Source organism: Siminovitchia sediminis, assembly GCF_042680885.1.
Lineage (GTDB): Bacteria > Bacillota > Bacilli > Bacillales > Bacillaceae_C > Siminovitchia > Siminovitchia sediminis.
The window spans coordinates 1-56,395 of record NZ_JBHUEO010000004.1; the positions used below are offsets into that span (position 1 = coordinate 1).

At 41.8% G+C, this 56,395-nt stretch carries 63 protein-coding genes and 2 riboswitches (1 of these 65 cut by a window edge); of the genes, 13 read left to right on the forward strand and 50 right to left on the reverse strand.

Annotation, left to right across the window (positions count from 1 at the left end; genetic code table 11):
* Positions 1-133: 133 nt before the first annotated feature.
* From gcvPB to gcvT, 3 genes are read right to left on the reverse strand one after another with little or no spacing between them, the layout of a single operon-like run.
* Positions 134-1,594: an aminomethyl-transferring glycine dehydrogenase subunit GcvPB gene (gcvPB, locus tag ACFSCZ_RS01305; protein ID WP_380771762.1), complete on the reverse strand. Its 1,461-nt coding sequence runs from the start codon at positions 1,592-1,594 to the stop codon at positions 134-136.
* Positions 1,591-2,934: an aminomethyl-transferring glycine dehydrogenase subunit GcvPA gene (gene gcvPA, locus ACFSCZ_RS01310; protein WP_380772165.1), complete on the reverse strand. Its 1,344-nt coding sequence runs from the start codon at positions 2,932-2,934 to the stop codon at positions 1,591-1,593. The genes gcvPB and gcvPA overlap by 4 nt, the downstream gene beginning before the upstream one ends.
* A 19-nt stretch (positions 2,935-2,953) precedes the next feature.
* The gene (gene gcvT / locus ACFSCZ_RS01315) at positions 2,954-4,060 is read right to left on the reverse strand and encodes a glycine cleavage system aminomethyltransferase GcvT (protein ID WP_380771764.1); all 1,107 of its coding nucleotides are present in this window, start codon (positions 4,058-4,060) and stop codon (positions 2,954-2,956) included.
* Positions 4,061-4,139: 79 nt separating this feature from the next.
* Positions 4,140-4,221, reverse strand: a riboswitch (glycine riboswitch).
* A 3-nt stretch (positions 4,222-4,224) separates the two neighbouring features.
* Positions 4,225-4,314: riboswitch (glycine riboswitch) on the reverse strand.
* Between the two features lie 130 nt (positions 4,315-4,444).
* On the opposite strand from gcvT, the gene ACFSCZ_RS01320 reads away from it, so the two are divergent.
* On the forward strand, positions 4,445-6,139 hold the full coding sequence (locus ACFSCZ_RS01320) for a DEAD/DEAH box helicase (protein ID WP_380771766.1): 1,695 nt from the start codon (positions 4,445-4,447) through the stop codon (positions 6,137-6,139).
* Positions 6,108-6,902 (forward strand): YqhG family protein, encoded by a 795-nt coding sequence (locus ACFSCZ_RS01325; protein WP_380771768.1) that lies wholly within the window; start codon positions 6,108-6,110, stop codon positions 6,900-6,902. Before ACFSCZ_RS01320 ends, ACFSCZ_RS01325 begins: the two co-directional genes overlap by 32 nt.
* Before the next feature lie 8 nt (positions 6,903-6,910).
* Here ACFSCZ_RS01325 and ACFSCZ_RS01330 read toward each other — a convergent pair whose 3' ends face one another.
* From ACFSCZ_RS01330 to comGA, 8 genes are read right to left on the reverse strand one after another with little or no spacing between them, the layout of a single operon-like run.
* Positions 6,911-7,096, reverse strand: coding sequence for a YqzE family protein (locus tag ACFSCZ_RS01330; protein ID WP_380771770.1), 186 nt, complete (start codon positions 7,094-7,096; stop codon positions 6,911-6,913).
* Positions 7,097-7,150: 54 nt separating this feature from the next.
* Positions 7,151-7,420 (reverse strand): hypothetical protein, encoded by a 270-nt coding sequence (locus tag ACFSCZ_RS01335; RefSeq protein ID WP_380771772.1) that lies wholly within the window; start codon positions 7,418-7,420, stop codon positions 7,151-7,153.
* 1 nt (position 7,421) lies between these two features.
* Positions 7,422-7,874 (reverse strand): competence type IV pilus minor pilin ComGF, encoded by a 453-nt coding sequence (comGF, locus tag ACFSCZ_RS01340; protein ID WP_380771774.1) that lies wholly within the window; start codon positions 7,872-7,874, stop codon positions 7,422-7,424.
* Entirely contained in the window at positions 7,846-8,154 is a 309-nt protein-coding gene (locus tag ACFSCZ_RS01345; protein ID WP_380771776.1) for a hypothetical protein, read from the reverse strand. The genes comGF and ACFSCZ_RS01345 overlap by 29 nt, the downstream gene beginning before the upstream one ends.
* On the reverse strand, positions 8,141-8,593 hold the full coding sequence (comGD, locus tag ACFSCZ_RS01350) for a competence type IV pilus minor pilin ComGD (protein ID WP_380771778.1): 453 nt from the start codon (positions 8,591-8,593) through the stop codon (positions 8,141-8,143). The genes ACFSCZ_RS01345 and comGD overlap by 14 nt, the downstream gene beginning before the upstream one ends.
* 10 nt (positions 8,594-8,603) lie before the next feature.
* Positions 8,604-8,918 carry a competence type IV pilus major pilin ComGC gene (comGC, locus tag ACFSCZ_RS01355; protein WP_380771780.1) on the reverse strand — a complete coding sequence of 105 codons (315 nt, stop codon included), beginning with the start codon at positions 8,916-8,918 and terminating at the stop codon, positions 8,604-8,606.
* Positions 8,919-8,932: 14 nt separating this feature from the next.
* A complete protein-coding gene (gene comGB, locus ACFSCZ_RS01360) occupies positions 8,933-10,003 on the reverse strand; it encodes a competence type IV pilus assembly protein ComGB (RefSeq protein ID WP_380771782.1) in 1,071 nt (356 codons plus the stop codon).
* A complete protein-coding gene (gene comGA / locus ACFSCZ_RS01365) occupies positions 9,906-11,024 on the reverse strand; it encodes a competence type IV pilus ATPase ComGA (protein ID WP_380771784.1) in 1,119 nt (372 codons plus the stop codon). The genes comGB and comGA overlap by 98 nt, the downstream gene beginning before the upstream one ends.
* 239 nt (positions 11,025-11,263) lie before the next feature.
* On the opposite strand from comGA, the gene ACFSCZ_RS01370 reads away from it, so the two are divergent.
* The gene (locus ACFSCZ_RS01370) at positions 11,264-11,509 is read left to right on the forward strand and encodes a DUF2626 domain-containing protein (protein WP_380771786.1); all 246 of its coding nucleotides are present in this window, start codon (positions 11,264-11,266) and stop codon (positions 11,507-11,509) included.
* A 60-nt stretch (positions 11,510-11,569) separates the two neighbouring features.
* Here the strand turns inward: ACFSCZ_RS01370 and ACFSCZ_RS01375 are convergent, their stop codons facing one another.
* Positions 11,570-12,193: an MBL fold metallo-hydrolase gene (locus ACFSCZ_RS01375; RefSeq protein WP_380771787.1), complete on the reverse strand. Its 624-nt coding sequence runs from the start codon at positions 12,191-12,193 to the stop codon at positions 11,570-11,572.
* 222 nt (positions 12,194-12,415) lie between these two features.
* Between ACFSCZ_RS01375 and ACFSCZ_RS01380 the strand changes: the two genes are divergently transcribed.
* Complete coding sequence (locus tag ACFSCZ_RS01380; RefSeq protein ID WP_380771789.1) at positions 12,416-12,583, forward strand: DUF2759 domain-containing protein; 168 nt, start codon at positions 12,416-12,418, stop codon at positions 12,581-12,583.
* Positions 12,584-12,674: 91 nt separating this feature from the next.
* Here ACFSCZ_RS01380 and ACFSCZ_RS01385 read toward each other — a convergent pair whose 3' ends face one another.
* The 6 genes from ACFSCZ_RS01385 to rpmG form a co-directional block, all read right to left on the reverse strand.
* Positions 12,675-14,546 (reverse strand): LTA synthase family protein, encoded by a 1,872-nt coding sequence (locus ACFSCZ_RS01385; protein WP_380772166.1) that lies wholly within the window; start codon positions 14,544-14,546, stop codon positions 12,675-12,677.
* 213 nt (positions 14,547-14,759) lie between these two features.
* A complete protein-coding gene (locus tag ACFSCZ_RS01390; RefSeq protein WP_380771790.1) occupies positions 14,760-14,969 on the reverse strand; it encodes a YqgQ family protein in 210 nt (69 codons plus the stop codon).
* A 17-nt stretch (positions 14,970-14,986) separates the two neighbouring features.
* Positions 14,987-16,507: a rhomboid family intramembrane serine protease gene (locus tag ACFSCZ_RS01395; protein ID WP_380771792.1), complete on the reverse strand. Its 1,521-nt coding sequence runs from the start codon at positions 16,505-16,507 to the stop codon at positions 14,987-14,989.
* A gap of 541 nt (positions 16,508-17,048) precedes the next feature.
* Positions 17,049-17,231, reverse strand: coding sequence for a hypothetical protein (locus ACFSCZ_RS01400; RefSeq protein ID WP_380771794.1), 183 nt, complete (start codon positions 17,229-17,231; stop codon positions 17,049-17,051).
* 52 nt (positions 17,232-17,283) lie between these two features.
* Positions 17,284-17,856 (reverse strand): 5-formyltetrahydrofolate cyclo-ligase, encoded by a 573-nt coding sequence (locus ACFSCZ_RS01405; RefSeq protein WP_380771796.1) that lies wholly within the window; start codon positions 17,854-17,856, stop codon positions 17,284-17,286.
* A 104-nt stretch (positions 17,857-17,960) separates the two neighbouring features.
* Complete coding sequence (rpmG, locus tag ACFSCZ_RS01410) at positions 17,961-18,110, reverse strand: 50S ribosomal protein L33 (RefSeq protein WP_380771798.1); 150 nt, start codon at positions 18,108-18,110, stop codon at positions 17,961-17,963.
* A 212-nt stretch (positions 18,111-18,322) separates the two neighbouring features.
* On the opposite strand from rpmG, the gene ACFSCZ_RS01415 reads away from it, so the two are divergent.
* On the forward strand, positions 18,323-18,709 hold the full coding sequence (locus ACFSCZ_RS01415; RefSeq protein WP_380771800.1) for a hypothetical protein: 387 nt from the start codon (positions 18,323-18,325) through the stop codon (positions 18,707-18,709).
* Positions 18,710-18,712: 3 nt separating this feature from the next.
* On the forward strand, positions 18,713-19,147 hold the full coding sequence (locus ACFSCZ_RS01420; RefSeq protein WP_380771802.1) for an MltG/YceG/YrrL family protein: 435 nt from the start codon (positions 18,713-18,715) through the stop codon (positions 19,145-19,147).
* A gap of 64 nt (positions 19,148-19,211) precedes the next feature.
* On the opposite strand, the gene ACFSCZ_RS01425 is transcribed toward ACFSCZ_RS01420, so the two are convergent.
* The 4 genes from ACFSCZ_RS01425 to ACFSCZ_RS01440 form a co-directional block, all read right to left on the reverse strand.
* A complete protein-coding gene (locus ACFSCZ_RS01425; protein WP_380771804.1) occupies positions 19,212-21,293 on the reverse strand; it encodes a peptidoglycan D,D-transpeptidase FtsI family protein in 2,082 nt (693 codons plus the stop codon).
* Between the two features lie 87 nt (positions 21,294-21,380).
* Positions 21,381-22,595 carry an MFS transporter gene (locus tag ACFSCZ_RS01430; RefSeq protein WP_380771806.1) on the reverse strand — a complete coding sequence of 405 codons (1,215 nt, stop codon included), beginning with the start codon at positions 22,593-22,595 and terminating at the stop codon, positions 21,381-21,383.
* A 518-nt stretch (positions 22,596-23,113) separates the two neighbouring features.
* Positions 23,114-23,719 (reverse strand): superoxide dismutase SodA, encoded by a 606-nt coding sequence (gene sodA / locus ACFSCZ_RS01435; RefSeq protein WP_380771808.1) that lies wholly within the window; start codon positions 23,717-23,719, stop codon positions 23,114-23,116.
* A gap of 106 nt (positions 23,720-23,825) precedes the next feature.
* On the reverse strand, positions 23,826-24,308 hold the full coding sequence (locus ACFSCZ_RS01440; RefSeq protein WP_380771810.1) for a DUF456 domain-containing protein: 483 nt from the start codon (positions 24,306-24,308) through the stop codon (positions 23,826-23,828).
* A gap of 155 nt (positions 24,309-24,463) precedes the next feature.
* Between ACFSCZ_RS01440 and ACFSCZ_RS01445 the strand changes: the two genes are divergently transcribed.
* The 3 genes from ACFSCZ_RS01445 to ispG all read left to right on the forward strand — a co-directional run bounded on the left by ACFSCZ_RS01445 (position 24,464) and on the right by ispG (position 26,621).
* Positions 24,464-24,988: a DUF1189 family protein gene (locus tag ACFSCZ_RS01445; RefSeq protein ID WP_380772167.1), complete on the forward strand. Its 525-nt coding sequence runs from the start codon at positions 24,464-24,466 to the stop codon at positions 24,986-24,988.
* A gap of 53 nt (positions 24,989-25,041) precedes the next feature.
* Positions 25,042-25,374: a hypothetical protein gene (locus ACFSCZ_RS01450; RefSeq protein ID WP_380771812.1), complete on the forward strand. Its 333-nt coding sequence runs from the start codon at positions 25,042-25,044 to the stop codon at positions 25,372-25,374.
* Between the two features lie 134 nt (positions 25,375-25,508).
* Positions 25,509-26,621 carry a flavodoxin-dependent (E)-4-hydroxy-3-methylbut-2-enyl-diphosphate synthase gene (gene ispG, locus ACFSCZ_RS01455; protein ID WP_380772168.1) on the forward strand — a complete coding sequence of 371 codons (1,113 nt, stop codon included), beginning with the start codon at positions 25,509-25,511 and terminating at the stop codon, positions 26,619-26,621.
* 410 nt (positions 26,622-27,031) lie between these two features.
* Here the strand turns inward: ispG and ACFSCZ_RS01460 are convergent, their stop codons facing one another.
* Entirely contained in the window at positions 27,032-27,367 is a 336-nt protein-coding gene (locus ACFSCZ_RS01460) for a hypothetical protein (RefSeq protein ID WP_380771814.1), read from the reverse strand.
* Positions 27,368-27,500: 133 nt separating this feature from the next.
* On the opposite strand from ACFSCZ_RS01460, the gene ACFSCZ_RS01465 reads away from it, so the two are divergent.
* Positions 27,501-28,082 (forward strand): 5' nucleotidase, NT5C type, encoded by a 582-nt coding sequence (locus tag ACFSCZ_RS01465; protein ID WP_380771816.1) that lies wholly within the window; start codon positions 27,501-27,503, stop codon positions 28,080-28,082.
* A gap of 31 nt (positions 28,083-28,113) precedes the next feature.
* On the opposite strand, the gene ACFSCZ_RS01470 is transcribed toward ACFSCZ_RS01465, so the two are convergent.
* Genes ACFSCZ_RS01470 through ACFSCZ_RS01480 form a run of 3 tightly spaced genes read right to left on the reverse strand, consistent with a single transcriptional unit; the run spans position 28,114 to position 30,164 of the window.
* Positions 28,114-28,542 (reverse strand): Fur family transcriptional regulator, encoded by a 429-nt coding sequence (locus tag ACFSCZ_RS01470; RefSeq protein WP_380771818.1) that lies wholly within the window; start codon positions 28,540-28,542, stop codon positions 28,114-28,116.
* A gap of 9 nt (positions 28,543-28,551) precedes the next feature.
* Positions 28,552-29,403, reverse strand: coding sequence for a metal ABC transporter permease (locus ACFSCZ_RS01475; RefSeq protein WP_380771820.1), 852 nt, complete (start codon positions 29,401-29,403; stop codon positions 28,552-28,554).
* Between the two features lie 23 nt (positions 29,404-29,426).
* Positions 29,427-30,164: a metal ABC transporter ATP-binding protein gene (locus ACFSCZ_RS01480; RefSeq protein WP_380771822.1), complete on the reverse strand. Its 738-nt coding sequence runs from the start codon at positions 30,162-30,164 to the stop codon at positions 29,427-29,429.
* Between the two features lie 148 nt (positions 30,165-30,312).
* Here ACFSCZ_RS01480 and ACFSCZ_RS01485 point away from each other — a divergent pair, with 148 nt between their 5' ends.
* The gene (locus ACFSCZ_RS01485; RefSeq protein ID WP_380771823.1) at positions 30,313-30,567 is read left to right on the forward strand and encodes a DUF2624 domain-containing protein; all 255 of its coding nucleotides are present in this window, start codon (positions 30,313-30,315) and stop codon (positions 30,565-30,567) included.
* A 464-nt stretch (positions 30,568-31,031) separates the two neighbouring features.
* On the opposite strand, the gene ACFSCZ_RS01490 is transcribed toward ACFSCZ_RS01485, so the two are convergent.
* Together ACFSCZ_RS01490 and ACFSCZ_RS01495 are read right to left on the reverse strand one after the other, a co-directional pair.
* Entirely contained in the window at positions 31,032-31,937 is a 906-nt protein-coding gene (locus ACFSCZ_RS01490; RefSeq protein WP_380771825.1) for a deoxyribonuclease IV, read from the reverse strand.
* Between the two features lie 23 nt (positions 31,938-31,960).
* Entirely contained in the window at positions 31,961-33,277 is a 1,317-nt protein-coding gene (locus ACFSCZ_RS01495) for a DEAD/DEAH box helicase (protein WP_380771827.1), read from the reverse strand.
* Between the two features lie 202 nt (positions 33,278-33,479).
* Here ACFSCZ_RS01495 and vrrA point away from each other — a divergent pair, with 202 nt between their 5' ends.
* Both vrrA and ACFSCZ_RS01505 read left to right on the forward strand, forming a co-directional pair.
* Complete coding sequence (gene vrrA / locus ACFSCZ_RS01500) at positions 33,480-34,019, forward strand: VrrA/YqfQ family protein (protein ID WP_380771829.1); 540 nt, start codon at positions 33,480-33,482, stop codon at positions 34,017-34,019.
* A gap of 118 nt (positions 34,020-34,137) precedes the next feature.
* A complete protein-coding gene (locus tag ACFSCZ_RS01505) occupies positions 34,138-35,094 on the forward strand; it encodes a 4-hydroxy-3-methylbut-2-enyl diphosphate reductase (RefSeq protein WP_380771831.1) in 957 nt (318 codons plus the stop codon).
* 64 nt (positions 35,095-35,158) lie between these two features.
* On the opposite strand, the gene ACFSCZ_RS01510 is transcribed toward ACFSCZ_RS01505, so the two are convergent.
* The 22 genes from ACFSCZ_RS01510 to ACFSCZ_RS01615 form a co-directional block, all read right to left on the reverse strand.
* Complete coding sequence (locus ACFSCZ_RS01510; RefSeq protein ID WP_380771833.1) at positions 35,159-36,277, reverse strand: Nif3-like dinuclear metal center hexameric protein; 1,119 nt, start codon at positions 36,275-36,277, stop codon at positions 35,159-35,161.
* A complete protein-coding gene (locus ACFSCZ_RS01515) occupies positions 36,274-36,975 on the reverse strand; it encodes a tRNA (adenine(22)-N(1))-methyltransferase (RefSeq protein ID WP_380771835.1) in 702 nt (233 codons plus the stop codon). The genes ACFSCZ_RS01510 and ACFSCZ_RS01515 overlap by 4 nt, the downstream gene beginning before the upstream one ends.
* Positions 36,976-37,039: 64 nt before the next feature.
* The gene (gene cccA / locus ACFSCZ_RS01520) at positions 37,040-37,396 is read right to left on the reverse strand and encodes a cytochrome c550 (protein ID WP_380771836.1); all 357 of its coding nucleotides are present in this window, start codon (positions 37,394-37,396) and stop codon (positions 37,040-37,042) included.
* Positions 37,397-37,543: 147 nt separating this feature from the next.
* Complete coding sequence (locus ACFSCZ_RS01525) at positions 37,544-38,686, reverse strand: acyl-CoA dehydrogenase (protein WP_380771837.1); 1,143 nt, start codon at positions 38,684-38,686, stop codon at positions 37,544-37,546.
* 416 nt (positions 38,687-39,102) lie between these two features.
* On the reverse strand, positions 39,103-40,224 hold the full coding sequence (rpoD, locus tag ACFSCZ_RS01530; protein WP_380771839.1) for an RNA polymerase sigma factor RpoD: 1,122 nt from the start codon (positions 40,222-40,224) through the stop codon (positions 39,103-39,105).
* A 34-nt stretch (positions 40,225-40,258) separates the two neighbouring features.
* Entirely contained in the window at positions 40,259-42,067 is a 1,809-nt protein-coding gene (gene dnaG / locus ACFSCZ_RS01535; protein WP_380772169.1) for a DNA primase, read from the reverse strand.
* Positions 42,068-42,086: 19 nt separating this feature from the next.
* Positions 42,087-42,545 carry a YaiI/YqxD family protein gene (locus tag ACFSCZ_RS01540; RefSeq protein ID WP_380771841.1) on the reverse strand — a complete coding sequence of 153 codons (459 nt, stop codon included), beginning with the start codon at positions 42,543-42,545 and terminating at the stop codon, positions 42,087-42,089.
* A 243-nt stretch (positions 42,546-42,788) separates the two neighbouring features.
* A complete protein-coding gene (locus ACFSCZ_RS01545; protein ID WP_380771843.1) occupies positions 42,789-43,595 on the reverse strand; it encodes a pyruvate, water dikinase regulatory protein in 807 nt (268 codons plus the stop codon).
* Positions 43,596-43,620: 25 nt separating this feature from the next.
* Positions 43,621-44,259, reverse strand: a complete 639-nt coding sequence (locus ACFSCZ_RS01550; protein ID WP_380771845.1) for a helix-turn-helix transcriptional regulator — start codon at positions 44,257-44,259, stop codon at positions 43,621-43,623.
* Positions 44,260-44,347: 88 nt separating this feature from the next.
* Positions 44,348-46,411, reverse strand: a complete 2,064-nt coding sequence (gene glyS, locus ACFSCZ_RS01555; protein ID WP_380771847.1) for a glycine--tRNA ligase subunit beta — start codon at positions 46,409-46,411, stop codon at positions 44,348-44,350.
* Positions 46,404-47,297 carry a glycine--tRNA ligase subunit alpha gene (gene glyQ, locus ACFSCZ_RS01560; protein ID WP_380771849.1) on the reverse strand — a complete coding sequence of 298 codons (894 nt, stop codon included), beginning with the start codon at positions 47,295-47,297 and terminating at the stop codon, positions 46,404-46,406. The genes glyS and glyQ overlap by 8 nt, the downstream gene beginning before the upstream one ends.
* Before the next feature lie 291 nt (positions 47,298-47,588).
* The gene (gene recO / locus ACFSCZ_RS01565; protein WP_380771851.1) at positions 47,589-48,341 is read right to left on the reverse strand and encodes a DNA repair protein RecO; all 753 of its coding nucleotides are present in this window, start codon (positions 48,339-48,341) and stop codon (positions 47,589-47,591) included.
* A 63-nt stretch (positions 48,342-48,404) separates the two neighbouring features.
* Positions 48,405-48,551 (reverse strand): YqzL family protein, encoded by a 147-nt coding sequence (locus tag ACFSCZ_RS01570; RefSeq protein WP_380771853.1) that lies wholly within the window; start codon positions 48,549-48,551, stop codon positions 48,405-48,407.
* Between the two features lie 99 nt (positions 48,552-48,650).
* On the reverse strand, positions 48,651-49,565 hold the full coding sequence (gene era, locus ACFSCZ_RS01575; RefSeq protein WP_380771855.1) for a GTPase Era: 915 nt from the start codon (positions 49,563-49,565) through the stop codon (positions 48,651-48,653).
* Positions 49,558-49,956, reverse strand: a complete 399-nt coding sequence (locus tag ACFSCZ_RS01580) for a cytidine deaminase (RefSeq protein WP_380771857.1) — start codon at positions 49,954-49,956, stop codon at positions 49,558-49,560. The genes era and ACFSCZ_RS01580 overlap by 8 nt, the downstream gene beginning before the upstream one ends.
* A 393-nt stretch (positions 49,957-50,349) precedes the next feature.
* Positions 50,350-50,736: a diacylglycerol kinase family protein gene (locus ACFSCZ_RS01585; protein WP_380771859.1), complete on the reverse strand. Its 387-nt coding sequence runs from the start codon at positions 50,734-50,736 to the stop codon at positions 50,350-50,352.
* Positions 50,720-51,193 carry an rRNA maturation RNase YbeY gene (ybeY, locus tag ACFSCZ_RS01590; RefSeq protein WP_380771862.1) on the reverse strand — a complete coding sequence of 158 codons (474 nt, stop codon included), beginning with the start codon at positions 51,191-51,193 and terminating at the stop codon, positions 50,720-50,722. Before ybeY ends, ACFSCZ_RS01585 begins: the two co-directional genes overlap by 17 nt.
* 1 nt (position 51,194) lies before the next feature.
* Complete coding sequence (locus tag ACFSCZ_RS01595) at positions 51,195-53,330, reverse strand: HD family phosphohydrolase (protein WP_380771863.1); 2,136 nt, start codon at positions 53,328-53,330, stop codon at positions 51,195-51,197.
* Between the two features lie 137 nt (positions 53,331-53,467).
* Positions 53,468-54,442, reverse strand: a complete 975-nt coding sequence (locus ACFSCZ_RS01600; RefSeq protein WP_380771864.1) for a PhoH family protein — start codon at positions 54,440-54,442, stop codon at positions 53,468-53,470.
* Positions 54,442-55,632, reverse strand: coding sequence for a sporulation protein YqfD (yqfD, locus tag ACFSCZ_RS01605; protein ID WP_380771866.1), 1,191 nt, complete (start codon positions 55,630-55,632; stop codon positions 54,442-54,444). The genes ACFSCZ_RS01600 and yqfD overlap by 1 nt, the downstream gene beginning before the upstream one ends.
* Before the next feature lie 11 nt (positions 55,633-55,643).
* Positions 55,644-55,928 carry a sporulation protein YqfC gene (yqfC, locus tag ACFSCZ_RS01610; RefSeq protein WP_380771868.1) on the reverse strand — a complete coding sequence of 95 codons (285 nt, stop codon included), beginning with the start codon at positions 55,926-55,928 and terminating at the stop codon, positions 55,644-55,646.
* A 61-nt stretch (positions 55,929-55,989) separates the two neighbouring features.
* A protein-coding gene (locus tag ACFSCZ_RS01615) for a hypothetical protein (RefSeq protein ID WP_380771870.1) crosses the window boundary here: on the reverse strand, positions 55,990-56,395 show its 3' portion. 98 nt of this gene lie beyond the right edge of the window; 406 of the gene's 504 nt are visible here — the last part of the coding sequence; its start codon lies off the right edge, out of view — the gene reads right to left on this strand; it ends in the stop codon at positions 55,990-55,992.

A 56,395-nucleotide genomic window follows, 5' to 3' on the forward strand; every position in this document is an offset into this window, starting at 1 on the left:
CTAAAATGTTGGTGTGGTAACTTACATTTTACTAGAAAGGGCGATTTTTTTGTATGCCTTTTTTAGAACTAAACAAAATAGGGCTGTCACAGAAAATCAGTTTTTACTGACTTTCTGGACAGCCCCGTTTGCTTTATTCTTTCACAAAGCGTAAAACAGGTTTCCTGGCTGCCTGGGTCTCATCCAGACGTTTAATAACTGTATTATACGGTGCTTCCTGAACAATTTCAGGAGTGTCTTCCGCTTCTTTGGCAATTTGAATCATGGCATCAATAAAACCATCCAAAGTTTCTTTTGATTCGGTTTCGGTTGGTTCAAACATCATACACTCTTCAACATTCAGCGGAAAATAGATGGTCGGCGGGTGATAGCCAAAATCCAGGAGCCGCTTGGCAATATCCAAAGTTCGGACACCGAGCTTTTTCTGGCGGCTTCCGCTCAATACGAATTCATGCTTGCAATGGGTGTCATACGGCAAATCATAATACGGCGCTAATTTTCTCATCATATAATTCGCATTCAACACCGCGTATTCCGTTACCGCTTTTAGACCATCGGCTCCCATTGACCGGATATACGTATATGCCCTCACATTAATGCCGAAATTTCCATAATATGGTTTTACTCTTCCAATTGAGTTAGGTCTGTCATAGTCAATGATATACTGGTCGTCTTTTTTTGTAATTACCGGCTTTGGCAAGAACGGGATCAGTTCCTTTTTCACCCCGACAGGCCCCGAACCGGGACCTCCTCCTCCGTGTGGCCCGGTAAATGTCTTATGGAGATTCAGATGGACCACATCAAATCCCATATCGCCGGGACGTGCCTTTGACATAACCGCATTCAGATTTGCTCCGTCGTAATACAACTTGCCGCCGGCACTATGAACAATTTCTGCCATTTCGAGAATTTGTTCTTCAAACAATCCGAGTGTATTCGGGTTTGTCAGCATTAAAGCGGCTGTATCAGGACCGACAAGCGACTTCAAATGTTCCAGGTCTACAAGCCCATCCTCGCCCGAACGGACTGTAACTGTTTCAAAACCTGCTACCGAAGCAGAAGCGGGGTTGGTTCCATGTGCAGAGTCAGGAACGATCACCTTTGTTCTTTCCGTATCACCGTTTCCTTCATGAAAGGCACGGATCATCATCAGTCCCGTCCACTCCCCATGAGCTCCTGCTGCTGTCTGCAAAGTAACCTCGTCCATGCCTGTTATTTCTTTTAAATGCTCCTGCAGATCATACATCAGTTCCAATGCACCCTGGACAGAAGAAACGGGCTGCAGCGGATGAATATGGGCAAATCCGGGATAACGAGCTACATTTTCATTGACTTTCGGGTTATATTTCATGGTACAGGAACCAAGTGGATAAAATCCTGAGTCAATTCCATGATTATGAGTGGACAACTCCGTATAATGCCTCATAATATCCAACTCCGAAACTTCAGGCAGATCTGCCTCTTCTTCCCTTACATAACCTAAGGGTAGGCATTCAGCCAAATCAACTTCAGGCACGTCAAGCTCCGGAAGACTGTAACCAATCCGGCCCGGCGTGGATTTTTCAAATATTAATGGCATAACCACTTCACTCATTGATGATCCCCCAATTCTGTAATCAATTGATCGATCTCCTCTTTTGTACGCAGCTCAGTAACGGCAACGAGCATATGATTTTCAAGTTCTGGATAATCCCGTCCCAAATCATATCCTCCAATAATGCCTTTTTTAATCAGACTCTCATTCACCTCATGAATGGGTTTATTCAGCTTTACAACAAATTCATTGAAATAGTATCCATCAAATGGAAGTTTGAATCCATTTTTCCTTAAGGCTTCTTTGGCGTAATGTGACTTTTGAATGTTTTGGCCCGCCATTTCTTTGACCCCTTTTTTCCCTAAAGCGGTCATTGCCACAGATGCTGCCAATGCATTTAATGCCTGATTTGAGCAAATATTAGATGTCGCTTTATCTCTGCGAATATGCTGCTCACGAGCCTGCAATGTCAAGACAAAGCCTCTTTTGCCATCCTCATCAACAGTTTGGCCAACCAGTCTTCCTGGCACTTTCCGCATTAACTTTTTCGTAACTGCAAAATATCCGCAATGCGGTCCACCAAACGATGCCGGAATTCCAAACGGCTGTGCCTCACCAACAACAATATCGGCACCCAGGCTGCCAGGGGAAGCCAATACGCCAAGAGCAAGCGGGTTGCTGGATACGACAAACTGACTTTTCATCTTATGAACAAGAGGCTCAATATCTTTCAATGGTTCAATTAAACCAAAAAAGTTCGGATATTGAACAATCACAGCCGCCACATCTTGATCGAGCTCGTCCTGTAAGGCATCTATATCAGTTATTCCGTTTTTAAAAGGAATTTCAATTACTTCAATATTTTGCCCTTTGGCATATGTCTTAAGGACAGCGCGGGATTCGGGATGTACGGTTTGAGAAACAAGTACTTTTTGCCTTTTTGTATGGCCTGCACTCAACATGGCAGCTTCAGCGAGAGAGGTTCCCCCATCATACATAGAGGAGTTTGCCACATCCATTCCTGTCAGCTCACAAATCATTGTCTGAAACTCAAAGATTGCCTGCAGTTCACCCTGTGAAATTTCTGGCTGATATGGGGTATAAGCTGTGTAAAATTCCGAACGTGAAATCACATGGTCAACAATAACCGGGATATAGTGATCATAAACTCCGGCTCCGAGAAAGCTTGTATATTGTTTCAAATCGGCGTTTTTTGCAGCCATTTGAGCAAGTTCCTTCATTAATGCTGATTCGGTCTTTGCGGGTTTAATTTGATACTCACCTTTAAATCGGACTTTTTCTGGAATATCAGAGAACAGTTCATCGATCGAATCTACTCCGATGGTCTTCAGCATTTCTTGCTGATCCTGTTCGGTCATAGGCAAATAACGATGTTTCATCATGTTTTTCTCCTCCATCCTACTTTTTTGGACGCTTATAAAACGGTGTCTGAATAATTTTCGCTTTCAGGCGCTTTTTGCGTACTTCTACTTCCACTTCGCTGCCTTCATGATTGTAATCGGATTTGATCAAGGCCCATCCGATATTTTTCTTTAATGTCGGGGATTGTGTTCCTGAAGTGATATAGCCAATTTCTTCATTACCTGAGAAAACCCGGTATCCGGTTCTCGGGATACCCCTGTCTATCATCTCAATTCCGGCAAGCTTGCGTTCCACGCCTTGCTCCTTTTGTTTCCTCAACGTTTCCTTGCCAATAAAATCTGCTTCTTTGTTCAGCTTGACTGCAAATCCCAACCCTGCTTCCAGCGGTGAAATTTCTGAAGAAAGCTCTTGTCCATATAAAGGAAGGCCCGCTTCAAACCGGAGGGTGTCCCTTGCCCCAAGTCCACAGGGAACCATGCCCTCTTCTTTACCTGCTTCCAGCAGTCTTTTCCATATTTTTACTGAATCAATCGCCTGGCAATATATTTCAAAGCCGTCTTCTCCTGTGTAGCCCGTTCGGGAAATAAGTGCTTTTGCTCCGTCAAGGTCAACATTCCGTTTAAATTTAAAGAACCTTATTTCACTTAAATCGGTATTCTCAGTAACTTTTTGGAGAATGTCTTGAGCTTTTGGACCCTGTATGGCAATTAATCCATACTGATCAGAAACGTTTTCGATGTTGACGTCTCCCGATGCATGTTCCTGCAGCCAGTCATAATCTTTTTCCGTGTTTGCAGCATTCACTACAAGAAAGTATTCTTCTTCACTGAACCTGTAGACGAGGAGATCATCAACCGTACCGCCATTCTCATAGCACATGGCTGTATACATCGCATCGCCGTCTTTTAATCTGGAAAAGTCGTTGGTCATCATTTTTTGCAAAAAAGACAGGCTATCCCTTCCTTTGATGACCATTTCACCCATATGGGAAACATCAAAAATACCCGCTTTGGTTCTTACTGCTTCATGCTCATCTTTAATGCCGGAAAATTGCACCGGCATGTCCCATCCTCCAAAGTCAATCGTCTTGGCACCGGACTCCTTGTACAATGGATGCAACGGAGTTTTCTTTAAATCGGCCATTGGTTTATCATCCTCCCTGATCATTTAGGTACAGCAAAAAGCAAATAAAAAAAGACAGAAAGGCCCCTTTACAAGGTCTCTCTGTCTTTGGCACCTGAAAGTTTGACCGGATTACCGGCTTTCCTCGTTGGTGGCTCCACATGTTGGAACACTCTCCAGAGCTGCGTCCGACAAGAGTCTTTTTGCCTGAGAGATTCGCAATAAATTGCTTGCTCCTTCGGCGCTGTATAAACAGTCTCTCCTCCAGTCTTCATTCGCCTATATTCTGTTAAAAGTTGGACATACTAATCTTATGTACGAAGAGTTCTTTCAATAGTATCGTATCATTCTTTTACATACTTTTCAAACACTTTCTTTGATCTTCAGTATATAAGGAGGCCTGTCATGTCCATACATATAAACTTTGATCAGGATTGGCTGCCCGGTTTTTTGGAACGCCACCAAAAAGATGGGCCGTGGTCGGACCAGCAGCTCTTCCATTTATCCCTATCAGCTCAAAAACACCTTCTTGTCCCAGATTTTGAGGGGCTGGTTGCTCCAAAACATTTGCCTGAACTGACTCTTTTGCCGCATCAATTGGAAACAGCAGCCCGGGTTATTGAAGAAATGAATGGAAAAGCCATTTTGGCAGATGAAGTCGGGTTGGGTAAAACGATCGAAGCAGGATTGATACTAAAAGAATATATGATTAGAGGCCTAGTTAAAAGAGCACTCATTCTCGTACCTGCATCCCTTGTCTCGCAGTGGACCTCTGAACTGAACTCCAAGTTTCATATACATGCCGTCCCTGCTGCCAAAAGTTATGTTTGGGAAAGGTATGACTGTATTGTGTCTTCTATTGATACTGCCAAAAGAAGCCCGCACAGAGAACTGATTGCAGACCAGTCCTTTGATCTGGTCATTATTGACGAGGCTCATAAGCTGAAAAACCATAAAACAAAAAACTATGAATTTGCTCAATCACTCAAAAAAAAGTTCTGCCTGCTGCTGACAGCAACACCTATCCAAAATAGAATTGAAGAAATTTTTTACCTTGTTTCTCTGTTAAAGCCCGGCCATCTTGGCAGCCATACAACCTTTGCAGAAAAATATAAGAAGAAAAAGCTGTCAGCGGCAGAAAATGAACATTTGAAAAACCTTGTCAATAAAGTGATGATCCGGAACAGGAGAGTTGATACAGGGATCGAATGGACGAAAAGACATGTCAAGACCATTCCCATAGACTTTAATGAAAAAGAAAGAGATTTGTATCAGGCAATCGACTTGCTGCGCCACTCGGAAGTACCGCTGCCGGCTTTTTCCATCATGACCCTTCAAAGGGAAGCTTGCAGCAGCAGGGAAGCGGTTTACTTTACTTTAAAAAACATGCTCCAAAAGCATAATGATCCATCTGAATCGTACAAGAATCAATTACAGAAGATTTTTCAGAAAGTAGATGCAGTTACACAAAATTCCAAGGCGGAAAAAGCTTTGGAATTAATTCAACAAATCAACGATAAAGTGATCATTTTCACTGAATACCGAGCAACACAACTTTATTTGCAATGGTTTTTACAGCAGCACGGTATTAAATCCGTTCCTTTTCGCGGAGGATTTAAAAGAAGCAAGAAAGATTGGATGAAAGAACTGTTTAAAAATCAAGTGCAGGTCCTCATCGCAACCGAAGCAGGCGGTGAAGGAATCAATCTCCAATTTTGCAGCCATGTGATTAATTATGACCTTCCCTGGAATCCCATGAGGCTGGAACAAAGAATTGGACGTGTCCACCGTCTGGGACAAGAAGAGGACGTCCATATATACAATTTTGCTGTCAAACATACCATCGAAGAGCATATTGTTAACTTACTGACGGATAAAATCAAACTGTTTGAGCGAGTAGTAGGTGAATTAGACGATATTTTGGCAAAATTGGACGGCGGTACCATCGAAGAACACATGATGGATATTTTCAAGACATCACGTTCCGAAGGAGAAGTAAAAGTAAAGATGACCAATCTGGCTGCCATGATTGAATTTGCAGACACATTAAGAAAGGATGACGCAAACCATGCTTCAGAAGGAAATTCATCAATATCTTGAACAATTTTTTCAAGCAGCCGGGTGTACGATCGCAGAAAACGGACCAGGCTATTTAACAATCCAACTAACAGTGGACATGGATAAAGAATTAATGAACCGCCCGTTTTACTGGACGTATTTGGAAAAAACGGGCGGGATACCCAATCCGATGAAAATTACCTTGATCACCGATCAAGAAATAGTCCCTCAAGATATTAAGGGGGAAGTCATCCATTTTGGTGCGCCAAGACTCCACCAGATTTTTGAGACCGCAAGAAAGCTTTCATCTTATATACGCCTATTTGAAAATCACCAAACGGCAGCTGTACAAAATGTCCCGCTGCACCCATGGCTGAATGTCAATATGAAAGTTTCCTACTGCTCTGATCGAAAAAAGGATGTTTTCAGATCTTTTGGACTGAATTTAATCAACGGGCAGCTGATCGAACCATTTGATGAGAAGATAAGCAAAATATCTCTAACACCGAGAATACCTGATTATAGCTTTACAATCTCCCCTATTATCATGCCTGCAAGCGGACTCAAAAGAATAGAAACTTTTTTAACAAAGGAAATACAAAGCCGGGCACATCCCTGGGCAGAGTCGGCCAGGAAAAGATGGGAAGAAGATTTACGGCTGCTGGATCATTTTTACGAAAGTGAAGTTGAAAAGCCTGACACTTATTGGATTGAGAAAAAAGCTTTGGAAGACCAGTATAAGCCATCCGTTCAAGTTGATATTATAAACGGCGGGCTTTACTATTTGAAATCTGTCCCTGCATAGCAGCCGGTTTATTTTCGATTCCTTTTATTTACCAAGATCATCAGTGCGTACGGAATTAAGCCAAACCATCGGTGAAGGAACGGATCCTTGCTTTCTTTTCGTTCCTTTTTCTTTTCTCTCCGTTCAGATTTTGGCGTTTCCAACCGTTGAATCAATTGTTCAGCTACATACTTTACATAATCATTTGTTGACATATCTTCACATCCTTGATAAAAGTATGGCCAAGAGCCGTTGAGTTCAATCATGGATCAAGGTCCAGGCGGATGATTCTTTGAAGAATGTCCGGATTCTTCTTCCTGGTTTGCCTCTGTTTTTCCAGTCTCTCTGCCGGGGCTTTCATTGATATTTACATTGGGGCCTTCCTTGAGCTTCTGTTGAATTTCTCTTTCATAATATTGCCGAATTTCGTAAGTAAATTGGTTTTGAGAAACATAAACAATCGCCGCCTGTGCAGCAATAAACATTGCGATCAGCACGAGGATCAGCGTAATGGGAAAAACAGACCCCTGTTCATTCAATCTATGTCCCCTCCTCTATCGGCGGTGAACGAAATCTCGCCTCATCGGTCTTTCCATTCATAAATTCAACCTCAATGACAAACATGGGAAATTCTTCGCGGACTGAAAATCTTCTTACATTCTGCAGTACAATTTCTTGTCCTTTATCGTCAACTTGTCTTCGGATATTACGTTGAAATCGCTCATATTTTATGATCGAGTGATTTTTTGTTAAGTACATTCTTTCCGGGCGCAGAAAAATGGTATCCGCTGTTTCAAGCTCTTTGCGAAGTTGAATGAGAAAAGTATTCCACTCAAAATCTCCCTCTACAGACAATGCCCGGTCTATGGAGAAAAACCAGTAGTATAACAGGGGCAAAAGGGAAAGGATCACCGAAACGATAAATATTGAAAATATTGTTTCCAAAAGAGTGAATCCTGACCGGTTACTCCACACAATGTGATTTTTCTTCATATTGAGCACACACGATCCAATCTCCTTTTTGAGTTTTTTCCATGATAATTGTAAATTCGGTTTGCAGCCAAGTTAGTTTGTCACTCCCCAGTGCTTCAAGGTCTTGAAGCTTTTCCGTTTGCTCATACATCAGACGGTAAGCATTCATTTCCTTTTTGCTCTCATTTATTTGGTGAAGCATATTGGACATCAGCGGAAAAAAAGTCGCTGCAACCATGAGCACCAGGCCGAAGGATACGATTCCTTCCAAGAAGGTAAACCCTTTTTCATTCCTTAACAATAAACCTTCCCCTTCCAATATGAAAAGCCAGTTCTAGAGGCTGATCATGTACAGTAAACTGGACATTTCCAAAATGATTGACTGTGCCATCCGGAGTAATGGATAATTGAAGCCTGTATAAAGTTCCTCCGGTCAAACGAACAGAAGGGTGTAACTTTCTTGCGAACAACAAACCGCCGGATTCCCCTTTTGCTGTGTATTGTTGTTCTGAAAGTGAAAAGGCTATGATAACCCTGTCTTCTCTGTTCATGGCATGGGCATGAGCATGGTATAAATCATTCTCCAGCTGCGAAATGAACATTTTTTTCTGAACCCATCCCATTACGGGGTGTAAAGTGATCACACCAAATAAAAGGACCATGGATACAATCGAGAGGACAATTAAAGTTTCCAATAATGTAAAGCCTGTCCCCGAACGGACAACTTTTAGAGCGGACATTGATATTCTCCTATTCCACTTTTCCGGTTGTTGAATTAATGGATAATTCATAACCGTTCGGACAGACAAGTTCCCTGTCTTTTCCCAGGTAATCTTCTGTCTTCAGGTCATTCAATGTAGGAATAGCATTGTTATCAATCCTGTATGCCTCTACCTGGCTTTGAACCATCTGCTTTAACCCTTCGCACCCTTTATCGTTAATTTTACTGCTATGACTTGTAATATTGGGCAAAGCAATCAGGAGCAATACAGTAATGACCAGCAGCACTACCATCATTTCCATCAGTGTAAAACCTTTTTCATTATGGATCCATAAGCGTTTCATTCGGATATCTCCTTTCATATTGAATCAATCACTTGAAACATGGGAAGAAAAATGGATAAGTAAATAGCAATGACAACGAACCCAATGATCACGAAAAGAGCCGGCTGGACCATTAAAAATACTTTTGTGATTTTTTCTTCAAGCCGCTGCAGGCAAAATTGACTGTAAAACATCAGTTCTCCGTCCAGCTTTCCGTTTTTTTCACCATGTGCAATCACCACTATCAGCTCTTCCTCTACAAATCCCAGATGTGAAACCGCTTCTGAGAATGTATAGCCTAATGTAAGGAATTCTTTTATTTCTGCTGCAGACTCCTTCATTAAAGGGTGAAGCTCCTGCTTGCGCATGATGTAAACGATTTCACTGACAGAAAATCCGCTCGACAGTAAAAAGCTCCATTCTCTGGCGAGAAAAATAGTTTGATACAGTTTGTAATACGTCCCGGCAATTGGTATTCCGGAGTAGAACAATGCTCTTTCCAAGGCGGATTTTCTATATAAATATCTTGAAAGAAAAACACCGCCTGCCAGGGCAGCCATAACAATGACAATGGAATAAAGCGGAAGAGTTTGCATCATATGAAGAAATAATCTGAGCAGGATGGCTGGCTGGTAGCCCATGGAGTGATAAAACATTTGAAATCGAGGAAGCAGAAGTGTTTGCAGCAGAATGCTTACGGTCAATAAAGCAACAAGCAGCATAACGGGATATTGTAAGAGCCGGATCATTTTTTTTCGCTGCTCTGCCTTTTTCAGGACATATTCACCTGATTGTTTCAGCGCCGAATCAAGAAAGCCGTGCTTTTCTGCCAAATATAGCTGTGTACATATCTGATGGTCAAACCCTTCCTGATAAAACACTTCGTAGATCGGCTGGCCTGACTGCAGGTTGTATGTCATGGAATGAAACATGTTGATATGCTTTTCATTGGTTCGACCTAAAAAATCCAATGATTCTCCCATAGTAAATCCTTTGTAAAGCATATCACTAATTCTTTGTAATATAAGTCCCTGATCTTTTAATGTGAGGTTCGTCATCGGCTTGAAGAATCCAGCGGCGATATTCCTCAGCAGAGATATATCCAAGTGCAATCCCCTTTCTAATCAATCTTCTTAAAGAGCTGGCATGATCACCCTGCTGCCGTCTTTCTGCAGTCTGAGCCTTTTGGATAGCGTATTCCAGGCGTGTCCCATTCAATATCTCCAATACTGCTGCCCGTTTAATCGAACGTGGCATTTGGCAAAAGGAAGAACATTGGTCTCCACAAAAAGGACATATTAATGTGACAAGCCTTTGGGCGGTAATGCCAATCAAGGTTTGTTCAATTTCCACTCCCTGAATGCCAAACTCCAATAATCTGTAAATTGCTCCTTCTGCATTACGGGTATGCATACTCGTTAGAACAAGATGACCTGTCATTGCAGCCCGCACTGCAATTTCAGCTGTCTCGGCATCCCTAATCTCCCCCACGAAAATAATATCCGGATCATGGCGTAATACCGCTTTTAATCCGGTTTGATACGTAATCCCCGCTTTTTCATTCACTTGCATCTGGACAAATAAATCACTTTCTCTTTCCACCGGATCTTCCAGCGTAATAATATTACGATTCATACAGGACGCCCAATGCTCGATTAATGAATAAATGGTAGTGGTCTTACCAGATCCGGTTGGTCCGGTAAAGATGATCATTCCGTTGGAATGGTACATGAGCGAGGATAGCTTGAGTATACTTTCAGGGAACAGGGAAATTCTTTCATGGGAAAAGTTTGATTTTTGCGGGATCATTCGGATAACAAGACTTTCTTTAGAAAGCGTGGATGGCAAGGTAGATATTCGGAGCGCAACCGGCTTATTACAGCAATGTGTTTGCCAGGAGCCGCTCTGAGGCTTTCTTTTTTCTCCAATATCCATGGCAGCCATGAATTTCAGGTGTGAAATCAGCCGTTCTCCTGCAAGAGGAGGAAGAATCTTAAAGTGAGACAACTGTCCGTAAAGACGGAATTTGATGAGGTAATCCTGTTTGCGGGGAATAATGTGAATATCAGATGCATTCATCTGTACTGCACGGGTGATCAGCCGGTCTGCAGTCTGTTCAATGGTCATATCACATACAACACCACCTTTATTTTTCTTACATAACCATATTCGACAAGCTTCTGCATTTTCCTGCTCATATACAAAATATTTTTAAATGGGCATAGAAAGGGTATGATATTGAATGACCCCTTCAAGTTTTATCACGCATTCGACACAAACGGGATCTCTAATATATTTACATTTTTGCCGCTTATCCTATATAATAAGTACTTGATGGAACACATGCATCAAAGGAGGGATTCTTTATGGCTCGCATGTACAGAGTAATGGGTTTTTGGACTGCAATCTTTACTGTTATGTTTTACCTTGGTGGAATGGATAAAACCGCTTTACTTTTCCTAGGCCAGACAGGATTTTTCGTGCTGCTCGGCTACTTAAACCTTACAGAACGTATGTATATGTATGTATTTGGCGCATATTTGACTGTGTTCTTTGCTGGCTATACATACTACACTTTGTTCCTCATGCCGCCGGGTGGAGGGCTGTCCTAAAAATGCAACAAAAAAGCTTCCGCGAAGACCGGAAGCTTTTTTCGTTTTAAATCATACTGGTTATACGTAAGGATTGCTCTCTATCTCATTTCCAATGGTTGTTGAAAATCCATGACCCGGCAAGACAACTGTATGTTCAGGCAGCACAAACAGCTTGTGATGAATGCTTTGAATCAGTGTATCATGGTCACCGCCCAATAAATCAGTCCTGCCAATGCCTCCGTTAAATAAAGCATCTCCTGATAATACAGTGTCCATGCTTTTGAAGTAGTAAGAAACACTTCCTGGAGAATGCCCCGGTGTTTCGAATATCTCCATTTCAAAAGGACCGATTGTAAGTTTACCTTCTTCCTGGATATGATGATCTGCCGGACTGCCGGAAACCGGTGCCATCGGATGACGGGCAGAGCCGTTTAATGCGGGATCCATCAGCCATTCTCTTTCTTCTTGGTGGATGTAAACAGGTATATCCCATCGTTTCCGCACATCTTCTACTGCACCGATATGATCAAAATGGGCATGGGTTAATAATACGGCCAATGGCTGAAACCCTTCCCCCTCTATGTAGTCAATTAAACGAACATTTTCCCCTCCAGGATCAAATACGAGGCACTGTTTTTCTTCATTAAAAAACAGGTAGCAATTGGTTTGCAGGGGACCGAGTGGAATTTGTTTCCATTCCATAAGCATACTCCTTTCCAATTTTCTTATATACAGTGTACCTCAATTGGATGAACCATTCGATTAAAAGCACTCTATAAGGGTAAACTAGTCATGAGTCAAAGAAGTGTCACTTTTGAAACTCGACAAACAGCTGAAAAAGCTATAAAATATGTTAGAGCCATTCATTTTGTATACATAGTTTTATTGATTCCTTAATAACTATTGGAAGGGAGATATTAATACATGGGTACAGTCATCATTTTTAGTTTGGTCGCCATCTTGGCCATCTTTGCTTTCTTAAGATCATTTAAACAAAGAAATTTTCTCGGAATCATTTTTTCATTTGGCACACTAGCTGTATTCGGATTTTTCTCCGTGATGACGTTAATTAATTCGGGCTTTCCTGAATAACCAAGTCAACTAAAGAAGCTGTCCAGGCTTATACTGCCTGTGACAGCTTCTTTTTTAACTTTAGAATAAAATCTCCGCCTGCCTGGGAAGGTTATTTATTTATATATTCAACGGACTCATAAAATCGCAGCAAGTCACCGTAAATAATTTTATCCGAATACTCAAGCTCTTTGCGGGCTTTTTCTTTAAAGGGGTCACAAAATGCGGGATCGGTTGATTCCCTGGTCTCTTTGGCATAGCATGTATGATCTGCGTATACATAATCTTTTAAAATAAATCGTCCGTCCCGCAGAACGACAAAGTCATTGTGCTCCTCAGAAAACAGGTCCTCCCCAAACTGAATCGAATTCTTTGTATCAACCCCGAGCAAATGTAGAATCGTTGGTTTCAGGTCAATTTGTCCGCTGACCTTAGAAAGCACTTCTCCATTCCCTTTATCTGTAACTCCCGGAATATGAACGATGAGAGGGACCCTTTGAAGCTGCGTGCTTACATAAGGAGTAACATCCTCTCCCAAGTACTGTGCCATGGCTTCATTATGGTTTTCAGAAATTCCATAGTGGTCGCCATACAGGATGATGATGGAATCATCATACAGCCCTTCATCTTTTAATTTTTGGAAAAATATTTTGACTGCTTCGTCCATATATCTGACTGTCTGAAAATAACGATTCAGCGTACCGCTTTTAGAATCATACTCTGAAATGTATTGATCCTCTTCATCCAGCCTAAATGGGTGATGATTGGTCAAGGTGATCATTTTTGTATAAAAAGGCTTTGGCATTTCTTTCATTAAATCTACGGATTGTTCAAAGAAATGGATATCCTTCATCCCCCATCCAACAGAATTGTCCGGGGTAATATGATAATCAGCCGCTGAATAAAACCGGTCATAGCCAATGGACTGATACATAACATCCCGATTCCAAAAACTTTTATTATTGGCATGCATGGCGGAAGTATAATATCCTTGTTCAGACAGATTCTGAGCGAGTGAATCCAGCTCGTTTCCGGCATGCGTGAAGAATACGGAGCCCCTGCTTAATGGATACAGGGAATTTTCAACTAAAAATTCTGAGTCAGATGTTTTTCCCTGGCCTGTTTGGTGATAAAATTGATCAAAATAATAGCTGTCTCCTATTAAATCATTTAAAAAAGGAGTGATTTCTTCACCGTATACATCATTTTGGATAACAAAGCTCTGTAAAGATTCCAAGGTTACTAAGATTACGTTTTTATCTTTTGCCATGCCGAAAAAATCTGGATCGGGTTTGACATAATTGGCACTGACATAATTATCGATATCCACCAATTCGCTTCCATCTGCCATAGCGCGCTGTGCAGATGATTTCGATTGAAGGAAAATATCATAGATATGATAATGATATGTACCTAAGTTTTTCACAAGCATCTCTCTGTCAAAAGTCCTGGTCAACAGTTGCGGCCGTTCTGTCTCAGCCAGCCCGATATTAAAGAATAGCAGTGCTGCTGCAACAAGGAAATAAGCACGTCGGTGCATTTTTTTAACAGGCACAAAGTCACTGGTCCTGCGCTTTTGTTTAAAAAAAATAATCAAGAGCAAAATATCGATGAAATAAGCCCCGTCATACCAATGGATTTCCGTTAAAGCACTGTCTCCCAAGTCTGAGAAATTGCTAGTCTGGAACAATACAGGCAATGTGATGAAATCAGTAAAAAACCTGTAGAAAACAACATTCGCATATAAGACAATTCCCAGCAAAAGACTTGTAAAGAGTACATAACGGTTCCTGCTTTTTTCCCCGGTAAAATAAAAGGCGAGGCCGAAAGCAAACAGCAGAAAGCTAAGCGGGTTGATGAAAAGAATTAATTCCTGCATAAGACTTTCAATTTTTATTTGAAAGCTTGCTTTATAAACTACATAGGTTTTGATCCATAACAAGACAGCCGCCATTACCGGCAGAGGAATTTTTTTAACATTCATAATGATCAACACCCTACCTCCCGCCTGGATAAAAGGTCCTTAACCATATTTTTAAAAACATGACAGCTAAAAATATCATAATATCTTTCTTTTTAAAAATCAAACGGTCTACCTTGGACAAGTTTCTATTATCTATAAAGACAGCTTATTTCATATACCCTTTTTTAGACATTTCAAAACCCAAACAAAAATGAAGGGGCTCAATATCCTCCTTCATTTTTTATGTTGGCTGGTCTGTATTCGGCTTTTTTCCCTTCTTAATAGTAATAAGGAATGCTGAAATTCCTCCCGCTCAATCATTTGCAGAGTATACAGCTCTTTTACTTCCATTTCCATCATTTCAAGATCGGCGATTCGGTCTCCGGTGTACACAAATACGCCAAACCTCTTTAACAACTGCTGAACATCATAGATGGATTTCATCACATCACCTTACACATTTATTCAATTTCCTTTAAAAATTCCCTGTATTTTTTTTCGCTTGAAAGTTTTTCTGCTTTAACCGCATACTCTCTCGCCTTTTCGCTTTCCCCAAGTTCATCATACACCAGCGCCAAATTAAAATGGGCTTCATGAAAATCCGGCTTCATTTCTATGGCCCTATGCAAATGTTCTTTTGCTTCTGCTAATCTTTGAAGATGAATTTCAGTATAGGCCGCCTGGAAGTAGGTGACTGCGTCCCCTTTACCTTTAGCGATCAAATTGGAGAGTGTATCATGTGCAGCTTCTATATCTCCATCTTCAATCTGTTTCTGAGCCAAAACATTCACGGTATCCGTGCGGTCAGGATCGAACCCCCATTGCAGCGCAAAATAAACCGTCAGTAAACTGACTACTATAAAAAGAAGCTGCAAGACCCATTTGCGTTTTTTTGGGAAATGTACTATGCCAGTCGCGAGAAACCCACCGGCCAGGCCCCCTAAATGGCCGGCATTGTCGATCCCTGCAAAAGTGAATCCAAACACAAGATTGATGATAATGACTACGATCACATTCATCCCAATCGTTCTGAAAAACAATCGGGGATTGACAACCCCCATATATAAAAGTGCACCAAAACAGCCAAATATTGCACCGCTGGCTCCCGCTGAAACATTACTTGTAAACAAAAAGCTTGCCAATGAACCGGCAAAACCAGAAAATAAATAAATCCATAAAAAACGAAATCGGCCATAAATTCTTTCTACAGCTGTTCCCAAATAAAAAAGTGCAAAAGTATTCATCAGCAGATGAAGAAGACCGATATGTAAGAATATAGGTGTAAAGAACCTCCACCATTCTCCGGCGATGATGAGGGGATTGTATTTGGCCCCATAGTGAATAAGAGTTTCTACATTGGTACTTCCCCCATTGCTCTCCAAAACATAATACATGATCAGCTGGGCTGCTATAAATATATATGTAAAAAAGGGGTTGCCAAACTCAAAAATCTCCCTGGCTTCTTTTTCCTCTTTCTTCACTTTTTGTAAGGCTGATTGCCTGAGTTCTTCGACGGGAAGATCCTCATATGGTTCTTCAGGCTGTACCTCGAATGTTTTGTCAAATGTACGATTTAACTCGGTTATTGACTGTGCCAGCGTTTCCTTTGCCAGCAGCAACGTATGGATTTTCGTATGACCGCTTCCAGTATCATATGGCTGTGCTAGGACAGTTTCATAATCATCCACAGGCTCATGTTCTGTAACATAAAGGTTTAACACATGAAAATCTCTCTTGAATAACTGTTTACGAATGTTTTCTGCCCTGTCGGCAGTACGGATAATATCCTGTTTGAGCCAATTTGTCCAATCCATGTTTCCGGCAAAAATCCGTATGACATCGATCTCTTTATGTCGAACGGTTTCAACCCACAGCTCCTGTTCCTGCTCATCTGAATGTACGAGCCTGAAGTCCATGTCAACAATAAAGTCATGGGCAAGTTTCCAGAATATATACCGCTCCCGATCACTCAAGTTTTTCATTCCCCGCTTTCCTGACAACGCTCCGACACCTTGCATTATTTTATACTATAGCGAAAGGGTATGGGAAATGTAAAGAAATCAGAAAGCAGTACAGGTCTGCCTGACGCACAGGACCCACACTTTCACCGGTTATATGTAAAGCGGATAAGACACCGCCAAGAGATATCAATAATGAGAGAGCAGTTCAGCCAAAGGAGCTGAGAAACTGCTTCCAACACATTCTAAAACATCTTTCGTGTATTTCGTGCAGTTTGAATTTACCTGACATGGGTGGGAAATATTGCCACCCCCTCATAGACGGTTTAAAAACATCCTCTGCGTCCCTGGCAAACTATAGGAACGACTGACTCATTTTTTATATTCGTTTTACTTCGAATTCCAAATCTATAAGCCTGACCCCTGCCCATATCATCTTCACCAGCTAAATAAGCGTTTACTATTTTTTGTTTCATCCATTCATTTTATTTGACCACAAAAACACCCCAAGAGTTAGATTTGGCTGGTCTAACTTTTGGGGTGCACATCAAATTGAAGTCTTTTTTTAACTGCGGAAAGCTTTGCTGAACAGGCCTGACCTTACCCCCGGGACTCTCATTACAGCATCAACGCTCAGCTTCCTGATGGAATCATTACTCAGAACCAAATTCAAAATTTTATAACGCCATCTGTACAACAAAGCAATGGCCGCCATAGGCAAAATTATATTTGAAATAAATTTTCCCATGTTGAACTCCTCCTTCTTATTTATTGTTCGAAAGAGAAGGAGGTTTATGCATCTATTTGCTTTGTAAACAGTCAATGATTCCTTTTTCTGTAACGACTTTTTGAACAGGAATATCATGTTGTTCAATTGGGATCTCATTTATTATTTGGCGGGAAAAAGCGATGGAGATTGTTTGCCCTTGATAATCTTTCAGAAAACGGTCATAGTAACCTCCTCCAAATCCAATGCGATACCCAGTTCTATTGTACACCAGTCCCGGGACAATCAATAAATCAATGCTTTCTTTCATCATTTCATTTGTTTCAGATTCATTGGGCTCCAAAAGGCCGAAAAATGAGTTTTCCAGCTGTGTAAAAGCTGTGAGTTCACGAAACGACATTCCTTTAACTTCCGGGATGCATTTGGGGACCACAATTCTTTTACCTTGCTTCCAGCCCATTCGTATCAGCTGCCACGTATCCACTTCGGGAAAGCGTGATACTGTTAAACCAATTGTACGGCTGACTCTCCACTCCTCTGTTTCTGTAAGACGTAAAGCGATGTCATAAGAATATTGTTCATATTCCAGACGGTTCAATTCCTTGAGCTGATCATTCATTTGTTGCCTGATGGTTTTCTTGTCCAATCCATTACCTCCATGAAAAGCACGCTTTTTCTCCCATCTTTTGCCATATCTTATAGAAAAAGCCAGTATCACTGAGGTTATTCAGTGTTCTGGCTTTTTGGTCATTATTTTGTTTCACGATGCAGTGTAACCTTTTTTTCTCTTGGGCAATATTTTTTAAGCTCAAGGCGGTCAGGATTATTACGTTTGTTTTTAGTTGAAATATAATTGCGTTCATTGCACTCCGTGCAAGCCAATGTAATATTCACACGCATGTCTATCCCTCCAAACTTCATGGCATTCTTCTATTTTTAGGACTTTTCTATAATACCATTAAATCAATTGAAATACCAGTCTGTAAATGTCAAATTTATATGACCTGTATTGAAAATTGTTGCTGGAAATACAAGAAAATTTCCTGATTTCCATAGCTGAAAATAATTGGATATGATATAAAAGAATGGAAAACATCAATTGAGGTGAAACAATGAATACCGTCATCATCGTTTTGTTATCTTTATCCACAGTGCTTTTCATCATTTCAATGTTTCAAAAAGATAAATTAAGCCAATTTGAAACAGAATTTGAAGAACTAACCATGACACTTCTTCAGGAAAATCATAACCTTAAAAAAAGAATCGGGGTGCTGGAAGAAGAGCTTTTGCTGGAAAAGCAGCTGATCGATGCTCCAGTCCTTTCAGCGAAGAGGAAAGCATCCCCTCTAGTTGTACATGAAGTGCTCAAAAACCAAGTGATTGCACTGCATCAGCAAGGAATGGACCTGCAGCGGATAGCCAGTCAATCTTCCCTGCCTGTTGACACGGTAAAACATATTATAAAGGATCGCCAGGATCCCGCCGGGAGGATGATTTAGTATATGAATAAACATAGGACCAGAATGGCCGCATCTATTCTTTTAATGACAGCAATAATTTTGGTCATCATCCAAAATAATCAGTTAAAAAGCAATGCGGCATCGTCACCCAAAGAAGGACTTATGGAAGTGAAAAAGTCAGATTATGAAGGTCTTAAAAAAGAGTCTGAACAATGGAAATTGAAGTATGAACAGCTGAAAAAAGAAAAGAGCAAAGAGCAGCAAGTGGTGAAAGTCATGCATTTACATATACAGGATGGAATGACTTCAAAAGATGTAAGCAAACAAATGGAGGAAGCCGGCGTTATTGATGATGCAGACTCATTAAATGAATTCCTGGCATCTCAAAATTGGCAGCAGGCCATTCAAATTGGAAAGTATGAAGTGAACAGCGAAATGAGTATAAAGGAAATTGCAGAAATCATTACAGGCAGCTAAAGTGTTCCCTCTACTTTACACCTTACCCTCTCTTTAAAAAATAAAGCAGGCTTGGCGGCCTGCTTTATTCTTCATCTTCATCCTCATTTTCACCGGATGAACCATCCGTGTTATTCTTTAAATCAAAATAAGCCCTTAAAACCCGCTTGCCGATATCAGAATTAATGGTGTTTGGAGTACCGCCCTTTACATAAGCTGAAGGTACAATGACAGACATGGCTACTTCGGGATTCTGATAAGGAGCATAAGCTACAAGGGAAAGATTCCAGACACCTGTACCCCTGTCAAAGGTTTCTGCTGTTCCGGTTTTTCCAGCAGGACGGTATGGCTCTCTTGCAAAAGCTTTTCCTGTTCCATTAGCTTCATGAAAAACTCCCCAAAAACCGCCTTGCACCCTTTCAATCCATGATTCTGGAGCGTTGATGCGATTTAATACTTTCGGTTTGATTTCTTCCGCAATTGGTCCGATTTCCTCATCGGCCTCTGATGGCTCCCGAATTTCTTTTACAATATGAGGCTTCATCCGATAGCCGCCATTGGCAATCGTCGAAACATATTGTGCCAGCTGTAAAGGTGTGTATGAATCATACTGCCCTATGGCAAAGTCCAGGGCATTACCGGCATCTGCATTTTCAATAGAACCGCGGAACCCTATTTGTTCACCCGGTAAATCAATGCCTGTCTGGACACCCAGACCAAATTGGCTGAAATACTTTCTCATTTCCGTGAATGCTTTTGCTTTATCAATGATCAGGGATTGGTTCCTCCTGTATTGGCCGTCACCCATCGCAATGGCTATCTTATACATATAAACGTTAGAAGAACGGACAATCGCTGTATGATCATTAAGATACACGTTCCCGCCCCTGTTAAAATGGGAGCTTTTTGGCTTGGATCCTTTAATATATAAAGGCTCATCCAACAATACATCCCCCGGCGCTATGGCGCCGCTCATGTATCCTGTAAGAACTGTGGCTCCTTTGACCGAAGATCCGACAACATAGGAAGTAGTAAAATTGCCGGCCGCAAAGTCATTGAAAGTGTATTTTCCTTCATCTTCATTATATGAATATTGCTTACCAGACATGGCCAGAATCTCTCCGGTATTCGGGTCCATCAGCGTAACAAATGCACGGTCAAGCAGACCTGTTCCGCCTCTCGCTTTGGCTTTCCGGAGCTCTTCTTCAATAATTTTATCTACTTCCTTCTGCAATTCCATATCGATCGTGAGGATAAGATCTTTACCGCGTTTCCCTTCGTGGAGAATGTTTGTTTCAATCACAGAACCTGACCGTGTTACATTTTTTATTTTTTCCTTTTGGCCCCGCAGCACATCTTCATACTGCAGTTCAATATAACTCTTTCCCACCCGGTCATTCCTGCTGTATCCTCGTGACATATAGTAATCAAGCTTTTCACTTGGAAGACCGTTTGTAACATTCCCAAGAATAGATCTTAATGTATCCCCGTATTCATATTTGCGGTCCCAATCCGTTGAGGTATCCACTCCGGGTAATTTGGACAGCCTCTCACTTACTTTGGCATACTCTTCGGCCGAAACTTCTTCATTTTTTACGATCTGCGGAGTGAGCGCATATCCGCTTGTAAGTTCCCGATAAATAGCCAAGACTTCCAAGTCTTCTTCCGTAAGGCTGGACAGTTCCTCTTCGGTAACCCGCTCACGTTGAAGCTTATATATTTTGTCATCATCTTCCTTGTACTTTTCCAGTTCCTCATCGGTCACTTTTTTGGCCGCTTCATCCGGATGTGTCATTAAGTAGTAATCGATCTTATCCCTTTCAGTGATATCCTCCGTATCTTTATCAATTAACTGTGCAAGTTTCTGTGCCGTTTCAAGCGTTTCTTCCTGATCAAATTTATTGGGAATCGTATAGGTAATGGCTTTTTTCGGCTCATTATCAACGATCAGCCTGTGTTTTCGATCATAAATTTTTCCGCGGGGTACCGACTTATTGACAGTAATGTCCTCTGTTCTCTCTACTTCCCGCTTTGCATCTTCACCGTGTACAATCTGAATCACTCCGAGTCGGAGAATCAACAGCGAAAATAGCAAAAAGACAACAAAAAACAGCATGTTCAACCTGATGGAAACATGGTTTTTCTTTTTTTCCTTATTGTTTGCCATTTCTCCAGTCCTTCCTCCCTGGTTCCTACACTACATTTTATAAGAAAAAACAATAATTTTCTACAGGAAGGACAAAGATTTTATTGATTATGAAGAATACGTGACATGTACTTTTTGGAGAAGCAATGCCGCCAAACCATGTCCGGTACCGAGAATCAGCAGTAAAATCGGGATGCTTTGCTGTTCATTAAAAAACACAATGGCTACGATAAAAGACAAAACGGAAACAACCCGTCCCATATTTAAAAAGACTTCCTTGACGACAATATATTCGATGCGCATTTCCGCAGCTTTCCAGCTTTTTCCGATCACATCATAAGTCATGGAGAAGTATGGAACCAGCATGATCGGGTACGCAATAGCAATGGCAGCTGCATAAATAAGCAAACGGGCATAGCTCATATCGAAAATGATGATAAAGATTGACAAATACAGAAGGAATCCTCCTAAAAGCATGGCTTTCTTTCTTCTGCTGTTTTTAATAAACTTTCCTGCAAGCATATAAGCAATAAATGAAATTCCAGCGTTGACCAATCCAAATGTTCCAAGGGCCAATTCACTTCCTGTGGAAATAAAAACAAAGACAGAGATCACAAAAATAAAGGTTCCATCCCTAAATCCCTGCAAAAAATGTGCGTTTGTTATATATTTCCAGTTTCGATTGCGTTTCCTCTCCCTTATGACTCTCACAAAGCAATATACCCCGTCAGCCGGTCGTCTTTTAATAAAGAAACTGACAATAACAGCCAACGCGAATAATGCCAGGGAAATTCCAAAAATAAGAGAATACCCGATATCCGATTCAAATCGTGTAATGAGAAAACCGGCAGAGATAGGGCCGACCACTCCTCCGGCGGAGGTAAGCGTGCCGAGAAATCCATTAAAGAAATCGCGTGTTTCGGGTTCAGTAATCTCAAATGTAAGGACATTAAAAGCAAGCCAGTAAAATCCGTAACCTATTCCTATCAGGCTTCCCAGTGTAATTAAATAATCCTGGGCCCGCTCTCCCAAAAGCAGTACCATTAAAAAAAAGATCGTCAAAAAAGCAACGCCTATGCGCAGGACGATCACCCGGTCCACTTTTTTCGCCCATCTTCCGGCCAGTATAAACGTTAAAGGCTGCAGTACTACAATAGCCAGATTGTAAAGGGCCAAATCAATGAACTGTCCTGATTGCTTCCATAAATAAATATTGACAAACGTATTGGAGAGAGCAATGCTCAGTGAATACAAGCCGCCAATGAGCAGAAGCAACCCCAGGTCTTTCGGTACATCGTCATTTCCTAATAGTTTTTTCAACATACAGTACTCCCCTTCACACAAGTTATTTTTTGTGAAAGGAGAGGAATTATACTAGGAAAAGCGCAGGGCGGCTGGACAGTAGCAACAAACACTGGAGGAATACCGGGGAGGACTGCTCTTTGCCTTTATTGGTTTTTCGGAGCGACTCAAGCTCCTGCTGCCCGGAGCTGAGGAAAGGCAGAGGCCCCTTGAACAGCCTCGACATGCTTAAGTCAGTTCCGAGGAGCAGCCTTTCAGACGCCACAGGGAACTGGCTTATGACCACGCACAGGTGTATTGAAGCGACTTTGCCCCTTGACAGAGGGGATTTTCTTTTTCTTCAAAAGGATTTTACCTTTAAAATGCTAACATATTTTGACTCATACAATCCTTCCGGAGGATTTCACATCTTTTTCATGCCATGCTTTCAATTCATCTCCTATTCCTTCCGTATTTCCGGGTTTCGCCATGATTGCCCGGGTCATACTTGACTTCAAAAAAAAGATCACCTGCACAAACAGGTGATCCTCTTCACAGCATTATTTAGCTTCGTTATATAGTTTTTGAACTTCGTTCCAGTTAACTACATTCCAGAATGCTTTCATGTAATCCGGACGACGGTTCTGATATTTCAAGTAGTATGCATGCTCCCATACATCAAGACCTAAAATTGGCTTTTTGCCTTCCATAAGCGGGCTGTCTTGGTTAGGTGTGCTCATGATTTCCAATTCGCCGTTATTCACGACAAGCCATGCCCATCCGGAACCAAAACGTCCAGCGCCTGCTGCCTGAAATTCTTCTTTGAATTTATCGAAGCTGCCAAACTTGCTTTCAATGGCATCTTTTAGATCGCCGCTAGGCTCTCCTCCGCCTTGTGGTGAAAGAAGCTTCCAGAATAAAGAGTGGTTTGCATGGCCTCCGCCATTATTGCGTACTGCTGTTCTGATGTTTTCAGGAACAGAATCAAGATCAGCAATTAATTCCTCGACAGGCTTGTTGGCCAAGTCCGTGCCTTCCACTGCGTTGTTTAAGTTGGTAACGTATGTGTTGTGGTGTTTTGTGTGGTGAATGTTCATTGTTTCCTTATCGATGTGCGGCTCCAACGCGTCATATGCGTATGGTAATTGTGGTAATTCGTAAGCCATGATAAATCTCCTCCTATGTAATTTTTTGAATCATTAAATGATTCAATCGCATTCCACCAATAGATTATCAAATATTGATACCATGATCAAACTTTATGCTTGTCTTTTATAAAACCTGAAATAAGAAATATCCCACCATAAATAGCTGTATCATTGCTTTTGTAATTACACTGCCTACAAAACCAAGAACCGACCCTACACCAATTTTGACGGCATCTTTAAATCCTGTTTTATGGACTAATAACTCACCGGCTACTGCTCCGATAAATGGTCCGACTAAGATCCCGGCAACCGGAATGACAAACGGCCCTGCCAGAAGCCCAATGGTGCTGCCCCATATTCCTGCTTTTGAACCACCAAATTTCTTGACGCCCAATAGATTGGCCAAATAATCTGCCGTAAATATTAAAAGAACGAGCAAAATCTGTATTGCCCAAAACAGAAAGGAAAAAGGTTCAAAAGAGAAAAAGACACCATATAACAGGAATGCCCCCAGCAAGAGCAAAACACTTGGAATCACAGGGTATATAAGTCCTGCAAAAGCAAGAATGACCGCTATGATAATGATTGACCAATAAAAGATATCCATACAAGATTTCCCTCCTTTTCTTTTATAGCTATACCCCTCTACCTTCATGGGACGCATTATTTTCGACTTTTTTGTCAAACTTTCGGCAATCTCTTGAAACTCTTAATGACAAAGATCACAATATGTATATACGGATGAAGGAAGTGAAAGTTTTGATGAAAGTTTCACTTATAACGATTTTTTTAAAAAGTCTATATTCCCCTGGGGAAATTGCCAAATACCGGTTTCTTACGATTGGGAAAACCATACAATATGTTTTTATATTGTCTTTATTTTTATCCCTCCACGGCATTTATGATGCTGTGGTCCATAATCCTTTTTCTACAGAGCAGTATGGAGATGAAGCTTTCGACGATGGTTCAAAGATCTTTATGACCTTGATTGTCATAGTCATGACATATGGTTTAAACAGCGGCCTTCTTTTTTTGGGCATTACCATGATAGCCAGTTTCGGGGAACCGCTGGCGAAAACCTGGGGGAGGAAACTCCCTTATCGGCAAAGTTGGAGACTGACCGCTTGCAGTATTACTTTGCCGGTTGTCCTTTTTGGTTTACTTTACTTATTTGGTTTTGGAGAATCTTATTTTTTACTTATCGCGCTGGCCATGTCAGTTGCAATAATCGCTGCATCCATTAAATGTATACCAAAACCAAGAGTAAAAAAACAAATAAATGAATAATGTCTGCCCCCTCAGCATAAATATGGGACAACCTATCATTGAGGGGGATTCTAGTGAAAAAAATCGCAGCCATTTTCGTTTTACTGATTGTTGCATACAGTGTGTATTATGATTTGACAAAAGGTACATTAACTATTGACAATGCTGCAACTGCGGCAAGTTCAAATCCCGATGTCCCTCATGAGCAATCCTTATCCATGCCATACGAAACCATAAAAACTACAACGGGGGATACTGTCATTTCAATTGCGGAAACTATTCATGACGGCCCTCTTCCTGTTTCGATCGAGCAGTTAATAGGGGATTTCCAGAAATTAAATCATGGAATTCAACCAGATGAAATACAAAGAGACACGGAATATAAATTCCCTGTTTACAGCCGTTAAGCGATTAAATACGACCAATGTATTGTCAATTCGACAGAAACATTGATACAATAAACAAGGAAAACACCATGATGGGTATAAAAATAGAGACAACCCTCTATTTTTAAATAAAGGAGAGAATGACCTTGGGTACTATTACACATCGTTCGAAAACACGCCCGGTCAAAGTGGGAAACTTGACAATTGGCGGAAGTAATGAAGTGATTATTCAAAGCATGACCACATCCAAAACACACGATGTGGATGCAACGGTCAAAGAAATTGAACGCCTGGAAGAAGCGGGATGTCAGATCGTAAGGGTTGCGTGCCCGGACGAAAGAGCAGCAAACGCCATCCCTGAAATTAAAAAAAGAATTAATATCCCGCTCGTTGTGGATATTCACTTTGATTACAGACTAGCTTTAAAAGCCATTGAGGGCGGAGCAGATAAAATTCGAATTAACCCTGGTAATATTGGAAAGCGTGAAAAAGTGGAAGCAGTCGTTAAGGCTGCCAAGGAAAAAGGGATTCCCATCCGCATCGGTGTCAATGCCGGAAGCTTGGAAAGACACATTTTAAATAAATACGGCTATCCGACTGCAGATGGAATGGTCGAAAGTGCGCTGCACCATATCAAGATTCTGGAAGATCTTGATTTTCACGATATCATTGTTTCGTTAAAAGCTTCAGATGTGAATTTGGCAATTGAAGCGTATGAAAAAGCTGCCAAGGCTTTTGACTACCCCCTTCATTTGGGTATTACGGAAAGCGGTACTTTATTTGCAGGAACCATTAAAAGCGCCGCAGGTCTCGGTGCTATTCTCAGCAGAGGAATTGGCAACACATTGAGAGTTTCGCTGAGTGCTGACCCGGTCGAGGAAGTAAAAGTGGCAAGGGAACTATTAAAAGATTTTGGACTCATATCCAATGCAGCCACGCTTGTTTCTTGCCCGACATGCGGAAGAATTGAAATAGACTTGATCAGCATCGCCAATGAAGTGGAAGAATATATTCAAAACATTAAAGCTCCATTAAAAATTTCCGTCTTGGGCTGTGCAGTAAACGGACCGGGAGAGGCCAGAGAAGCTGATATTGGTATTGCAGGTGCCAGAGGCGAAGGCCTGCTCTTTAAAAAAGGGAAAACTGTACGGAAGGTCCCTGAAGAAACCATGGTGGAAGAACTCAAAAAAGAAATTGACATTATGGCGGCGGAGTATTTTAAAAAACAAGAAGAAGAAAAAAAAGAAGCCGAAAAACAAAGAGTATAAAAATACAAAAAGAGGCTGGCAAAAAGTATTCAAAGTTAAAGACGAACAACTACATGGATCAGTGATAGATGCAGACCACCGGCGGTCATGCTGAGACCCCGCAGTGCGACAAGCACAACACGAAGGACTTACAAGCAGTCTCAGAGCGGCAATTTTAATTCACTCATCATCAGTTGTTCAGATGTTACTTTGATAAAACTTTTCTGTCCCGGCCTCTTTTATACATGATGAAAATAGTTAACACGTTTACATTCTTAAGGATTCTAAGATCAGAATGCTGAAATACCCAACTATAAAAAAGAACAGGGTATTTATTTATCGATGTCTTCCGGGGAATCCCGGCTCTCCACGGGTAAGAGTCATATCAGCGCTTACTGAAAAGCTGTATGCCCGATAAAGAAGCTTTGTACTTAATATAAATATGGAACAATCAAGTACCACCAACTCAGTGAATGTAACGCGACAGCCAAAGCCCATCCCCCGATGAGTTCTATACCCCTAAAAATGGCTGCCACCGCAAGAACTGATGCTGCACTGCCCAGCAATCCCGGCATAAAGAAAAAGGAAAGAATGGCCAATGCCAAGGCACCATAACCCAATAGCTTCGCACCTGCCAAGCCTGTATTTGCCGCCGCTCTTTCCCATTGTATATCGGGAGTAATTTCAGCTGCTGTTTCTTCCTTGACTGTCCCCCGGTGAAGTGTTGACTGCTGATATTTGTTAATATTTTTTTGACGGTCTTTCATGGTCATCCTCCTTGCATCCATTACATATGTTTAGTGTGCTTCCTCCACCGCTTTTCATCCATGTTACGTTTAATAAATATATGTTACAATACTCTTTAACAGTGTCTGATCAACAGTAAAGGAGTCACTACGTATGCAAAGAAGGTTTGGCATTGATATAGACGGTACTGTGACATGCCCTACATCACTGATTCCGTTTATTAATGAATCGTTTCAGCTGAATATCACATTGGATGATCTAACGGAATATGAGCTGAATAAGTGCCTTGATATTTCAGAGGACAAGTTATATCAATGGTTCATCCAGACAGAACCTAAAATATATGCAGAATCTCCGCTTGCTGAAGGAGCAAAGCCAGTCCTGAAAAAATGGGCCCATCAACATGAATTATATTTTATCAGCGCCCGTAGAGATGCTCTGCTTGATGTAACCGAAGCATGGTTCAAGCAACAGGATCTGGCGTATCACCATATTGAACTTATCGGAACACACGATAAAGTTTCCACAGCCCAAAAACATGATGTCGATATATTTTTTGAGGACAAACATGATAACGCAGTCGGGATTTCGGAAGAACTGGATATTCCGGTTATTTTGTTTGATACTCCTTATAACCGTAAACCAACACCTAAAAATGTCATCAGAGTTCATAACTGGCAGGAAGCCGAGAAAAAAGTCGAACTTCTATTTGGACGCGCCATCCACACATTATGATTTCATTTACCCTTATAGCCAAAAAAGAAGCCTAACCAACGGCTTCTTTTTTACATGCGGGACACTTCCCATATATCTCAAATTTATGGTCAGCAATATCATAGCCTTTCAGATCTTCTGTAACTTCTGTCATTGGGCAGGCATCAATCGCTTTGGAACTTCCGCACTTCAAGCAAATGAAATGATGATGGTGCCCTTCGTCTCTGCCGCAGGTATACCGGAAGTGTTTTTCTCCTGCCAGGTCCGTAGCTTCTAGGATCCCAAGCTCCAAAAATAGAGATAAGTTCCGATAGATCGTGTCAAAACTGACTCGGGGATAAACCTCCTGCATCATTTCAAGAATCTCTTTTGCTGTAAGATACTTGTTGCTGACAGCAAAAAGATCAAGGATCTGCTCTCTTTTATCGGTTAGTTTATATCCGCTTTCCTTTACTATTCGTATGGCTTCAGCAATATGCATGATATCACCTCAATGAAATTTCAGCTGAATCTGATGATAAATACGTTTATAGATAATTGCTCCAAGCAAAATCAAGATAGAAATGATAACAATGGTTCCTCCAGGAGCCAGGTCCAGGTAATACGCGCTGACCAACCCGCCTACCACAGCGGTTTCTCCAAATAGAATAGAAATAAAGATTGTTTTTTTAAAGCCGTTGGCCACCCTCATGCCTGCTGCCACCGGCAGAGACATGAGTGCCGACACGAGCAAAATTCCAACAATTCTTATGGATGCTGCTATTACCAAGGCAATCATGATAATAAAAACAAAGTGAATGAATTTGGAAGGAATTCCTGCAGCCTTCGCATGTTCTTCATCAAATGAAAGTAAAAATAATTCCTTATAAAGCAAAAAGACAACGACAATGACAACCACACTGATTGCTGCAATCACCCATAAATCGGTCCTCGTAACTGCACTGACACTCCCAAACAAATAGTTCAGAAGCTCCGTATTAAAACCGTCTGCGAGCGAAATAAAAATGACTCCTACACCAATACCCCCCGATAATATGATGGGAATCGCGAGCTCCTGATAATGTGAATAAACCGTTCTCAGACGCTCAATTAATATTGAACCGAAAACTGAAAAACCCATTCCCATGAAAAGCGGGTTCAGCCCTGAAAACAGAAGGGTCTTTTTACTCAGAAAAAGGCTAGCTGCAATTCCGGCAAGCGTTACATGGCTCAAAGCATCGGCAATCAAGGAAAGTCTTCGAACAACCAAAAACGTACCGAGCAAGGGAGCTATTATCCCAATTAACAGTCCAGTTATAAATGTATTCCGTAAAAACTCATATTCAAAAATCGCAGTGATCACATCTAACATCCACCTTTTGTCATCTAAAAAACATGTTGATCTGCTGTTCTAAACAATTCGCTCCTTACACGCTTATACTCCTCTGTTCCTCCATAAAACTGCACACAATTATTCAAGTAGACGACATGGTCTGCTTGACTTAATAAGGCATCAATATCATGGGAAACCATTAACAGTGTAATCCCCAATTCTTCTTTCAAAGCTTTCAAAATTCGAAAAAAAGATTGGACGTTTTTGGCATCGACTCCAACTGTCGGCTCATCCAGGATAAGAATCTCAGGACGTGAAACGATGGCACGTGCAATAAAAACACGCTGTTGCTGGCCCCCTGAGAGCTCCCCTATTTTTCGGTGCAAAAAGTCTTTCATGCCGACCTGCTCAACAGCCTGAATAATTTCCGCTTGATGTCCGGGGCGGAGAAAGCGAAACAATCCTATTTTCCCTGTTAATCCGCTGGCCACCACCTCAAATACACTGGCAGGAAAACCGGTATTAAAAGAATTAGCCTTTTGTGATACAAAGCCGATCTTTTCCCATTCCCTAAATTTAGACTGCTTTTGTCCAAATAAAGTTATTTCACCCTCGTCTGGTTTCAGCAGTCCAAGAACCAATTTCAGCAAGGTGGATTTTCCGGAACCATTCGGTCCGACAATCCCTACAAATGAACCTTTCGGTACCGATAAATTTATATCGTTTAGAACAACTTCCCGGTCATATTGAAAGCTGAGATGTTGAATATCAATAATTTTTTCGTCTGACATTTTCATTCATCCTTTTCGAATAGGAATCATTCCTATTTACAAAGTAAAAGTATACAGGAACTCTTTATATTTGTAAATGGATGAATGCATAGTTTTATGTCACAGCCTCACTCCTTCTCTCATAAGTATTGATAAAGGAGGTTTTCATATGAAATTGATTAAAAATATGGTGAACTACAAGTTGAATATAATTACGGCAGATGACCTGATGAGATATGCAAGTGAATTCAACATCCAAGTGACAAGGTCTCAAGCAGAGAAAATTGCCGGTTATTTACGAGGAAAGAACTTTGATCTATTTGACGATCATGTCCGTGGTCAAGTGATACGGGAAATCGCAAAAATAACGGGTCCCAAGACTGCCAGGGAAATCAACCGGCTATTTAATCAATTTACAAAATAAAACGGAAGGCGCCCTCCTATCGGCGGCAAGCAAAGGGATGGTATTCCGGTAAGAAAGCACCCTTTCCGGCATACAAAGCAAGCTGAATCTCTTCACGATGAGATCTGATAGATAACTTTACGAAGGGCTGACGGTAATGTCTTCACATCTTGGTATAGGAAACATGTTTCCCCGACCCGGCGGCTTAATATTTGCGCCGATGGAGCCTGGCCGGCCCAGGCCGTTATGTTTTTTCACTTCGCTTGACTTCCTGTATTTGTTGGTACCGGGACATTCTGTCAGCACCTTTGTCTGTTCGGCGGACTATGAAATTGTTCGTTGTGCTTGACAATGACACTTGTTGACTTAATATTTTGTTAAATAATATGTATTCTTACATAAAAAAGCCTGCTTTCAATGCTGAACCCCGAGTGTCAGATCTGGTTGATCTAACTCTCGAGAGCACATCAAAAGCAGGTTTCCAATTAATTAACTGGGATTTCTCCTGTTATTTTTTCGAGCAGATCCTCGTCGAAAGAACGGCTTCTAATCATTTCGATCTCATGCTTGTACGGTGCTTTTCTATTTTTTTTATCGGTTCCCACATATGGGGTTTCCAATATTTTTGGTACGTCCGCCAGCTGCGGGTGATGGATAATATAATCCAAAGCGGTGAATCCAATATGACCAAAACCAATATTTTCATGGCGGTCTTTACGAGCTCCCCGTTCATTTTTGCTGTCATTCACATGGACAACTTTAATTCGTTCAATACCAATCAGGCGGTCAAATTCATCTAATACCCCGTCAAAGTCATTTACAATATCGTATCCTGCATCATGGGTATGGCATGTATCAAAGCAAACAGAAAGCTTTTCATTATGTGTTACACCCTCGATGATTTGGGCAATCTCTTCAAATGATCGGCCGCATTCAGAACCTTTGCCTGCCATTGTTTCTAGCGCAATTTGTACATCCTGGTCCGGGGTCAGTACTTCGTTCAGTCCCTCTATGATTTTGTTAATCCCTTTTTCAGCACCTTCCCCTACATGTGCTCCCGGATGAAGAACAATTTGGCTGGCTCTCAAAGCACTTGTACGCTCAATTTCAGATTGAAGAAAATTAACGCCCAGCTCAAAGGTAGCAGGATTCACCGTATTTCCAATATTTATAATATAAGGAGCATGCACAATTACATCTTTTATCCCGTTTTCTTCCATATGGAGAATCCCGGCATCAATGTTTAGATCTTCAATTTTTTTTCTTCTTGTATTTTGCGGTGCGCCCGTGTAGATCATCATCGCATTCGCACCGTATGATGCTGCTTCTTCACTTGAGCCAAGCAACATTTTTTTTCCGCTCATGGACACATGTGATCCTATTTTCAACATGTTTTCCTCCCCCTTGATTTGCTTTATTTCTTTTTATTTTTTTGAAGCCTGCGCTGCCTTCTTTTCAGTCTTTCTATTTCTTCTGCCATTTTCTTTTTATATCCCGGCTTTACTTTTTTTGGCTTCCGCACATAAATATTCCCGGTATTTTCCTCTTTCGCCTTTACATGCATACGATTTATTCTGCGATTCCTGTCTGGAAGTGTCACCCATTCCCCATTACGCAAATCCTGATGGGAAAATGAAATTTCCATTTTTTCCAGGCGAACAATCGCATCTTCGTCAGAATGCTCATATATTACATAAGAAATACCCTGGTTACCTGCTCTGGCTGTCCGGCCTGAACGATGAATATAAAAATCAAGGTCTCTGGGAAGCTCATAATTGATGATATGGCTTACGCCCGGTATGTCAATGCCCCTTGCAGCCAAGTCAGTCGCAACAATGTATTGAAATTCAAGGTTGCGAACCTGTTTCATAATTCTTTTTCGTTCTCTCGGTGTTAAGCCTCCATGGATTCTGCCAACCTTTAGTCCATCCGTTATCAGTTGGTCCGCCACGAGATCAGCCATTTTTTTTGTATTTACAAAGACAATGGCCAAATATGGATTGATAAATCGAAGCATTTCATTCAAAAGATCAGTCTTTTTTCTGCTTCCCAAAGGAACGAGTACATGTTCAATTTGCTCCGAAGCCAGCTGGTTTGGTGTCGCCTGTTCAAACACCGGGTTTTCCATATATTTTTTTAGGAAAGGCTTCATCTTTTCAGGTATTGTAGCAGAAAAGACATACATTTCCAGGTTTTCCGGCATTCTTCCGGCTATATGATCCACATCATGGATAAATCCCATATCAAAAGTCAGGTCTGCCTCATCAATCACAAGCATATTTGCTTGATGTACAAAAAGCGCCTGCTCTCTTACAAGATCGTGAAGCCTGCCTGGAGTTCCAATCACAATATGGGGCTGCTGCTTTAATTTTTCAATATCACGCTGCTTATCAGTTCCCCCTGTATAGTTCCGGACGACAATTTCTTCGTCTTTATTGGCACTGGCAATGTTTAAGGCTTCCTGATAAATTTGGCTTGCCAGCTCTCTTGTAGGTGCAAAAATGACAGCCTGGACTTGACGGAGTGCAGGTTTGATCTTTTGAAAAATAGGCAGCAGATATGCATGTGTCTTGCCTGAACCCGTCTGCGACTGGCCTATGGCACTCTGCCCTTTTAATATAAGCGGGATCATTTTTCTTTGAATTTTCGTGGGCTGTTTAAACCCAAGTTCAGTGATGGCCTGGTGAATAAAAGGCTTAAATGGGTATTCCGTGAAACGGTAATCAGCCATTCTGCTCACTCCTTAAGTATAGCGACTTGCCGGATCGTTGAAACAGACTTAAGCCGTTCACTGCCCAGCTTGGCTTTTACATGCCAGTCTTTTATTATATATGATTCAATCTTCAACTACAACAATGAGGAAGGGTGGCTGACGCTTCTGTACGATGATGCATACCCTGTCATAACTAACGAATTGAGAAAGGAGGATAAGTATGCAGCCAAGACCATTCGGCGACTCGAGGCAGATGGGAATGTTTGGGCCGCATCGAGCTCCAAGAGGTCCCCATGTATTCGGCGGATTCCCTGCCGGTATGAGGCCTCCTCAAGGGATGAATAGGAGCGGAGGACTTCTGTCCAGTTTATTTCAGCGGCAAACACCTGCACAGACAGGATTATCTCCGGCGGGCATGTTTTCAAGAGCCCCTCAAACAGGCGGCGGCTTTTTACAGGGATTAACCAATCCCGGAAACATTCAATCCTTTTTAAATAACACCCAGCAAGTGATAAAAACCGCTCAGCAGATCGGTCCAATGGTACAGCAGTATGGGCCGCTTGTCAAAAACCTTCCTGCCATGTGGAAGCTTTATAAAGGATTTACCGCAAATCAGGATGAATCGAATGAAACAAAGCAGGAAAGCAAGGAGTTGCCAAGCTCCGGGACCTTCGAAGACTCTATAGAAAGTTCCTCTGAAGATCTAAAGCCTGTAAAAAACAGGCCATCAGGAGAATCTGTACCCAAATTATATATATAATTGTCCACAGCCGCCTCCAATTAGCAGCGGCTGTTGGCTTTTTAACAGTACTTCTATATAATAAAGAGAGGGTCATAATGTTTCAGGCAAATGCCTGGCTATAGTCAGGAGGATATACATGAAAATTATCAAGATTTCTCCCCGCGGTTATTGCTACGGTGTCGTTGATGCAATGGTTATCGCGCGGAACGCAGCTTTAGACAAGACTTTACCGCGCCCAATTTATATTTTGGGCATGATTGTTCACAACAAACATGTAACGGACGCTTTTGCCGAGGATGGTATCATTACGTTGGACGGGCCCAACAGAAAAGCTATTCTGGAAAAAGTCGATAAAGGAACGGTTATTTTCACTGCCCACGGAGTTTCTCCGGAAGTCCGGACACTCGCCAAGGAAAAAGGCTTGACCACGATAGATGCTACATGCCCGGATGTTTCAAGCACTCACAATCTGATTAAAGAAAAAGAACGCGAAGGATATGACATCATTTATATTGGAAAAAAAGGGCATCCTGAACCTGAAGGTGCAGTAGGTGTGGCACCTCATATAGTCCACCTTGTAGAATCAACTGATGACGTAGAAAAGTTGGATATTAAAAACGAAAAAGTGATTGTGACCAACCAGACAACGATGAGTCAGTGGGATGTCGCTCAAATTATGGAAAAAGTTCAAGAAAAGTACCCTCACGCCGAAAAACATAAAGAAATCTGCATGGCAACTCAAGTTCGGCAAGAAGCCGTTGCTGAGCAGGCCGGAGATGCGGACGTATTGATTGTTGTCGGTGATCCAATGAGCAATAACTCCAACAGGCTGGCACAGGTATCCGAAGAAATTGCAGGTACGAAAGCCTATAGGGTAGGCGATGTATCGGAAATAGAGCCTGAATGGCTGAAAGGTGCAGAAACCGTAGGAGTTACAGCAGGGGCTTCAACTCCCACACCTATTGTTAGAGAGGTTATTACATTTTTGGAGCAATTTGATCCGGATAATCCTTCAACTTGGGAAGGGAAAAATGTGGTTCCTCTAAGCAAAATATTACCGAAAGTCCGCAATCCAAAACTGAAAGTCAAATAGGAGTTATAGTATGAAAAAAGGCAGGAAATCCTGCCTTTTTTCATGTCCCATAATGCTCATCCTATCAGAGAAATGTAAATGGGTCTGTATTCGGCTCCGAAGGAATGAATTCGATCTCATATCCAAGTTCACGTGACCTGACTGAAAGAAGCCGGGCTACTCCTTTTTTCATTACTTTTTCTGCATGATGTCCCGGATCCACAATGTTTAAACCGATGTTTAATGCATCATGTCCTGTATGATAATAAAAATCCCCGGTTACATACACATCTGCCCCTTTTCTTTTGGCATGCATATAGTATTTGTTTCCATCGCCGCCAAGAACAGCCACTTTTCGTACCCGTTCGTCCAGGTTCCCGACGACACGCACCCCTTCCATTTCCAATGCTTTTTTCACATGGTCGGCGAACTCCCGAAGACTCATATCCTTATGTAGCTCTCCAATCCTCCCGAGACCCAGTTCCTCCCCTTTCACCATGAGGGGATATACATCATACGCGGGTTCTTCATACGGATGGGCTTTAAGCATGGCCGATAAGACCTTTTTTTCAAGGGACTCAGGATATATGGTTTCAATTTTAATTTCTTTAACTTCTTCCATCTTTCCCTTTTCACCAATAAACGGATCCGCTTCGCTTCCCGGCAAAAATCTCCCCGTTCCAGATGTTGAAAAAGAACAGTGGCTATAGTCTCCAATAAACCCGGCACCGGCATGACCGAGAGCCTCAAGCACTTGGGATGACTGCTTTACCGGGACAAAGACTGCCAGCTTTCTCAGTTTTTCTTCGTACGTCGGAACTAAAACAGAAACATTTTGCAATTGCAATGCTTCCGCCAGCATATCATTTACACCGCCCTTGGCAACGTCCAAGTTTGTGTGGGCGGCATACACTGCAATATCATGCTTGATTAACTTTTCTATTAATCGCCCTCCAGGCTCATCCGTAGTAATATTTTTTAATGGGCGGAATATGACGGGATGATGCGCTATAATGAGTTCTGCCTTTTTCTCAATCGCTTCATCAACAACATGTTCCAATACGTCTAAAGCAACAAGGACACGGGATATTTTCTTGTTTAGTGTTCCGACCAAAAGGCCGATCGGGTCACCCTCCATTGCATATTTCTTAGGTGCGAACTGTTCAAACATCTCAATGACTTGGAATCCATTCACTGTTTTCATCTGCTCAGTTCCTCCTTCACCATCATAATTTTTTGTAATAGCTCTTGTTTCTTCTTTTCTGTTTCAGGACGAGCCTGTGCGCGTTCTAGATGATCTAAAATCTCTTCCCAAGCTTTCAGCTCAGCTGACCATTTTTTTATAAAGACAGGGCCCTTTTTTGCCATCAACAAAGGACCGAGGAGAAGTTCCTTTTCGTTATAAGGGTGTTCCGGCACCCCTCTATCGCAAACAAGCACCTCATATATTTTTCGGTCTTCTTCAAGTATTTGTTCATCCGTCAGGGACCATCCATTTGGCTGCAGCCATCGCCTTATATGTTCAGCACCTATATTGGGCTGTAAAATCAGCCTGCTTACTCCGGGAAGTTTATCCTTCCCCCTTTCCAAAATACGGGAAATCAGGGGGCCGCCCATACCGGCTATGATAATGCAGTCGACTTCACCGGGTTGTATGACTTCCAACCCATCACCTTTACGAACATCGATCAGGTGGCCAAGACCTGCATGATCTACCTGATCCTTTGCAGACTGAAATGGTCCCTGGGCAATTTCACCCGCAACGGCGGACGAAGCGATTCCCTGCTTTACTGAATACGTCGGCAAATAGGCATGATCTGAGCCAATATCAGCAATCTTCATCCCTTTTTTAATATAATTTGCCACACAATGCAATCTTTTGGACAGTCCGTTTTCATTCATACATGTTACCGGCCTTTCTTTATAAAAAAAGTTCTTTGCTGATCAGCAAAGAACTTTTATCAGTTTATTCCAGGTTTGCCACCCATTCTGCCATGGCGTCAACATTTTCTGCCGGTACAAGCCCTCCGGGCATTCCGCCTCTGCCATTTACAAGAATGTCAGAGATTTCTTCTTTGGAAAGGCCTGTTCCGTGAAGACCCGGAACTGCACCGGCACCCTCCAAGTTCTCACCGTGACACGTAATACATGCCTGCTGGGCATACTGTTCCGGATCAAATGCTTCCGTTTGTTCTTCACCGCCGCCCTCTTGTTCTTGCGCAATTTCTTTTGCATCTCCAATCCCTTTAATCCCAAGGAAAAAAACAAGTACGAGGCCTGCAACCATAATTAAATAATATGGAACAATTGCATTTCGTTTCATGACTTACCCTCCTTATGTAATGAACGGTTGATAAATATAAATTATGCAAACATCTACATTCTACTCGAAAATGAGCAGAAGGGAAAGTCTTTCAGCTGATGTTTCAACTTTTTTCGATATTTGGACAAATAAAATGGCGGTTTGGTGTTAGTGACAACCAACTTCTCTAGCGATGACCATCCGTTGGACTTCAGATGTCCCCTCCCCAATTTCCAGCAGCTTGGCATCCCTCATCATGCGCTCCACCTCATATTCACGCATATAGCCATATCCGCCATGCAGCTGGACGGCTTCATTTGTTACAGCCATACAAACTTCTGAGGCAAACAACTTACACATGGAAGCTTCTTTTGCAAAAGGCCTGCCCTGGTCCTTAAGCCAGGCAGCTTTGTATACCAAATTGCGCGCTGCTTCTATTTTCAATGCCATATCTGCAATTTTAAATTGGGTGGCTTGAAATTTGGAAATCGGCTGCCCGAACTGTTTTCGCTCTTTCACATACGATAAGGCTTTATCATATGCCCCTTGTGCAATTCCAACAGCCATTGCTCCAATACCAATTCTCCCACCATCCAAAGTTTGGAGAAATTGTTTAAAGCCTTCCCCTTCTTTTCCAAGAAGATTCTCTTTATTAACCTTTACATTTTCCAATATGAGTTCCGTTGTGTCAGATGCATGCAATCCCATTTTCTCATATTCATTTCTAATAGTGAAGCCTGGGATATCTGTAGGTACGATAATCGCACTGATTTGTTTTTGGCCATTGCTTTTGCCTGTAACCGCAGTCAATGCCAAATGCTTGGCATAAGATGCATTTGTAATAAAAACTTTGCTGCCGTTGATGATAAAATATCCGTCTTTCAAAACAGCCGTTGTTTCCGTTCCCCCTGCATCAGAACCTGCATTGGGTTCAGTTAAGCCAAAAGCGCCGAGGGATTCTCCGGTACAAATGGGTGTTAAATATTTTTTCTTTTGATCTTCGGTACCAAACATATGAATGGGAGCGCCGCCAAGAGAAATATGAGCAGAATACGTGATACCGGTTGAGCCGCAAGCACGGCTTAGTTCCTCGGTTACTATGGCGAAACTCACTGTATCTGCCCCGGCACCGCCATATTCTTCAGGAAAAGGCAGGCCGAGCATCCCCAGTTCCCCGAGTTGTTTCATGATGTCCTTGGGAAATTCCCCGCTTCGGTCTCTATCAATCGCCCCAGGAGCCACTTCTTCCTTGGCAAACTCCTTGATTGTACGTTTAATTATACTCTGTTCAGAAGACAAATCAAAATTCACTTTGCCACCTCCCGGATTTTCGTATCCGCTTTCACCTCTATTATATGACTACTTTTTATATTTCCTCAAGGTCAATGGATATTATTTCCAAGACAGAAGCTTTATGAATATAATAATTTACGCCATTCATTTCAACTGTATTCATTTTATTTATTATTTTGATGTAGTAAATGCGGGAAAGGAAAATCAATCGACAATAAAAGCCAAAATCCCTGTTTGCAAAACATACAGCCATTGAGTAAAATAAGGGCAATCCAAAAGGAATGTATGCGTAATCATTTAGAGCACAGACGATATATTCCTAATGTGATCATCAGAGCTTCAGGCAACGCTTATGTAATTACGTACATGTAAGTACCGGGTGAAACAATAATAAAAGCCTCCCGTGGTCAGGAGGCTGCATCATCAAGATGGTTTTATTCAAGAAAGTCTTTCAAACGTTTGCTTCTGCTTGGATGGCGGAGCTTTCTAAGCGCCTTAGCTTCAATTTGCCTGATCCGTTCACGTGTGACACCAAATACTTTGCCCACTTCTTCCAACGTGCGGGTACGGCCGTCATCAAGACCAAAACGAAGGCGCAGTACATTTTCTTCCCTGTCCGTCAAAGTGTCCAGGACATCTTCAAGCTGCTCTTTCAACAGTTCGTAGGCAGCATGATCGGATGGTGAAGTAGCTTCCTGATCCTCGATAAAATCTCCGAGGTGGGAATCATCTTCTTCGCCTATAGGTGTTTCAAGAGAAACCGGTTCTTGGGCAATTTTTAATATCTCCCTGACCTTATCCGGTGACAAGTCCATTTCTTCAGCAATTTCTTCCGGAGTCGGTTCCCTTCCGAGATCCTGAAGCAACTGGCGCTGGACTCTGATCAATTTATTAATGGTTTCAACCATATGAACCGGAATACGGATCGTTCTGGCTTGGTCTGCAATGGCTCGGGTAATAGCCTGGCGAATCCACCATGTGGCATACGTACTGAACTTAAAACCTTTTCTATAGTCAAATTTCTCAACAGCTTTAATCAGGCCCATGTTGCCTTCTTGAATTAAGTCGAGGAACAGCATACCGCGTCCCACATACCGTTTTGCAATACTTACAACCAGCCTGAGATTAGCTTCAGCCAGTCTTTTCTTGGCTTCCTCATCACCCTGTTCAATTCTTTCGGCAAGCTCCACTTCTTCTTCTGCTGACAAAAGGTCTACTCGGCCTATTTCTTTCAAATACATACGGACAGGGTCATTGATTTTCACACCGGGAGGGACGCTTAAGTCATTCAGGTCAAATTCTTCTTCTTCTTTTTCAATTTCATCCGCATCTGGATCTTCATCGCTGTCTTCCTCGAGTACTTCCACTCCATGATGGCTTAACACTTCATAGAACTCATCCATCTGGTCTGAGTCAAGATCAAAATGGGCAAGATTGCCTGCAATTCGCTCATAAGTTAAAGTCCCTCGCTTTTTGCCTTGTTCAAGCAATTGTTCTTTCGCCTGATCGAGGGTTAGTTCATTTTCTGATACATTGGAACGTGCTTTTTCAGCCATACGTCCCCCTCCTTCCAAACATTTGGGCACCCGGTTATATATTTAACGATTTACGAAGGGCAATAATTTCTTGTGCAATGTCTAACGCCTTTTCAAAATTATTGCTTCTCTCCGCTTCTCTTTGTTCTGATTGTTTTTCTTTTATCATTAACATCTTTTCAAATTTCAACACATAATTGACACAATCTTTTATTTCCTTTTCACTGTCTTCATGATCCATCGCCATCATTTCTATTTCCGTCACAACGGAACGAAGCTTTTTATCCGGCAGATAGTCAAGAAACAACAATGGATCAGCCGGATTTCCTTCTTCAAGATATCCAAACAAATAGGTTACGATCGCTTGATGATCATCGTAATAAAACGGTCGATGATCAAGCATATCCATGATCCGATAGGCGGTTTCATCATCGCGCAGCATCCTCGCCAGCAAATACCTCTCGGCAGTCAGGTGAGCCGGCGGGATAGCCCGGCTTTTTTGCGGGACCGGCTGCTCTGCTACTTTCTTTCGCCTGTTTCTTTTTTCCTGGACTTGAACAAGCTGCTTTTGCTGTTTTTCCAGCACTTCAAGAGAAATGGAAAATTCTTCAGCAATCTGCCTTGTGTACAGCTCCCTTTCTATCGGATTGGAAAGCTGACTTAATTCAAACATGGCTTCTTCTATAAATTTCAGCTTTTCTCCTTCATTTTGCATATTCTTGCCGGTTCTATAATAATGAAGTTTGAAAGCAGTCCATGCCAATGCATTCCCTATGATATCTTTTTGAAATTTTCCCGAACCATATTTTTGAATATAATCATCAGGGTCCATACCCTGCGGAAGCAGGGCTGCTTTGACTTCCAACCCTTGTTCAGCCAACATGGCACCAGCACGGTTCGAAGCTTCCAACCCGGCCTGGTCTGAATCAAAACAAAGGATGATCGTATCGGTGAGCCTTTTAAGCAGTTGAACATGATCTTGTGTCAATGATGTACCCATGACGGCAACACCATTTTTTACATCCGCCTGGTCTGCTGATATGACATCCGCGAAGCCTTCAAACAGAACGGCGAATCCTTGCCTTCTGATTTCACTTCTGGCTTGATGGTAATTATATAAAAGTGAACTTTTATTGAAAACAGCCGTTTCCGGCGTATTCAAATATTTCGGGGAATCTTCGGGATTTACTGCTCTTGCTGAAAAAGCAATCATTTTGCCATGAGAATCAAACAATGGAAACATAATTCTGTTTCGAAAACGATCAAAAAATCCGTCACTACTTTCCCGTTTTATGAGCAAACCTGCTTTTTCAAGCTCTTCTTCCTGAAAGCCGCGTTGTTTCAAGTATTTTACCGCCATATCCCACTCAGGCAAAGAATAGCCAATTTTGAACTTTCTAATACCCTCTTCTGTAAATCCGCGGGATAGAAGGTACTCCAGTGCATCGGCGCCTTCTTTCGTATTTATTAATAAATGGTGGTATAACTTCCCTATCAACTCATGGGCATCCACCATTTTTTGCTGTTCTGCGGGATACCTTCCAGGCCGTGATTTCTCGGGATGGTCAATTTGAAGGGGAACCCCGCCCTTGCCGGCAATAACCGATACAGCCTCAATAAATGGGATTCCTTCAACATCCATGACAAAGTTGAATACATTTCCCCCGGCACCACATCCAAAACAATGGTATATTTGCTTTTCTGGCGCTACTGAAAAAGAGGGAGTATTTTCATTGTGGAAGGGGCACAGTCCGAAATAATTGCGGCCTTGTTTTTTCAGTTGGACGTAGTCACTGACAATATCAACAATATCTACAGACTGCCTGATTTCCCCAATTTTATCCTCTGGAATTCTTGCAGTCACCACTTCAACATCTCCATCTTTATATTTTCTCTTCTTCATTTACCAATATTCGACAAAAATTATCAAAAGCCTTTTGGAAACGATCCCGGTCTTCTGCTGTAAATGGCTTTGGTCCCTTTCCGTATTTTCCAAGCCTTCGATTTCTCGCTGCCAAATATCGAAAGTCTAGCGCCGTATCAATTGTTTCTTCCCTGTATTTCGTTCCCCTGGGTGAGAAGACATAAACCCCTTTGCGGAGGGCAAGGCTTGCAAGTCCAATGTCCTGCGTAACAATAATGTCTCCTTCATAAATATGGTTAAGGATATATATGTCACATGCCTCGCTGTCCGGATCAACGAAAATCCAATGATCCTCATCTTGTATAACTGAAGGTTTATGATTGTATGAGGCTACGAAAGTCACTTGAATTGAATATTTCTTGCCAATCAGTGAAATTTCATTTTTGACAGGACAGGCATCTGCATCGACAAATATCACCCTTTTTTTATGGGTATAATTAATTATTCTGCATCCCTCCGCAGATTCCTTCTTATTTTTTAATGTAAATTTCAAAATTGGATGAACAACAGAATCACAATAATTAGTGTATTCTCATACCTCGTTCTCTAACCCTGTTATTTCATATAAACGCAATTTTTTATTATACCTTAAAATGAGAGTTTTGCCCAGGGACTAGCCTCCGATTCATGAAACATGAAAAAGAGCGCAACATCAGCGCGCTCATTGATTATTTAATTTAAAATTAATAATAATATTGGCTGTTTCTTCTACCGCTTTATTGGTCACATCAATAATTTTACAGCCGATTCTTTCGGCGATTCTTTCAAAATGCTCGATTTCACGGCGGATCCTTTCAATATTGGCATAAATTGCACTGTCATCGAGGCCTAATGTCAGCAGCCTTTCCCGCCGGATCTCATACAGTTTTTCTGCACTGATTTTTAAGCCGATGCATTTTTTTGAATCAATTTTAAATAATTCTTCTGGCGGGTCCACTTCCGGAACAACTGGAACATTGGCCACTTTGTATCTTTTATGAGCCAAATATTGGGATAAAGGTGTTTTTGATGTCCTTGAAACTCCGATTAACACAATATCAGCCTTCAAAAGCCCTCTGGGATCACGCCCGTCATCATATTTAACGGCAAATTCGATCGCTTCCACTCTTTTAAAATAATCAGCATCCAATTTACGAGCAAGACCGGGCTCATTTAACGGCTTTTTATCAAACGTTTTTTCAAATGTATGAATAAGGGGGCCGAGCACATCGATGGCATGTACATCCAACGCTGTTGCTTTTGCAAGAAGGTATTCCCTGATTTCCGGTTTAACCAATGTAAAAACAATGATTCCGTTATTCATTTTTGCCAATGATAATACTTCATCAATATTCTCGTGTTCTTCAACATACGGAACACGCTTGATCACTGCATCGTGTTCGGAGAACTGGCTCATTGCTGCCTTTGTTACAAGCTCAGCCGTTTCACCCACGGAATCAGATACTACATATACCACTGATTCAGCCATGATTTTATCATCTCCCGTCATGTCACTAACCTTCTTGGTCGGCAAGCGCCACAAATGCTTTTGTTATATTCGTTTTAGTCAGCCTGCCGATTACTTCATAACCCTTGTCTGTCTCCTTTACAACGGGAACAGCATCGATCTGGGCATCGATTAATTTTTTGGCAACATCAATCAATAGATCATCTTTCTTGCACATGGTTATATTCGGCATTCTTGTCATGATGATGTTCACCGGCAGTGCAGATAATTCTTTTTGGCCCAGACTCGCTCTCAACAAGTCTTTTCTGGATAAAACCCCTGCCAAGTGATGGTTGTCATCCGTTACAAAAACGGTGCCTACATCTTCCAGAAAGATCGTTACAATCGCATCATAAACTGAAACATTTTCATTTACCACAACAGGGATAGATTGATAATCCTTGACAGTCAGTTTCTTCATACTCTCCGTGAGCAACTGAGTACCCGTTTTGCCTGTATAAAAATATCCGACCCTGGGCCTTGCATCCAAATATCCGGCCATTGTCAAAATGGCAAGATCCGGTCGCAGTGTCGCGCGTGTCAGGTTAAGCTTTTCCGCTATATGTTCACCTGTAATAGGGCCGTTTTCTTTTACAATTTCCAATATTTGATCCTGTCTTTTGCTGAGTTCGATCGTACTCACCACCTAAGGACATGAAATATGACATACTTATTATGATTAGTATATACTATTTTGCGCCCAAAGAGAAGATGAGTCATGCAGTCAGCTTATCCTATTTAACCTGGATTTCATTAACCATGGCAAAGCTTCCTATCAATTCCGAGAGCTTTCTCATTTGAGCTAAGCGGTTGTCTTTGACTTTATCATTTTCTGCCATAACCATCGTGTGATCAAAGTACGCTGAAATCACAGGCGTCAATGTTTTTAATGCAGAAAAGTGATGTTCTGCTCCGGCGTCTGAAAAAAGTTCCGCGATCTTCTTATATTCCTTATACAGTTCTTCCTCCTCTTTATTTTCAAAGAGGGTTGGATCGATATCATTTTCCTGATCTGATTTTTTTGCAATATTCATTACTCGTGACAGTGACTCAATCGTTTCTTTGAAATCATCGTCATTTCTATGGCTGTTTAATATCCGCGCTTTCTCCATTATATCCGGAGCCCCTGCCAATTCTCCGCCAATCACAGCTTCAATAATATCGTAGCGGACCTGCTGTTCCTGTAAAAGATGCTTGATGCGCAGCTTGAAAAATTGCTGCAGGCTTTCCATTAATGTTTCATTACTGACCTGTACATCTTCCTTCGTTATGTCAATCACCTGTTGGAGAAGTTCATTCAATGAAAAATTCCAGTTCTTTCCAACAAGAATTTGAACAACTCCCGTTGCATTTCGGCGAAGAGCGTATGGATCCTGGGATCCTGTTGGAATGAGGCCGATGGCAAATGCTGAAACAATTGTATCCAGCTTATCTGCTACCCCCACCAGAGCACCTGTAATCGATTCAGGAATATCATCTTTTGAGTGGCGCGGCTGGTAGTGTTCATGAACTGCTCTTGCAACCGTTTCTTCCTCTCCTTTTTGCCGGGCATATTTTTCTCCCATGACTCCTTGTAATTCGGGAAATTCATCAACCATATTTGTCACAAGATCAAACTTGCTGATGGCAGCAGCTCTTTCAGCCAATCTCCTTTCACGATCAGGCAGCTTAAGCATGTCACACAGTACGCGTGTAATTTTCTGTATCCTGTTCACTTTTTCGGAAAGTGTGCCGATTTTCTCATGATAAACAATCGTTTCAAGTTTTTTGAGTGCCTCACGGATATCAAGCTTTTGATCCTCTTCATAAAAGAACTCCGCATCAGCGAGTCTTGCCCTCAAAACTTTTTCATTTCCTCTGGCGACAGTCTCCAAATGGTCACGGCCGCCATTTCTCACTGAGACAAAGTATGGAAGCAAGCGTCCTTCAGCGTCTTTCACAGGGAAATAGCGCTGGTGAGTTTTCATGGAAGTAATCAGCACTTCTTCCGGTAAATCCAAATATTTTTCATCAAATGTTCCGTAAAAAGCCGTTGGAAACTCGACGAGATTAGTAACCTCTTCCAGCAAATCCTCCTCCATCAGAACGACCCACTGTTGATCTTTTTCCAGCTCTTTGATTTGCGATAGGATCATTTGCTTTCTTTTTTCAGCATCCGCAATGACAAATCGGCCTTTTAAAGCTTCCTCATATTCCTGAGGCTGTTCTATGACGACATCGTCGCCCAGAAAACGGTGCCCCCTAGTCTTATTCCCAGCCGTCACACCTGCTGTGGTAAAAGGTATAACTTCGCGGCCAAATAAGGCAAGCAGCCACCTGATAGGACGGACGAAACGAAGTGAATGGCTTCCCCATCTCATATGATTTGGAAAATGCAAGTTTGTTACGATATCTTTTAGACCAGGAAGGAGGTTGACAGTTTGCTCACCTTTAATAAATCGCTTAATGTGTGCATATTCAGTTCCTTTAATTTCTTTAAAATAAATATCGTCTGGTGACATCCCTTGGGAACGGCTGAACCCCAATGCTGCTTTTGACCAATTTCCGTCTTCATCCAATGCGATTTTTTTCGAAGGACCTTTAGATTCTTCTTCCTTATCTTTCTGTGATTCCGCAACATCCTGTACAAGAACTGCAAGCCTTCTGGGTGTGGAAAAAGTGGTCAGCCCACCATGTTCAATTCCATTTTCGTCCAGCCAGGCGAGAACTCTATCCTCGAGCTGTTGAATAGATCCTCGAATAAATCTTGCAGGCATTTCTTCTAAGCCAATTTCAAGTAAAAGATGACGGTTACTCATAACGGGCATCCTCCTGTTCGTGCTGTAAAATTGGAAATCCGAGTTTTTCCCTTTCCTCATAGAACGTTTTTGCCACATGGCGTGCCATATTTCTCATCCTTGCAATATAGGCGGTTCTTTCAGTTACGGAAATGGCTCCCTTCGCATCAAGCAGATTAAAGACATGTGAACATTTTAAAATATAATCATATGCCGGATGCACAAGACCCTCTTTCATTTGCCGTTCTGCTTCCTTTTCATACATGTTAAACAATTTGAAAAGCAGATCTTGATCAGACGTCTCAAATGCATACTTTGAATGTTCATACTCCGGCTGGAAGAAAATATCCCGAATCGTAAAACCTTCCGTCCATTCCAAATCGAACACATTGTCTTTCTCCTGGATATAAGAGGCAAGCCTTTCAATGCCGTAAGTCAATTCAACGGATACCGGTTTGCACTCCAAGCCGCCAACCTGCTGGAAATAAGTAAACTGCGTAATTTCCATACCATCGAGCCACACTTCCCATCCAAGCCCGGCACAGCCTAGAGATGGATTTTCCCAGTTATCTTCAACAAAGCGAATATCGTGTTCCTCCGGGTCAATACCAAGCTTTCGGATGGAATCTAAGTACATATCCTGGATATTGTCAGGAGAAGGCTTCATAATGACTTGAAATTGATGATGCTGATAAAGCCGGTTGGGGTTTTCCCCATATCGCCCGTCTGCCGGGCGCCTCGATGGCTCCACATATGCCACATTCCAAGGCTCGGGACCAATGGCTCTTAAAAATGTATAAGGGCTCATTGTTCCGGCCCCTTTTTCCACATCATAGGCCTGCATAAGTATACATCCATAATCCGACCAATGTTTCTGTAATGTCAATATCATTTCCTGAATATTCATGAATGCCACCCTTTCTGTAATGGTTAAATCAGCGGATGAAAAAAACTCCCGTCCCTATGCTCAATCATAAGCATAGGGACGAGAGTTACCCGCGGTTCCACCCTATTTGCCGGATTTTCCGGCCACTTTCATCTTCCCGCTCGGGACTGCCTTCACTGTACTTCCATGCCCGGCTCCCACCTTCCCGAGTTCGCTTGAATGGAGGACATACAGTTACTACTTTCCTTCTTAGCAGGCATATATGACTAACAACAAAAATAATGGAAAAAAAGCTGCTTGTCAACCTTTTCTTTAGAGCTTGTCCCGAAGAGAATCCAATTGGTCCAAAAATCGTTTGGATTTTAAAATCAACCCTGAATACTCATCATAATACATGTCTATCGCCTTTTTAAGTTCTTTTTTCGTCTCGGGTTTAACAGAGATGGTTCCAAGACGATTCAAGTCAAAATAGTAAAAGAGCCTGAGCAGCTTCACGGTGTTTTGAGATAATGGCAAGTAATGCGGATCCTTATGAATGCAGCGGTGGCAGATAAGGCCGTTTTCCTTAATTGAAAACCCAAATGTTCCTTCTGTCGCTCCACAGAGGGAGCATCTTTTCATTTCTGGATATAAACCAAGTACCTGCAGCATTTTCATTTCGAATATATTTGTGATAATCTCCGCATCATAGTCCTCACTGATATAATGGAGGGACTGGTAAAGTAATTCAAACAAATATGGGTTCGGTTCGTGATCCTGAGTACTTCTGTCAACCATCTCGACAATGTACGAGGCATAGGCAGTTTTAAAGATGTCCTCTTTTAATCCCCTGAAGGAAGAAACGATTTCCCCCTGCTGCAGTGTTCCTAAACCGCGCCCGGTTTGGATTAAAAAGTAACCGTATGTAAACAGCTGGGAAACGGAGGCAAGGCGGCTGTTTGTTTTTTTGGCCCCTCTTGCCATGGCGGAAATTTTTCCGGCTTCCCTGCTGTATATGGCTGTAATTTTATGTGATTCACCATAATCAGTCGTTCGGACGATAATGCCTTCAAATTTCTCCAACATGTCATTAACCCCTTTAACAGTATCATACTGTATCGGGAGACTTAAAAAAAGTAAAATAGCCGGTCAGGAAACAGGGTGATCGATCACATCAGGGTTATCGGAATTCGGCAGAGTATTCATCATGCGTTCTTCTTTCTCCAGTTCTTTGAGAAGCAAGTAAATATCAATATTCCCTGTCTTCTTAAAAAGCTTCCAAGTTAACTCATACATTTGAATCCCGCCTTTCATTATGATGGTTGCTGTACTAATAGGATTGTCCATGTGCCTCGGGGTGATTCAACGTAAAAAATGTTAAAACAAACCAATTCCCTAATAATCATCCTCTGTAAAACCAAAATCTCTCAAATAAAAAGATTTATTCCGCCAATCTTTCTGAACTTTTACCCATAATTCAAGAAAAACTTTTGAACCAAGCAGATTTTCTATATCCTTCCGGGCTCGCTGTCCAATTTCTTTCAGCATCTTGCCTTGTTTTCCGATAATAATTCCTTTTTGAGAATCTCGTTCTACCACAATCGTGGCCATGACATGAATCAAATCTTTATACTCTTCTTTCTTCATCTGGTCAATAACTACAGCGATTGAATGCGGAACCTCTTCCCTTGTCAGATGCAAGGCTTTTTCACGGATCAGCTCCGCTGCGATAAATCTCTCCGGATGGTCCGTCACCTGGTCCGCAGGGTAATATTGGGGTCCTTGCGGCATGTACTCCTGAATCTGCTGAAGCAGCCGGTCCACGTTATTCCCTTCCAATGCAGATATCGGTATGATTTCCTTAAATGGATACATTGCCCTGTACTGATCAATCAATATCATTAATTGATCAGGGTGAACTTTATCGATTTTGTTCAGTACCAGAAACACGGGTGTGTTCACATTTTTCAGCTGCTCAATAATAAATTCATCACCGCGTCCATAGCCTTCTTCAGCATTGACCATGAATAAGATGATATCCACTTCTTTAAATGTATTGATGGCAAGCTTAATCATAAAATCTCCAAGTTTGTGTTTTGGCTTATGAATACCTGGAGTATCAATAAAAATCATTTGGGCTTCGTCTGTAGTCAGCACTCCCTGTACTTTGTTCCGTGTAGTCTGTGGTTTATCACTCATAATTGCAATCTTTTGTCCGATCACCCGGTTCAAGAAAGTTGATTTGCCGACATTTGGCCTGCCGATAATAGAAATAAAACCTGATTTGTAACCTTTTTCGCTTTTATTCATGCAGATCACCTGCCGCAAAAGCAAATGGCAATAAATCTTTGACTGTAACTTTTTGAATCTGGTCCCGACGGTTTGCCAGCACTACAGTCATATTTTCCGGACAATGCTCTGAAATTACTTGCCTGCATGACCCGCACGGAGGAACCGGGCGGTCGGAATCAGCTGTAACAGCCAGCATTTTAAAGGATGTAACACCCTCTGAAAGCGCTTTAAATATTGCAGTTCTTTCTGCGCAAATCGTCAGGCCGTAAGCAGCATTTTCAATATTACAGCCCTTGTATACGGTACCGTCTTCTGCAAGAAGTGCAGCACCGACCTGGAACTTTGAATATGGAGCATAAGCTTTTTCCTTGGCTGCCTCGGCTTCTTTAATGAGTTGTTCTTCATTCATGAATACTATTCTCCTGTCTTACCACAATTGTACTATATTTCCGCAAAAAAAGTTATCCCTTTTCAAATAAATTTTTTGATAATTGCCACGAATGACGATTATCATTTAAGGATGTGAAATAATTTTATCTGAATGCGGCGGGAGTTTCAAATAAAAACAAGCAAAAAAATTTTTCTTTAACTTTGGTATAAACAATTATATATAGGAAAAGGCAAATACCTTACTTAAGGAAAATAAAGAAACACGTAATGAAGGCTGTCCCAGAAGGCCACATCGTGGTTTCAGACTGTACCAGGTCGTAATTTCAGTTGGGCGTCTAAACAAATGGGCGGGTGCGCTGAGATCAGTCATTTATTTCCTTCCCAAGCCAAAAAAACTGCCTGAGGCAGTTTTCTAAAATAAGGCAGCGAATTTAGGGAGGAAGATTACACTCCCGATGACTATACTCATCAGGGCATACACCAAAACAGCACCTGCGGCCAAATCTTTAGCCTGTTTAGCAACCGGACTGATTTCTTTTGAATGATGGTCCACTGCCCTTTCTATTGCTGTGTTCATTAGCTCTAAAGAAAACATCCCAAATATACAAATGATGATAAACAGCCATTCGATTTTGTTCAGTTGCAGCAGGATACCGCAAACCATAACAGCCAGTGCAGCAAGTACGTGGATTTGAAAGTTCTTTTCGTTTTTTATTGCATACAAAATCCCCTGAAAGGCATATGTAAAGGATTTGGCCAGGCGGCGCAAGGAGAAAGGGTGATTATCTTTCCAGGCCATAGCTTTTCAATATATCCTCCTGCTTTTTAAACATACGTTTCTCATCTTCAGGATTCATGTGATCGTAGCCGAGAAGGTGTAAAAAACCATGTACAGCCAGAAAGCCCAGCTCACGGGCAAAAGAATGTCCGTAGTCTTCCGCCTGTTTTTCAGCAGTTTCAATAGATATAACAATATCGCCCAACATTCTGGGCATATGGTCAACACCGGATATCTCCATCTCTCCCTCCCCTATTTCTTCCATTGCAAATGAAATCACATCGGTTACTGAATCTTTGCCTCTATACGTTTTGTTTAATTCCCGGATGGACTCGTCTGAAACGAATGTGAGGGAAAGTTCACTGTCGTTTTCAATATTCTCCACCCGTGCCGCATAGGCCAGAAGTTCCTCCAGTAATTGGAACTCCTCTTCAGTTACTTTTTCTGTCTCGTCGATAAAATCTATGGCCAAACTCATTCTACATCACCTTCTGTTCATTATTCCCAGGATATTCAATCCTTGAGTGAAAAAAACCGCTTAACGTTTCACAAAATGTGGATTTAATTTGCTCCAGCTGTTTAATTGTAATGTCGCATTCATCCAGCTGCCCGTCAAGAAGCCGGTCTTGTACGATTGAATCGACTAATGATTGTATAGCCGCTGGAGTCGGGTTCTTTAATGAACGAACGGCTGCTTCTACACAATCTGCCAAACTGATGACGGCAGCTTCCTTGGATCTTGGTTTCGGGCCGGGATACCGGTATTCGGATTCCTCTGCCTCCTGAAACTGTTCCTTTGCCTTATAATAAAAGTATTTCAGAAGTGTGTTCCCATGATGTTGTTCCGCTATGTCAATCAATTCCTTCGGCATTTTATGTTTTCTCAATTCTGCAGCCCCGTCGGCAGCATGTGCGATGATAATATCTTTGCTTGTTGCAGGATTAAGTTTATTATGCGGATTTTCCATACTCATTTGGTTTTCTATAAAGAAATGCGGCCTCTTTGTTTTTCCAATATCGTGATAATATGCGCCTACCCTTGCGAGCAAGCCATTGGCTCCAATTGTTTCACATGCAGCCTCCGCCAAATTCGCAACCATGACACTATGATGATAAGTCCCCGGGGCTTCGATGAGTATTTTTTTCAAAAGCGGATGATTCGGGCTGGATAATTCAAGCAGCCTCATTGTAGATAAAATCCCAAAGCCTGCTTCCAAAAATGGAAGAATCCCCATGGTCAATATTGCGGACAGTATGCCTGATACCCCTCCAAACAGAAGGTAATAGAAGTATTCCAAATGGCTTATTTGTCCGCTGCGGATGAATAACAGGAAAAATATCAGCAGTATATTAACGCAAGCAATCATCAAACCTGCCCTTAATAAAGTCAAACGTTCATTTCTTTCAGACAGAAACAGGATGCCGGCGAGTCCGCTAAATAATATATAGAGGGCTATTTCCACATGAATGGTTCCTGAAATCCCACCATGGAAAACAATACTTCCGCATGCTGCCAGCAGCATGGCGGTGATTAACGCAAATCGTTCATTGACCATGACTCTGATCAGCATAGGGGCAACAGCTGCCGGGTAAATATAAGCAATCCCGGACTGATGATGTTGTTCAATCCAACCAAATATCTTCATAACTGTTAAAGCACCGATGAATACAATGGCTACAAGAAGTAATTGGGACAGTTTTTTATCCTCAACTACCTTCAATTTCGTAAAAGGAAGATACAGGGCTCCCATACAGAGCAACACAAAAATAGCCAGGCCTGCAAAGGGCTGCACAGTCGGAGTGCTCTTCAATAGTCCAAGCATTTCTAACTGGCGGTAAATATCCCTGTCAATTAAATGTCCTTCTTGCACAATCACCTGGCCTTGCAAAATTTTAACTGGTTCAACTTCCTCCATTGCCTGCTGCTGTTTTTCTTCAGTCAGCGCAGGGTCATATATGTCATTCGGAACGATCGCATATTTCCCGAGTTCCCTAGCAGCCTCTTCTACATTTTTCTCCAAGGCCGCTGCTTCAATACGGGAATTGATTGCAGATCTTTCCCTCTCCAATTGCTCTTCTCTGATTTTTCTGTCCATAATGGCTTCAACATTTGCAATCAATACGGTACGTGCCTTTTCCAGGTCCTCCTCATCAGCCTCCAGCAGCCGGGTAAGTGATCGATCCGAAATGGATTCTGTCACATCTTCCGTTACATCAGCCGTCAGCTTGGTCTTTAATAAAGAAAGCTTGGAAGAGTTGGAGTGCTTACTTTTTGAATCTTCTTCCTCCTGATTCACTTCCTTAACAAAATCAAATATCGAAGTCAGAAGCAGCACCCTATTTTGTGCGGTTTCCTTGTTATGTACATATACTTCTTCAACCTCTTCTGCCGCCCTCTTTCGTTCTTCAGCTGTTTTTTGTTCATCTTCAATCGTTTTAGGTGAGCGGATGGTTTTATCAGCAATAGAAAATAGCTCCATATTATATGTCTCAGGTTTGACATTCGTAAAAAGGATGGCAAATATTAAAAGACCCAACAGCAAAAATATAAGGCTTGTAAACACCTTATAACTAAGAATCTTTCGCAAATTTTTAATATGCTCCTGAAAGTTCATGGATCTTCCCCCACCTTTTACGAAAAGGATATAAAAAGGATATATAAGTACAATATAGCAGTTTGGGAGCTCAAAGACACTACTATTTTTCGAAACATGATGAGTGGCGGCATGCGGAGGAGCGACTAACCCCGAACTCAGCGTCCGGGGTTAGTCTCATTTTGCGCATATGCTTTAATGACCTTTGCCACGAGAGGATGACGGACAACATCGCTTTCTTCAAAATGTATGAAAGCAATATCCTTTACACCTTGTAAAATAACTTCTGCTGTCCCCAGGCCTGATTTAACGCCCGGGGGAAGGTCTACTTGTGTGGAATCTCCTGTAATCACCATTTTGGAACCGAAACCCAGCCTCGTTAAAAACATTTTCATTTGAGCATGTGTCGTATTTTGCGCCTCGTCCAAAATAACAAAGGCATCATCCAGTGTACGTCCCCTCATGTACGCAAGCGGGGCAATTTCTATCGTTTCTCTTTCTATCAGTCTTTGGGTATGTTCCGCTCCCAGTACATCGTGAAGAGCATCATACAGGGGACGAAGATATGGATCAACCTTTTCCTTTAAATCACCCGGCAGAAAACCGAGACTTTCTCCTGCTTCAACTGCAGGACGAGTTAATATAATTTTATTGACATTGCCGCTTTTTAAAGCAGCCACTGCCATGACAACGGCCAGGTATGTTTTTCCTGTACCGGCGGGTCCAATTCCAAACACCAGGTCATGTCTTCGAACGGCCTCAACGTAATGACGCTGGCCCAGAGTTTTTACCCGTATGGCTTTGCCTTTGGCGTTCCGGGTAATCTCCTCATCGTATAAGTCTGAAAAGTACTCAATTTTCCCTTGCTTCGCCATTTGAGCCGCATAAACAGTATCACGGAGACCAATTCGAATTCCGCGCCGCATGACAGTGATCAGCTGCCTGATCGTTTCTTCAGCACGGGCAGCATCCTCTGGAGGACCAGTTACATTCAGAGCTTCACCGCGTGTTACAATTTTAACTCCAAATTCCTTTTCAAGCGTTTTTAAATTACTGTCTCCATTTCCAAATAACACTGGAGCTTCATCATCACTTTCCAATTGAATTTGTGTTGTAATTAATTCTTCAGCCATTATTCATCTCCTTGTGTGATGGGTTTCTCTACTGCAATATCTTCTATTACTTGGAAATACATCGTCAGCTTAACTTTACCATTCTCAACTTCTTCATGCAAAATAATCTCCTCATCAATTTCAGCATCTTCCGGTATAGTTTTCAGCACATCCCTTCTGGCCAAATCTTTTGCTGCTTCGACCGCTTCTTTCCTGGTTAAAGAACGCTTATATTGCTCTGTTTCCCTTATTGTTTTTTCCATATAGGAAACGGGCATTTTCCATCCAAGGAACCGAATGGGGTAGTTGTCCGTTTCCTCCTCATATTTTTCATAATCGTTTCTTTTAAACCCCCAGAACGGGATCGTAACTGAACCAATTTGTATCAGATGCTTCCTGTTTTCTTCGCCTGTGAATACTTGAAAGGTGGATTTCAATGGAAATTCAGCCTCGGTTTGGTACCATGTCTTTCCCCAAACTTTTCCCTTGGAAGACACAATGATTGGATCTTCTTCATTTCCAATATTGCCTGAGACTAGAGTTTGGCCCTTTTTCACAAATTGATTTACTTTTACAAGCGGTTGGCCTTTTTCAACAAACAGCTTGGTGATCACCGCTTTTTTTGCAGCAATCAAATGTCCGGGAGATCGGGCTTCCTGCTTTTTCGGTTCATTTTTTTCCACGACCTGAAAATGAAAGGTTGTCCCCCTCAGTTCGACTCCGACCCATGTGATATTGTCCACCCTCTCCGTTAATTCCTTTTGGATTTTCTCAAGATCCTGATTTTTGAAATGTGAGGTACCGACTTGTACACCAAGTTTTTCCAGCTCTTTCCTGATTTTATGTTCCGTTTCCGGATTGGCCCCATTAATTTCAATGCCCCATGTAATATTGGATAGAACAGTGATCATTAGCATAAATAAGAGCATTCCTCCCAAAAATCCACTGTTCCTTATTAATCTCTTCCATAAGAATGGAGCCCCTTCACCGCGGACAAAAGAGATCTGGCATTCAAAACGGCGTGCAGCGTTTCTTAATTTATGTATGTCCTGAAGCGGAATATAAAAAAGCATGGCACCCGTTTTATACCGTTTCACTTTCCAGATGACAATTCCATCTCTTGTCAATTTGTTTAAAAAAAGCTCAAGTCCGGGTCCGTCTGCCTTTACGAACACCCTGCCTGTCAGAAAGGTGATCCAGCGGTTTTTCATATGTGCCACCCCTATTCATTCAGATACATCACTTCGTTTATTTTGCCTTCAAGTAATATTTCTTCAGGCAATATGGTCTTAATTACAAAAGATTGACCTTTTATCAGGAGTTGGCCCTGTTTTAAAAGCAGCCGTACTTCCTTGTCAGAAAAAGCCAGGAGGCCTTTGTGATTTTCAATATAAATATGGAGCTGCCCAACAATCGTTACGCGAGGGAGGTCCATCATTACATCCGGAGGAAGTTCCATTTTGTCGGTTGCCCACTTGCGGAATTTTTGTCTCCATTTCTTCGGCATAAAAAAAGAACCCCCTTTCATCTCATATGTATGAGTTGAAAAGGGGATTCATCACATGAATTTACCTTAAGCGGCTATATCTTCTTTTAGCTCTAGGAGGTCCAAGTACCTCCGACATAATAATGCCTTTAACAATATCATCCTGTTGAAAAAAAACCGGAGATGCTGGCGATGAAGGTGCTTCCGTTTTATGTTCATTCATTTTCTCCTTGGCGGCTTCAGCTTTCCTTTTAAACTGCTCCGCCTGTCTTTTTAAGGATTCTGCTTCCTTTTCCAGCTTTTTGTATTGATTTTCTGCCTCTGATTTTTTCTTTTCAATCTGCGGCTGCATTTCAGATAACAGAATTTCAGCTGCCTCCTTTAAGCTCCTCGGTATCTCGGCAGCAACAGGCCTGGAAACCGGCTCAGGTCTTACGGGAGCAGGTTTTCTCTCCGTCTGTTTGGGCTGAACAGGACGGTTGGGCGTT

Excerpts from the sequence above, each read along its gene's own strand:
- gcvPB (WP_380771762.1), bottom strand. The coding sequence starts at position 1,594 with ATGAGTGAAGTGGTTATGCCATTAATATTTGAAAAATCCACGCCGGGC.
- gcvPA (WP_380772165.1), bottom strand. The coding sequence starts at position 2,934 with ATGAAACATCGTTATTTGCCTATGACCGAACAGGATCAGCAAGAAATG.
- gcvT (WP_380771764.1), bottom strand. The coding sequence starts at position 4,060 with ATGGCCGATTTAAAGAAAACTCCGTTGCATCCATTGTACAAGGAGTCC.
- ACFSCZ_RS01320 (WP_380771766.1), top strand. The coding sequence starts at position 4,445 with ATGTCCATACATATAAACTTTGATCAGGATTGGCTGCCCGGTTTTTTG.
- ACFSCZ_RS01325 (WP_380771768.1), top strand. The coding sequence starts at position 6,108 with ATGCTTCAGAAGGAAATTCATCAATATCTTGAACAATTTTTTCAAGCA.
- ACFSCZ_RS01330 (WP_380771770.1), bottom strand. The coding sequence starts at position 7,096 with ATGTCAACAAATGATTATGTAAAGTATGTAGCTGAACAATTGATTCAA.
- comGF (WP_380771774.1), bottom strand. The coding sequence starts at position 7,874 with ATGAAGAAAAATCACATTGTGTGGAGTAACCGGTCAGGATTCACTCTT.
- comGD (WP_380771778.1), bottom strand. The coding sequence starts at position 8,593 with ATGTCCGCTCTAAAAGTTGTCCGTTCGGGGACAGGCTTTACATTATTG.
- comGC (WP_380771780.1), bottom strand. The coding sequence starts at position 8,918 with ATGAAACGCTTATGGATCCATAATGAAAAAGGTTTTACACTGATGGAA.
- comGA (WP_380771784.1), bottom strand. The coding sequence starts at position 11,024 with ATGACCATTGAACAGACTGCAGACCGGCTGATCACCCGTGCAGTACAG.
- ACFSCZ_RS01370 (WP_380771786.1), top strand. The coding sequence starts at position 11,264 with ATGGCTCGCATGTACAGAGTAATGGGTTTTTGGACTGCAATCTTTACT.
- ACFSCZ_RS01375 (WP_380771787.1), bottom strand. The coding sequence starts at position 12,193 with ATGGAATGGAAACAAATTCCACTCGGTCCCCTGCAAACCAATTGCTAC.
- ACFSCZ_RS01380 (WP_380771789.1), top strand. The coding sequence starts at position 12,416 with ATGGGTACAGTCATCATTTTTAGTTTGGTCGCCATCTTGGCCATCTTT.
- ACFSCZ_RS01385 (WP_380772166.1), bottom strand. The coding sequence starts at position 14,546 with ATGAATGTTAAAAAAATTCCTCTGCCGGTAATGGCGGCTGTCTTGTTA.
- ACFSCZ_RS01390 (WP_380771790.1), bottom strand. The coding sequence starts at position 14,969 with ATGAAATCCATCTATGATGTTCAGCAGTTGTTAAAGAGGTTTGGCGTA.
- ACFSCZ_RS01395 (WP_380771792.1), bottom strand. The coding sequence starts at position 16,507 with ATGAAAAACTTGAGTGATCGGGAGCGGTATATATTCTGGAAACTTGCC.
- ACFSCZ_RS01400 (WP_380771794.1), bottom strand. The coding sequence starts at position 17,231 with ATGGGAAAATTTATTTCAAATATAATTTTGCCTATGGCGGCCATTGCT.
- rpmG (WP_380771798.1), bottom strand. The coding sequence starts at position 18,110 with ATGCGTGTGAATATTACATTGGCTTGCACGGAGTGCAATGAACGCAAT.
- ACFSCZ_RS01415 (WP_380771800.1), top strand. The coding sequence starts at position 18,323 with ATGAATACCGTCATCATCGTTTTGTTATCTTTATCCACAGTGCTTTTC.
- ACFSCZ_RS01420 (WP_380771802.1), top strand. The coding sequence starts at position 18,713 with ATGAATAAACATAGGACCAGAATGGCCGCATCTATTCTTTTAATGACA.
- ACFSCZ_RS01425 (WP_380771804.1), bottom strand. The coding sequence starts at position 21,293 with ATGGCAAACAATAAGGAAAAAAAGAAAAACCATGTTTCCATCAGGTTG.
- ACFSCZ_RS01430 (WP_380771806.1), bottom strand. The coding sequence starts at position 22,595 with ATGTTGAAAAAACTATTAGGAAATGACGATGTACCGAAAGACCTGGGG.
- sodA (WP_380771808.1), bottom strand. The coding sequence starts at position 23,719 with ATGGCTTACGAATTACCACAATTACCATACGCATATGACGCGTTGGAG.
- ACFSCZ_RS01440 (WP_380771810.1), bottom strand. The coding sequence starts at position 24,308 with ATGGATATCTTTTATTGGTCAATCATTATCATAGCGGTCATTCTTGCT.
- ACFSCZ_RS01445 (WP_380772167.1), top strand. The coding sequence starts at position 24,464 with ATGAAAGTTTCACTTATAACGATTTTTTTAAAAAGTCTATATTCCCCT.
- ACFSCZ_RS01460 (WP_380771814.1), bottom strand. The coding sequence starts at position 27,367 with ATGAAAGACCGTCAAAAAAATATTAACAAATATCAGCAGTCAACACTT.
- ACFSCZ_RS01465 (WP_380771816.1), top strand. The coding sequence starts at position 27,501 with ATGCAAAGAAGGTTTGGCATTGATATAGACGGTACTGTGACATGCCCT.
- ACFSCZ_RS01470 (WP_380771818.1), bottom strand. The coding sequence starts at position 28,542 with ATGCATATTGCTGAAGCCATACGAATAGTAAAGGAAAGCGGATATAAA.
- ACFSCZ_RS01480 (WP_380771822.1), bottom strand. The coding sequence starts at position 30,164 with ATGTCAGACGAAAAAATTATTGATATTCAACATCTCAGCTTTCAATAT.
- ACFSCZ_RS01485 (WP_380771823.1), top strand. The coding sequence starts at position 30,313 with ATGAAATTGATTAAAAATATGGTGAACTACAAGTTGAATATAATTACG.
- ACFSCZ_RS01490 (WP_380771825.1), bottom strand. The coding sequence starts at position 31,937 with ATGTTGAAAATAGGATCACATGTGTCCATGAGCGGAAAAAAAATGTTG.
- ACFSCZ_RS01495 (WP_380771827.1), bottom strand. The coding sequence starts at position 33,277 with ATGGCTGATTACCGTTTCACGGAATACCCATTTAAGCCTTTTATTCAC.
- vrrA (WP_380771829.1), top strand. The coding sequence starts at position 33,480 with ATGCAGCCAAGACCATTCGGCGACTCGAGGCAGATGGGAATGTTTGGG.
- ACFSCZ_RS01505 (WP_380771831.1), top strand. The coding sequence starts at position 34,138 with ATGAAAATTATCAAGATTTCTCCCCGCGGTTATTGCTACGGTGTCGTT.
- ACFSCZ_RS01510 (WP_380771833.1), bottom strand. The coding sequence starts at position 36,277 with ATGAAAACAGTGAATGGATTCCAAGTCATTGAGATGTTTGAACAGTTC.
- ACFSCZ_RS01515 (WP_380771835.1), bottom strand. The coding sequence starts at position 36,975 with ATGAATGAAAACGGACTGTCCAAAAGATTGCATTGTGTGGCAAATTAT.
- cccA (WP_380771836.1), bottom strand. The coding sequence starts at position 37,396 with ATGAAACGAAATGCAATTGTTCCATATTATTTAATTATGGTTGCAGGC.
- rpoD (WP_380771839.1), bottom strand. The coding sequence starts at position 40,224 with ATGGCTGAAAAAGCACGTTCCAATGTATCAGAAAATGAACTAACCCTC.
- ACFSCZ_RS01545 (WP_380771843.1), bottom strand. The coding sequence starts at position 43,595 with ATGGCTGAATCAGTGGTATATGTAGTATCTGATTCCGTGGGTGAAACG.
- glyS (WP_380771847.1), bottom strand. The coding sequence starts at position 46,411 with ATGAGTAACCGTCATCTTTTACTTGAAATTGGCTTAGAAGAAATGCCT.
- glyQ (WP_380771849.1), bottom strand. The coding sequence starts at position 47,297 with ATGAATATTCAGGAAATGATATTGACATTACAGAAACATTGGTCGGAT.
- recO (WP_380771851.1), bottom strand. The coding sequence starts at position 48,341 with ATGTTGGAGAAATTTGAAGGCATTATCGTCCGAACGACTGATTATGGT.
- ACFSCZ_RS01570 (WP_380771853.1), bottom strand. The coding sequence starts at position 48,551 with ATGTATGAGTTAACTTGGAAGCTTTTTAAGAAGACAGGGAATATTGAT.
- era (WP_380771855.1), bottom strand. The coding sequence starts at position 49,565 with ATGAATAAAAGCGAAAAAGGTTACAAATCAGGTTTTATTTCTATTATC.
- ACFSCZ_RS01580 (WP_380771857.1), bottom strand. The coding sequence starts at position 49,956 with ATGAATGAAGAACAACTCATTAAAGAAGCCGAGGCAGCCAAGGAAAAA.
- ACFSCZ_RS01585 (WP_380771859.1), bottom strand. The coding sequence starts at position 50,736 with ATGGCCTGGAAAGATAATCACCCTTTCTCCTTGCGCCGCCTGGCCAAA.
- ybeY (WP_380771862.1), bottom strand. The coding sequence starts at position 51,193 with ATGAGTTTGGCCATAGATTTTATCGACGAGACAGAAAAAGTAACTGAA.
- ACFSCZ_RS01595 (WP_380771863.1), bottom strand. The coding sequence starts at position 53,330 with ATGAACTTTCAGGAGCATATTAAAAATTTGCGAAAGATTCTTAGTTAT.
- ACFSCZ_RS01600 (WP_380771864.1), bottom strand. The coding sequence starts at position 54,442 with ATGGCTGAAGAATTAATTACAACACAAATTCAATTGGAAAGTGATGAT.
- yqfD (WP_380771866.1), bottom strand. The coding sequence starts at position 55,632 with ATGAAAAACCGCTGGATCACCTTTCTGACAGGCAGGGTGTTCGTAAAG.
- yqfC (WP_380771868.1), bottom strand. The coding sequence starts at position 55,928 with ATGCCGAAGAAATGGAGACAAAAATTCCGCAAGTGGGCAACCGACAAA.